This is a genomic window from Methylobacterium aquaticum (genome assembly GCF_016804325.1).
GTDB lineage: Bacteria > Pseudomonadota > Alphaproteobacteria > Rhizobiales > Beijerinckiaceae > Methylobacterium > Methylobacterium aquaticum_C.
In genome coordinates this window covers 5,844,337-5,898,690 of sequence record NZ_CP043627.1, presented here as the reverse complement: position 1 = coordinate 5,898,690, position 54,354 = coordinate 5,844,337, and the positions used below count along the sequence as shown (strand labels likewise).

Genomic DNA, 54,354 nt, shown 5'->3' with positions numbered 1-54,354 from the left:
CAAACGGGGGAGGCGTGTTCGTGCGCTTCGCGCTCACTTAGTGCCGAAGGTCCAGCGGCAAGCGTGGCCCAACGCGCCTCGATTTCCCGAACCGCATCGGCAAACCGGGCGCGGGCCTCATCTGGATCCTTCGTGCGGAGGCTCAGCTTCTCGATGGAGCGGCCGACAAGCGAACGCAGCGAGACCGGGACGGCCTTCCGGACGTAGTAGATGCCGCTATCGGGGTGCTTCCAGGGACGTGCCATCGGCAGGGGCATATGTACCACCCGAATGTACCAGTCGGGCCGTACGAAACCGTTGCGGAACAGCAACTTACCGGATTGATTGAGCTTTTAGCAAGCCTGGCGGAGAGGGAGGGATTCGAACCCCCGATGGACTTGCGCCCATGCCGCATTTCGAGTGCGGTGCATTCAACCGCTCTGCCACCTCTCCGCGGGCGCCGTCGCCAGCGCAGGCGGGGCTTTAGCATGGGTTTTCGCCGGACCACAAGCGGGGATCGGCGAGAACCCGAAATTTCGTGATCAGGCGACGGAGCGGCTGCCGGCGAGGCTGATGCGGCGCTGGCCGGGATGGCGGATCTCGGTGCTGCGCGGCGCGGTGCGGGACTGGGCGAACAGCACCGCCCCGGCATGGCCGGCCACCCGCACCAGGTCGGTCTCGGTGCAGGCGGAGGCGACGCGCAGGCCCAGCGCGTGGAGGTGGCTCTTGCCGTACAGGTAGGTCGCGAGGCGGGCGCGGGTCGCGGACGGGATGTCGGCGAGGACCGTCTCCACCACCTCCGCGTCGCCGCGATAGAGCGAGCCGAGCACGTCGAGGGAGACGGGGCAGTCGTCGGAGAAAGGCAGGCGGGCCTGCTGCGCGGGCATGGGAACCTCGGGATGATCAGGAATTGTCCCGAGGGTCGCGCAGCGTGCTTAACAGGAGGTTAAGCGAACGCTCGAAATCCACAGCCTGCAAGTCGTCGCGAGACCTGATGCGCCGGGGCCACTGTCCTGTCAGGCGCCCGGCCGCGCTGCCGTCCCGCCGATCCGCTGCCGGCGCAATGCAGAGGCGGCGGTTCCGGGGCGAAACCTGCGACATCGCCCCGCGGGACACGGATGGCGCCTCGAAACAGGCGGTATGGAACTGGGATTACTCTGCCGCGTTATCCCGCCCCTGCGGCGTCCGAGGCGGTCACGGGTGCTTGTGGATCGGGTCGACCCAGTAGACGGCCTCGGGCCGCTCGACGGGCTCGATGTCGGTGATGTTGACCACCACCGCCTCGTTGTCGGAGCGCACCAGGACGCATTCCAGCGCCTCGTCCGGCGAGGCGTTGATCTCCTGGTGCGGTACGAACGGAGGCACGTAGATGAAGTCGCCCGGGCCCGCCTCGGCGACGAATTCCAGCCGCTCGCCCCAGCGCATCCGGGCACGGCCGCGCACGACATAGATCACGCTCTCGAGCGCGCCGTGATGGTGCACGCCGGTCTTGGCGTCGGGCTCGATCGCCACCGTGCCGGCCCAGATCTTCTGCGCCCCGACCCGGGCGTGGTTGATCGCCGCCTGGCGGAACATCCCGGGGGTCTGCGCGGTATTGGGATCGAGCTTGTCGCCGGTGATCACCCGGACGCCGTCGTGCTTCCAGCGTGCCTCGTCGGGAGAGTGGGGGGCGTCGTGCGGGTGGTGATGGGAATGGCCGTGGGCGTGATCGTGGGGTTCGTCCGACATCGGCGGTCTCCGGTTCGTCCAGGCCTGCATCCTGCGCCACGCGGCGATGGCGCGCCAGGGTGCGCGACCATCCAGGCGTTTGTTTTATAGAACGGAACTCGATCGCGCACGAGACAATGACGTCGGTTTCGGCGGTGACGCAGCGATCATGCTCCGGTCTCGCTTCGGAGAGAAAGCTTCTTGTCTTTCAAGTTGTTCCATAAAAAGAACATTCTCGTTGACAGTGGCGTCCATCCGGCCGATCTTGCCCGGGCCTTCAGGGGTCGACGACACGGCCCCTTGCCGCGGTGATTTGAGGCGATTGCGCCGCGAGACCAAACGCTAAAGCACCCCGGCGCCCATGCGGCGCCTCAGGGCCAACCCGGAGATGTCAGCGATGTCGCTGTACCGCATGCCCTCGGCCTGCAGCCCGTTCCCGGCTTTCGGGACCCCGTGTCGCCGCGGCGGCCGCCGCGCCTGAACCTGCGCGCCGCCCGCCCGGGCCGCCCGAGACCGGCCCGACTCTTGCTAAGCTTATTCGAGGCATTCCCGCGGCGCCCCAGAGGGGCGGCCGCGACCGGAGACATACGCCCATGCAGCCCGCCCGCATCGTCGAGATCGGCGAGACCTCTGCCGGCATCGTCGTTCCCGAGACCGACGGCTTCCGCTTCTTCTCCGCCCATCCGGACTTCCACACCCTGGAAGGCCAGATCTTCCGCAGCCCGCGCCATGCCACCCGGGCGGCCCAGGACCTGCACGCCCGCAAGCGCAACCGCCGCCTCGCCGCCTGAGCGAGGCCTCGACATCGAGAAGGGGGAGGGGCCGCCCCGCCAGCGGGGCGGCCCCTCTTCGTTGCCTCAGCGGTTGCGGGCCAGCAGCAGGATCCAGCCGATCCCGATCGTCAGCACCAGGATGCCGATGGTGGCGAAGGCCGGGGTGCCGTGCTCCATCAGCCGCGGGGCGAGCTGGGTGGCGAAGGCCGCCACCACCAGGCCGACCGCGACCCGGGCGGCGGCGCGCTCGATCCCGCGGGTCAGCTTGTCCATGCCCTTGAGCTCGATCTCCACCGTGACGCGGCCCTGCTTGAGCCGCACCAGCATCAGGTGGATCAGGGTCGGCAGCTCGGAGGCGGCGCCGTAGAGCCCGGTCGCCAGGCCCTGGAACCGGCCCTTGAGGTCCTTGACCGAGAATTGCTGCCGCATGTGGCGGCTGACGGTCGGGCCGGCGGCCGCGAACAGGTCGAAGGCCGGGTCGAGCTGGCGCATCACGCCGTCGGCCGTGACCAGGCCCTTGAACAGGATCGCGAGGTCGGTCGGCATCGCGAGGTCGTTCTCGCGCGCCATGGTCATGAAGTCGGTGAGCACCAGGCCGAGATTGAGCGTCGCGCCGTTATGGCGGGTGACGAAGGATTGCGAGGCCGCCTCGAGCTTGGTGAGATCCGGGTTGCTGGCGCCGGTCCAGTCGAGCAGCACCGCCATCAGCCCGTCGGCATCCTCCTGCAGCATCGCGCCGATCAGCATCAGGAGCTGCGAGCGGCGGCGCTGCGACAGCCGGCCGACGATGCCGAAATCGATGAAGGCGATGCGGTTGCCGGGCATCGCCAGGAGGTTGCCCGGATGGGGATCGGCGTGGAACAGCCCCTCGATCATCGCCATCTGCAGGAAGGCGTCGACGCCGCGCTGGGCCAGCACCTTGCGGTCGAGCCCGGCCTCCTCCAGGCGTCTGGCGTCCGTCGGCGGGATGCCGTGGATGAATTCCTGCACCAGCACCCGCTCGGAGGTGTATTCCCAGTAGACCTTCGGGAACACGACGTCGTCGCGGTCGGGGAAGAGCGCCGCCAGCATCTCGCAGTTGCGGCCCTCGTTGGCGAGGTCGAGCTCCTCGCGCAGGCCGTTGGCGATGTGGCGCATCTGCTCGGTCGGCCGGTAGCGGGCCATCTCGGGCCACTCGGTCTCGACGATGCGCGAGGCATGCGACAGGAGCCGCAGGTCCGCCTCGATGATCTTTTGCAGGCCCGGGCGCCGGACCTTGACGATCACGTCCTCGCCGGTCTCGAGCTTGGCCCGGTAGACCTGGGCGATCGACGCCGAGGCGATCGGGTTGGTGTCGAATTCCGAAAAGATCTCGGCGGGCGGGGCGCCGAGATCGGCCTCGAGCTGGGGCCGGATCACCTCCCAGGGCAGCGGCGCGACCTTGTCGTGCAGCTTGCCGAGCTCTTCCGTCCATTGCGGCGCGAGCAGGTCGGCCCGGCTCGCCAGGACCTGGCCGAGCTTGATGAAGGTGGGCCCCAAGGCCTCGATCGCCCGGCGCAGGCGCTCGGGCTGCGACAGGCGGGTGAGGTCGACGGCGGGGGCGCTGCGCCAGGAGAGCCGCGGGATCGCCCGCAGACCGAGCCGGTCGACGACCTTGTTGACCCCGAAGCCGATCAGGATGCCGGCGATTTCCTGGAGGCGCTGGCGGTCCCGCGCCGCGACGATGGCGGTTTTCAGCATCTGCGCGTCGAATCTGCTCGGCTGGGAGGGGTGGGGGCGCCGGCAGGGGCGGGCCGGACGGGCGGGGCGACGCGGGCGGACGAGCCGTCCGGGCCGATGATGGGGATGGGCTCGCGCCTCGGCATCCTGGTCCTCCCGAACGCGTCCGCTTGCGCGACGCTCGCGGCCGCCGTCATGCGGCCTCAACCGGGCGGGACTGGGGCGGCCGGCGCGGGCCGTGTCGGCGGTAGCGCATGACCCGGGTGAGCACAATCACATCGGGGCCCGGGCGCTCCATTGCCGCAACGCGCCGCCTCACGCGCGTCGCGCCCCCGCCGACGCGCGAAGGCCGGCCCCGGGAGCCCCGGGGCCGGCCTCGTTCATCATCGGACGTGGGAAAGCCGGGTTACATCCGGCCGCCGGCGCCGCCGGGCTGGCCGGCCTTGGCGCCGCCCTCCATCGACCGGGCTCCGCCCTCCGGCTTGCCGTCCATCGCCTTGCCGTCCATCGACTTGCCGCCGCGCTGGGTGCTGCCGGTGGTCTCCGGCCCGGTGCCGCGGCCGCCCATCTGGCGGTCGCCCGCCTGACGCTCGTTCATGCCGCGCTCGGGCCCGGTGCGGCCGGGCTGGTTGCCGGCAGCCTGCTCGGGCTTGGTGCCGTTGCGCTCGCCCATCTCGCGCCGGTCCTTGGCCTCGTTCTTCATCTCGCCCCGCGACAGGTCGCGGTTGCGCTCGCGGTCGTTGATGCTGTCCCGGCGCTGCTCGCTGCGGCTCAGGCGGTCCTCGCGGCGCTCGCTGCGGACATCCTCACGCCCGCGGACGCTACCGGTGACGCTGGTCCGCTCGCTGACCGACAGGCGGCGATATTCCGGCGAGCCGACGAGGACGCGCCGGCCCGAGATCACGACGTACCGGTCGGCGCCGGTGCGCTCGGACACGATCAGGCGACGATACTCCGGCGAACCGTAGATCACCCGCTGGCCGCGCACCACGACGTACCGGCGCGGCCCGCTCTTCTCGCGGATGACGAGGCGGCGGTACTCGGGCGAGCCGACCCGCACCCGGCGGCCCTGGATCGTCACGAACTCGACCCGGCCGGGCCGCACCCGCTGCTCGCGCTGCTCGACGACGACGAGGCGGCGATATTCCGGCGAGCCGTAGATCACCCGCTGGCCGCCGATCGTCACGTAGCGGCGGCCGCCCACCGTGGTGATCCGGTCCTCGCGCGCCTCGCTGCGGAAACCGGTCCGGGTCTCGCGGCGCTCGAAGCGGTCGGCCCGGTCGTCGCGGCGTTCCGTCCGGCGATCGCCGTCGCGGCGCTCGTCCATCGCCAGGCGGGTGTCGCGGTCGGCCCCGCGCTCGCCGGAGCGTACGGTCTCGGCGCGGTCGCGGGCCCCGTCCTTGCGGTCCGCCGCGCCGTCCTTGTTCATGGCGGAGTCTTTGGCGGAGTCTTTGGCGCCGCCTTGCCGGCCCTGCTCGGCCCGGGCCTGGCCCATTTCGGCCTTGCCGGTCTCCGCCTTGCTGGCCTCGCCATTGCCCATGCCCTTGCCCATCTCGCCGCGGGCCTGCTGGCCGGCGCCCAGCTGGCCGCCCTTCGGACCGGACTGGCTCATCTCGCCGCCGCGACCCGGCGCGCCGCCGGCACCCGGGCTGCCCGCGTTCTGCGCATAGGCCGAAGTGCTGAGCAGCAGCGCGGCCAGTCCAACTGTCAATCTGTTCATGGTCGGTCGCCTCCCTGCGCGCCGGAATTGGGTGCGGCGGCGCGTCGAAGATGCTTCAAAACGCCGACTTAAAAATATCGTTCCGGACTATTCGCGGGTCGTCTGGCGTATCACGCCTCCGAACGGTCGAGCTTGCAGGGCAAGACTTCAGGACAAGACTTGCCGTCACGCTGTGCGGTGCCGGGCGCACTGCGCGACATCCCGGTGCGAAGACCCCGCACGCGCGTCATCATGCGGAACTGTTTCCCCAGGGCCAACGTTGCTCGCACCGTGGCCGTTTCCCCGCCCGCGCAGGCGGTGCGGGAGCCTCGGCATGGCAACGCAACGGGGATCGAGCAGGCAGGATGGTGGCGGAGCCGATGTCGACGCAGCCCCGGCGGGACTGGATGGACCTGTCCAGCCCGCGGCCGCCGCAGGAGAGGACGGAGACCTCCGCTGTCTCCCGCGAGGCCTCCCGCGCCTTCGCCGCCCGCAGCGGGCTCGTGACGGGGCTGGCCCGGATCCGCAGCGGCGCAGCCCGGGCCGGGAATGCCGCCGCCGGGCATCTCCAGCCGGTTCTCTCGGTCGCCGCCGCGCCCTTGCGCCGGGCCGCGCCGGCCTGGCAGGGCGCGGCCGGGCGTGTCGGGGCGCATCCGCTCGTGTCCCGCGCGGGCGAGGCCGCAAAGCGGGCCGGGGCGCTGCCCTGGGGACGCGCCCTGCTGCTCGCCGGCCTCGGCGTGCTCGGCCTTTCCGCCCTCTTCCTCGCCTGGTGCGCCGCGACGCTGCCGCCCGTGAGCGGAACACCGCCGACGCCCCGCACCCTCACGGTGCAGGCCCAGGATGGCACGCCGATCGCCCGCCGCGACGTCGCCCGGGGTCGGGCGATCCCCCTGGCCTCGGTGTCGCGGCCCATGATCCAGGCCTTTCTGGCGGCGCAGGATCCGTGGTTCGAGGACGGGTACCGGCTCGATGCCGCCGGCCTCGCCGCCGTGATCCGTCGTTCGTTCCGCGACACGATCAGCGACGGCCCCCGCGCCGGCGGCCCGCGCCTGACCCAGCGCCTCGTGCGCCGCGACATCATCGGGACGGCGCCCGGCGAGGCGCGCAGCATCGCCGACCGCGTGCGAGAGGCGATGCTGGTCCTGTGGCTCTCCGCCCGGGAGAGCGACGCCCAGATTCTCGCCCGCGCCCTCGCCCTCGCGCCGTTCGGCCCCGGCCTCGTCGGGGTCGATGCGGCGGCCCGGACCCTGTTCGGCAAGGAGGCGGGTGATCTCGGCACGGCCGAGGCAGCCTATCTCGCCGGCCTGACCCTCGCCCCCGACCTGCGGCCCGACCGGGACGTGACGGCGATCCGGGCCCTCGGCCGCTCCGTGCTCGACGGCATGGTGATGCGCGGCAAGTTGAGTGCAGCGGAATCCGCGGAGGCCGGGCGGGCGCTCGACGGTCTCAGCCCCACCGGCACCACGCCGGTGACACGCAGCGGCTTTCCCGATCTCGTCCTCGCCGAGGCCGCCGGGCGTCTCGGCCCGGACGCTCCGCGCGAGGCGATCCTCCGCACCACCCTCGATCGCGACCTCCAGGCGATGGCCGAAGTCGCGGTCGATCGCCGCCTCGACGCCGCCGGCCGCGGCGGCACCCGGGCCGGCCTCCTGGTCCTCGGCCCCGACGGCAGCGTGCAGGCGGTCGTCGCCGGCGGCACGCCCCTGGCGGACACGCCGGAAGCCCGCCGCGCGGCGAGCGCCAGCCTTCGCCATCTCGGTCGCGACGGTCGACCGGTCTATGACCGGCTCGTCGCCGGGCCGGTGCCGGCGGCGGCGCGGCGCACGGCGTTGCTCACGCTGCTCGCCGGCCTCGCCCGCCCGCCGGAGGGGGCCGAGGATCCGGCGAGCCGGGACGGGCTGTTCGTCGGCCCGGTCGGCGACCTGCTGGTCGGGACCTACCTCTCCGGTCCGACGGCCGAGAACGGGGCCGGCGACGGGCCCGAGGCCCTGTTCCAGGATCTCGCCGCCCAGGTGGCGAAAGCCCGCCCGGCACCGGTCGCCGAGGCGCGCGAGGCCGCCCGGGACACCGCCCGCGACACCGGCAGCACGGGACGCGGCGCCTCCCGCCCGGCCTGGCAGAATCCCGGCGAGCGGCAGCAGGCTGCGTCCCTGCGCGGGGTGCCGCGGGTGATCGATACCGGCCGCCTGCGCCTCGACGGGCAGTCCGTCCGCCTCGCCGGGGTGGAAGGGCAGGGCGGCACGCTCGCCCGCGAGTTCCGCCAGTACCTGCGCCGGCGCGAGGTGACGTGCCAGCCGGCCGGCGGGGCGGATCTCTACCGCTGCCGGGCCGGCGACCAGGATCTGTCCGAGGTGGTCCTGTTCAACGGCGCCGGGCGGGCCGCGCCGGGCGCTCCGCCGGACTTGCAGGCGGCGGAGGCGAATGCGAAGGCGCGCAAGGCGGGTGTGTGGCAGTAGCAGCGGGGGCCATCTCGCCGCTCGTCTCGATGGTTCCCGCACCCTCCCATCGTCATCCCAGGGCCGCGGAGCGGACCCCGGATGCAATCGCGGCAGAGATTTCTCGAAAGGGCGGGCCGCGGTCCGCCTCATCCTGCATCGTCAGCGGTGATGGATCCCGGATTCCGCTGTCGCGGCCCCGGGATGACGCGGAGGGTGGCAGGACCGTCGCGCGACCCGAAACTCGCTCGGACGCGCCGGTCCTCAAACCCCCAGATACGCCGCCGTCACCTCCGGGTTGCGGGCGATCTCCGCCGCCTGGCCCTGCAGCCGGATCCGGCCGGTCTCGAGCACGTAGGCGTAATCGGCGATGGCGAGTGCTGCGCTGGCATTCTGCTCGACCAGCAGGATGGTGCGCCCCTCCGCCCGCAACGACGCGATGATCGAGAAGATCTCGTCGACGATCAGCGGGGCGAGGCCCATCGAGGGCTCGTCGAGGAGGAGAAGGACCGGCTCGGCCATGAGGGCGCGTCCCATCGCCAGCATCTGCTGCTCGCCGCCCGAGAGGTAGCCCGCCTGCTGGCGCAGGCGCTCGGCGAGGCGGGGAAAGCGCGCCTCGACCGCCGCCTGCCGCCGCGCCGCTTCCGGGCCCGGGACATGGTAGGCGCCGAGCCGCAGGTTCTCGGCCACCGTCATGTTGGCGAAGACCTGACGGCCCTCCGGCACCTGGACGATGCCGCGCCGGGCGATGCGGTGGGCCGCCTCGCCGGCGATGTCGACGGGAGAGTCGTCGCCGAACATCACCCGTCCGGCCCGGGGTTTCATCAGGCCCGACAGGCTGCGCAGGATAGTGGTCTTGCCGGCGCCGTTCGAGCCGATCAGCGACACGATGCTGCCGCGTCGCACCGACAGGCCGATGCCGTGGACCACGTCGGCCCGGCCGTAGCCGAGGCGCAGGCCCTCGACCGCGAGAAGCTCGGTCACGATACGGCTCCCCGGCTGACGCTGACATCGTGGCTGCCGGTGCCGAGATAGGCCTCGATCACCGCCGGATGGGCACGCACCTCCGCGGGCGTGCCGTCGGCGATCCGGCGGCCGAAATTCAGGACCGTCAGGCGGTCGCACAGGCTCATCACCAGGGGCATGTCATGCTCGACGAGCAGCAGGGTCAGGCCGCGCTCGTCGCGGAGCCGCCGCAGGAGGCCGAGCAGCGCGTGGGTTTCGGCCGGGTTCATGCCGGCGGCGGGCTCGTCGAGGAGGACGAGGCGCGGCTCGCAGGCGAGCGCCCGGGCGATCTCGAGCCGGCGCTGATCGCCGTAGGGCAGGTCGCCGGCGCGGGTATCGGCGGCGTCGATCAGGCCGACGAAGGTCAGGAGGTCGCGGGCCTTGGCCTTGGCCTGGCGCTCCTCGGCGCGGAAGCCCGGCCCGCGCAGCAGGACGCCCCAGGTCGAGGAGAGCCGCGTGTGCAGGCCCGTCATCACGTTCTCCAGCACCGTCATCTCGGAGAAGATGCGGATGTTCTGGAACGTGCGGGCGAGGCCGAGCGCGGTGCGCCGGTAGGGCGGCAGCCCGTCGAGGGGCTGGTCGCCGAGGCGGACGCTGCCGGCGCTGGGGCTGAGCACCCCGGAGACGAGGTTGAACAGGGTGGTCTTGCCGGCGCCGTTCGGGCCGATCAGCCCGTGGACGGTGCCGGGCTGGACCGCGAAGTCGACCGAATCGACCGCGACGAGGCCCTGGAAGCGGCGGGTGAGACCCTGGACGGTGAGGAGAGCCGGATTCTGCTGAGTCATGGCGGTCAGCCGGTCCGGGCGATGCGCCAGGGCAGGATGCCCCGCGGCATGAAGAGGACGGCGAGCACGATGATCAGGCCGTTCACCATCAGGCGGAAATCGGCGAGCGGCCGCAGCACCTCCGGCAGCAGGGTCAGGATGGTCGAGCCGAGCACCGGCGCCAGCGGCGATCCGATGCCGCCCAGCAGCGCGTAGCTCAGGATCGTCACCGCGGCCTCGAACCCGTACTCGTTGGGGCCGATGAACGAGGAGACGTGGGCCGAGAGGCAGCCCGCCACCCCGGCCATGGCCGAGGAGACGACCAGCGCCACCAGCCGGTAGCGCGGCAGGTTCACCCCCATCACCCCGGCGGCGGCCTCGTCCTCGCGCATCGCCTCCATCGCGCGGCCGATGCGGGAGCGCGCCACCAGCGTCAGGCCGATCAGCAGGACCGCCAGCGTGCCGTAGATCGCCGGCACGCCGCCGCGCTCCGGGATGCTGGAGAGGCCGAGCGCCCCGCCGGCATAGTCCCAGTTCAGGAACACGATGCGGGTGATCTCCCCGAGCCCGATCGTCGCGATGGCGAGATAGACGCCGGTGAGCCGGAGCGTCGGCCCGCCGACCACCAGCGCCAGGAGGGCCGGCACCACCGCCGAGGCCGCCATCGACACGGCGAAGGGCGTGCCGAACTTCACCGAGAGGAGCGCGCCGGTATAGGCGCCGACGCCCATGAAGGCGGCCTGTCCCAGCGAGAGCTGGCCCACCGCCAGCACCACGTAGACCGACAGGGCCAGGATGCCGTTCACCCCGATCCCGTGGATCAGGCTCTGGTAGGTCCAGTAGAAGTCGTCGAGAGCTTCCCACATGGGTATCTAAGCCCGCTTGGCGGCGGCGCGGCCGAACAGGCCGAGCGGACGGAACCACAGGGTGGCGACGAGGAGCGCGAAGGCGATCATGTCCTTGAGGGTCGAGGAGAGGTAGGCGGCGGTGAGCACCTCGGCGAGGCCGAGCAGCAGGCCGGCCAGCAGCGCGCCGCGCAGGTCGCCGAGGCCGCCGACGATGATGACCGCGAAGCCCCGCAGCATCATGTGCTCGCCCATGAAGGGCTGGATGGCATTGAAATTGAGCCCGACGAGCACCCCCGCCGCGCCGCCGATGGCACCCGACAGGAACGACACCACCCGCAGCATCAGGGCACCGTTGATGCCCATGAGCGCCGCCGCGTCCGGGTTCTCGGCCACCGCCCGGATGGCGAGCCCGATCCGCGAGCCGCGCACCAGCGCCAGGAGTGCCAGCATCAACACGATCGCGGCGGCGAGGATCAGGATCTGCGTGGTCCCCACCCGCACGTCGCCGAGGCTGTAGGCGCCGCCCGAAAACACCTCCGCGGGAAAGCGCCGGATCTCGGTGCCGAGCGCCGCCGCCATGCCGGCATAGAGAAAGAGCGTGGCCCCCAGCGTCACCATCAGCGAGGCGAGCTCGGGCGCCTTCGCCTTGCGCAGGCGGGTGAGGAGCAGCGTGTCGAGGAGGACCGCGACGAGGCCGGCGATCAGCGCGCCAACCGGCAGGGCCGCCCAGATCGGCAGCCCGGCCCATTGCGTGCTCCAGAGCGCCGCGAAGGCACCGAGCGCGAAATACACCCCGTAGGTGAGGTTGATGACGCCCATCACCCCGAACATCAGCGTGAAGCCGATGGCGAAGAGGGCGTAGGTCGCGCCGAGCACGACGCCGTTGACGAGCTGCTGCTCAAGCATGGGGGCTGACGGATTTCGAAGGGCGCCCGGCGCCCGCTGCGGCCCGGCCCCGGGGCCGAACAGGATGGCGATGGCGCGACGTGGCCGATATCGCGCGGCGGGTCAATCGGGTGGGGGGCGGTAGGGCAGCACCAGAAAGGTAGAGCGCGGTTCCCCTCTCCCGTGTGGGAGAGGGGTTAGGGGTGAGGGTGCTACGGTTCTGAGTCAGGCTCCGACCGTTCCGCTGCCAGCACCACGCTCAGTGAGTCATGCGGAAGCGTGCGACCCTCGCGCGATCTTCGATCGCCCCTACCCCTCTCCCACACCTTGCAGCGATACCGGGCAAGCCCGGCATCGCCTGGAGAGGGGATCCCGCGCCATAGTCTCAGGCGAAGGTCGACAAAAACAGCAGGCTTACTGCAGCAGCTGGAACTTGCCGCCCTTCATCACCAGCACCACCACGCCGGACGTATCCGCCGGGTCGCGGCTGTCGGAGAAGGAGAACGGGCCCATCACGCCGGTATGCTTCACCTTGATCAGCGCGTCCTTGATCTTCTCAGAATCCGGCGCGCCGGCCGCGTCGATCGCCTTGGCGACGATGAACAGCGTGTCGTAGGCCTGGGCCGCGAACTGGTCGGGCAGGTCGCCGCCGTACTTGTCCTTGAAGGCGTTGACGAAGGCCTGGTTCGCCGCATCCGGCTTGCCGATGAACCACGGGCTGCCGACCAGCGTGCCGTCCGCCGCCTTGCCGGCGATGTCGCCGAGCTTGGGCGAGTTCAGGCCGTTGCCGCCGATGAAGAACACCTTGTCGGGGATGCCGAGCTGGCGCGCCTGCAATTCGATGCCCGAGGCCGCCTCGACCAGGGCCGACAGCACGATCGCGTCCGGGTTCAGCGCCTTGATCTTGGTGAGCTGGGCGGAAAAGTCCGAATCCTTGGCGCCGAAGGTCTCGGTGGTCAGGGTCTCGATGCCGAGCTTCTCGAGCGAGGCCTTCATCACGTCGTAGGCCGACTTGGTGAAGGCGTCGTCGTTGCCGTACATCACGGCGACGCGCTTGATGCCGAACTTGTCCTTGGCGGTCTTGAGTGTGACCGGGATGACGTCGGATTCCGGCAGCGAGGTGCGGAAGACGTAAGGGCCGATCGCCGTGATGCCGTTGGCGGTGGTCGAGGTGCCGACGATCGGTACCTTGCGCTCGTTGGCGACGGGGCCGGCGGCGAACATCTCGTTCGACAGGGTGGGGCCGAGGATCAGCGGGACCTTGTCGCGGCCGATCAGCTTGCGGGCGGCGTTGAGCGCCTGCTCCTTGGCGCCGGCCGAATCCTCGTAGGCGAGGGCGAGCGGCCGGCCGCCGAGCACGCCGCCGGCCTTGTTGATGTCGGTGAGCGCGAGGTCGAAGCCGCGCTGGATCGCGATGCCGTAGCGGCTGTTCGGCCCGGTCAGGATCTCGATCGCGCCGAGCTTCACCGGCGACTTGTCCTGCGCCTGCGCGCCGGCCAGACTGCCGCCCAGCAGCGCCGCCGCCAGCAGCATTCTCCTCGACATCGACCGCATCCCGGTTCCTCCTCGCAATCCGCTGTTCTGATTGGGCCGCGCCTCGGCGCGGGCGGGGCCCGGACCGTCGCGCTGGACGAGAGAGCGCCTTAAAGCACTGGAGCGCGGCGGTAAATCGTTTCTCCCGGCCGCGCACATGCGCGAACGGCCCCGCCGAGGGGCGGGGCCGTCCTGACATGCGGCGAAAGGATGATGGTCGTCAGAGCGCGCGGTCGAAGCGCAGCTCGCCGGCCTGGCTCTTGATCACCAGCTGCGAGCCGACGATGTCCCACTGGCCCGAGGTGCGCAACGCGGTGAGGAACTGCATCTCGGAGGTGCCGATCGCCTTGTCGCAGTTGCGCTTGGTCAGCGCCAGCGGGCCGACCGCCAGGTGCTGCTCCTTGAGCGGGAAGGCGGTCGCCGCGAAGGTGTTGCAGCCGCCGAAGCCGCGGGCGCGGTACTGCTTGTCGATGATGAAGCTCGGCCGCTCGGCACCGGCGAAGGGCTTGCCGTTGAGGCTCACCGCCGTCCAGGTCGAATCGAGCGGGAAGATCTTTTCCTGGGCCTTCATCGGCGGGATGTATTGCGGCGCGTTGGCCTTGTCCCGGTTCTTCTGGCCGTAACCGAGCATGTTCTGCGCCGAAGCCTGCGTCGCCGACGCCAACAGCGCGACGGCACCGGCGGCCAGCGCAACCTGCATCGCCTTCATCGCATTCCCCATTCGTCTTGTCGTGTTGCGGCGGACCGTAGAGAGGCCCCCCTGCGCCTGCAACCCTGGCCGCAGGCGGGGAGGCCCCGGATCGGCATCTTGCCGACGACTGTTGCATTTATGCGGCGAGCTTGGCCGTAATGTGGCACGACTCGCGAAAGCTTGTCGGTGTGGCAACGAAAGCGGGACCTCGCCGTTAGCCAGCACGACGCCGCGACGGCCGCGGCGGGGAAGGGCCACCTGAGAGAGCGGGGGACAGGATTCAGTGAACGGCGCAGACGACATCACGGCGGCGCAGCTGCGCCGGGCACGCGACCTGCTGGGCTGGTCGGAGGACGATCTGGCCCTGCGCGCCAACGTCGACGCGGAGGGGATCCGCCAGTTCGAGGCCGGCCGCTACCCTCCCTCCGCCGAGCAGCGGGCCGCGATCCGCGGCGCCGTCATGGCCGCCGGGGTCGAGCTGACCGACGGCGCCTATCCGGATGCCCGGCTGCGCCCGGACGATGCGCCGGACAAGGGCATCCACCCGAACGAACTCACCACCGAGAACGATCGCTGACCGGTGGGATGCGCCGCCGCCCGGCTCGCCTCGCGGGCGCGCAGGTCGGGATCCGCTGTCTGACGATCGCGGTCGGCATCGTGTCGTGAGGCCGGTCCGCGTCATGGAACACCCGTCATCGGTCGCGGAGTTCGGCGGCGGGTCCGTCTCCATCGCGACGACGCAGGGAGTCGTCCGCACCGTCTCGCGGGCGGCCACCGCCACCGGTGCGGTGACGGTCCATGCCGGCAGAGACCATCGCGGGCATCTCCGGGCGGAGGTGGCGCGACGGAGTATCGGCTCTCAGCCGAGCGCGAAGGCCTTCAGGTCGAAGCCGGGATCCGCCGCCTGCTCGGGCGTCGGGCTCCGCCCGGCCTGGAGCAGGCGGCGGGCGATCATGTGGTCGGCCGGACGGTTGAGCGATTCGACGCCGGCGAGGCGCCCGGCCCGGTAGCAGAACACCGAGGCCCCTCCTTGCCCGGGGTCGCCCCGGCGCACGGCGAGGTCGTGCGGCTGGCACAGGCCGGCGATCTGGAGCTTGAGCGGGCCCTGGTCGCTCCAGAACCACGGCACCGCCGTGAAGGCGGCGGACCGGCCGGTGAGGCGGGCGGCGACGCAGCGCGCGCCGTCGACGGCGTTCTGGACCGATTCGATCCGCACCCGGGCGCCGTCGGCATGCGGCGAGGGGAAGCTGGCGCAATCGCCGATCGCCGAGACCGCTGGATCCTCGCTCGCCAGCATCGCGTCGACGGCGACCCCGTTTTCGACCCGCAAGCCCGCCGCCCTCGCCAGATCGTCGTTGGGCAGCACGCCGATGCCGACGAGGACGAGATCGGCCGCGACCTCGCGCCCATCCGCCAGGGCCACGGCCCGGACGCGATCCGGCCCGACCAGCCCCGCGACCGCGCTGCCGAACAGGAAGCGCGTGCTCGCCGCAGCATGCGAGATCTCGATCAGCGCCGCCATGGCGGGCGAGACCGAACGGGCGAGGGGACGGTCCAGCCCCTCGATCACCGTGACGGGAATCCCCTTCTGGGCGCAGATCGCCGCGAATTCGAGCCCGATGAAGCCTGCCCCCACCACCGCCACCGCCCGCGCCCTGGCAAGCGCGGCCTTCAGGGCGTCGGCCTCGGCGAGGGTGCGCAGCTGGTGGACGCCCGGCAGATCGGCGCCGGGGACCGGCAGCGGCCGGTTGCGCGCGCCGGTCGCCAGGACGAGGTGGTCGTAAGGAAGCGCCTCGCCGGAGGCGAGGTGCAGGCGCCGTGCCGCGCGATCGATCGCCACCGTCCGCTCATCCGCGCGAAGGGTCAGGCGGTGCTCGGCGAAATAGGCCTCGGGCCTTAAGCACAGGCCCGCCGCATCGGTCTTGCCGAGCATGTAGGCCTTCGACAGGGGCGGCCGGCCATAGGGCAGGCCGGGCTCCTCGCCGACGAGGGTCACCGGGCCGGCATAGCCGTTCTCCCGCAAGGAGGCCCCGAGCTGAAAGCCGGCCTGGCCGGTGCCGACCACCACGATTCCGTTCATCGGCAGGACATAGCCCGGAAGCCGCAGCGCCGTCGAGCTTGCCCGCTACCAGGCGAGGCAGAGCTTGCCGAAATGGCCACCGTTCTCCTGGTGGCGAAACGCCTCGGGCAATTCGGCGAAGCCATAAGTCCGGTCGATGACCGGATGGATGCCAGTCCGGTCGAGGGCAGCGACGTAATCCTGCTGCTGGCGCCGGCTGCCGACGATCAGGCCCTGGAGCCGGGCCTGCTTGGCCATCAGCGCGGAGGTCGGCACCTCGCCGCCCCGCCCGGTGAGCACGCCGATGAGGGAGATGTGGCCGCCGACGCGCACCGCCTCGATCGACTGGGCGAGGGTGCCGGGCCCGCCGACCTCGACGATGTGATCGACGCCGACGCCCCCGGTCCAGTCGCGCACCGGCCGGCCCCAATCGGGATGGGTGCGGTAGTTCACCGTGTGGTCGGCGCCGAGGCTCCGCACCCGTTCGAGCTTGGCGTCGGAGGAGGAGGTGACGATGACGGCCGCCCCCATCGCCTTGGCGATCTGGAGCGCCGCGATCGAGACGCCGCCGGTGCCCAGCACCAGCACCGTGTCGCCGGCTTTCAGGCCGCCATCGGCGACGAGCGCCCGCCACGCCGTGAGGCCCGCGGTGGTGATGGTGGCGGATTCGGGCGCGCTCCAGCCGCGTGGCGCACGGGTGAAGGCGCCGACCGGCCGCACCGCGTGGGTGAGGGCGAAGCCGTCGACGCCGTCGCCGGGCACCTGCGCGAAGGTGCCGACCGGGGTCTGCGGCAGCCCGTCCGCCCAATGCGGGAAGAAGCACGAGACGACCGCATCGCCGGGGGCGAACTCGGTCACGCCGTCGCCCACCGCCTCGACCGTGCCGGCCCCGTCCGACATCAGGATCCGGCCGTCGGCGGCGGGGGAGCGCCCGCTCGCGACCAGCAGGTCGTGAAAGTTGAGCGAGGTCGCGTGGATCGCGACCCGGATCTCGCCGGGGCCGGGCTGCCCGGGATCGGGCCGTTCGGCGATCTCCAGCCGGTCGAGGCCGCCGGGTTTACGGACGACGAAGGCCTTCATGCGATCCTCCTGACCGGTCGCGCCGCCGGAGCGGGGGACGGGGTTTGCGCCAGGTGAGGCAGTTAGTTCATGGGGCCGGGGATTCGAGCGGGGGGGCGCGTATTTCGGGATGCCTCCCTCCCATCCTCCCCATCCGCTACCTCAGGATGAGGTTGAGGGTGGGAGAGAGCCCGAAATGAACCGCTGAAGATGGTTCTCAATGCTCCCGCGCCGCCAGTACCGCCTCCGCCCGGATCTCCTCGGTGAGCTGCGCCTTCAGCCGCGAGAATTCGGGGCTGGTCTTCACCGTGTAGTGGCGCGGATGGCCGAGATCGACCGGGACGTCGGCCTTGATCCGCCCGGGACGGGCCGTCATCACGATCACCCGTGAGGCCATGAAGATCGCCTCCTCGATGTCGTGGGTGACGAAGATCACGGTCTTGCGCTCGCGCTCCCAGATGCCGAGCAGGAGTTCCTGCATCAGCCCGCGGGTCTGGTTGTCGAGGGCGCCGAACGGCTCGTCGAGGAGCAGGATGGCGGGGTCGTTGGCGAGCGCCCGGGCGATGGCGGTGCGCTGCTGCATGCCGCCGGAGAGCTGCTTGGGATAATGCCCCTCGAAGCCGCGCAAGCCCACCTTGTCGATGTAGGACGCGACGATCTCGCGGCGCTCGGACAGCAGCACGCCGCGCTCGCGCAGGCCGAAGCCGATATTCTCGGCCACGGTGAGCCACGGGAACAGGGTGTAGGACTGGAACACCATGCCCCGGTCGGGGCCGGGCCCGCGCACCTCGCGGCCCTCGACCAGGACGCGGCCGGCGCTCGGCCGGTCGAGCCCGGCGATGATGCGCAGCAGCGTCGACTTCCCGCAGCCGGACGGGCCCAGGATGGTGATGAAGTCGTTCTTGGCGACCGTGAGGTCCGTGGGGCTCAGGGCCTGGACGGGCTTGGCGCCGCGGATGCCGGGGAAGACCCGCGCCACCCCCTCGACCGCGACTTCGAGATCGTCCCGCATCAGGCGAGCTTCCAGGGAAACAGGAACCGGTTGGCCGCCTTGAACAGGAAGTCCGAGACGAGGCCGATCAGCCCTATGACGATGATGCCGAAGATGATCTGCCCGGTGGCGAGCAGGGCCTGGCTCTCGATGATCATGTGGCCGATGCCGGACGACGAGCCGATCAGTTCGGCGACGATGACGTAGGTCCAGGCCCAGCCGAGCACGAGGCGCAGGATCTCGGCGATCTCGGGGGCGGTGGCCGGCAGCAGCACCCGGCGGATGATGCCGGCGTCGCTCGCCCCCAGCGTATAGGCCGCCTCGACGAGGTCGCGCCGGACCTGGCCGACCGCGACCGCGATCATCAGGATCAGCTGGAACACCGAGCCGATGAAGATGACGAGCAGCTTCTGCGTCTCGCCGATGCCGGCCCACAGGATCAGCAGCGGCACGAAGGCCGAGGCCGGCAGGTAGCGGGCGAAGGACACGAAGGGCTCGAAGAACGCCTCGACCGGCTTGTAGGCCCCCATCATCACGCCGAGCGGCACGGCGATCAGCGCGGCGAGCACGAAGCCGCCGAGGACCCGCCACACCGTGATGCCGATATCGGACAGGAAGTCGAACCGGGTCAGGAGCAGCCAGCCGTCCTGAACCATGGTGATCGGATCGGCCAGGAAGGTTTTTGGCACCAGCCCCCGAGGGTCGCGGCGGCCCACACCGCCACGAACAGCACGAAGAAGCTCAGGCCCAGCAGAACCTTTGCCGGGCCGCCGACCGGTTGCAGCGGGCGCAAGCCGGTCACTGCACGAAGCGCGGATCGGCGAGGCCGGCGATGTCCGGCTTCTGCCGGATCACGCCGATCTCGAGCAGCAGGTCGGCCGCCTGCTCGGAGAATTTCTGGTGCTCGCCGTTAAAGAACGCCTTGTTGGCGGCCCGGTCCTGCCAGCGCAGGAATTGCGCCGACTTGCCGAAGGCCTCACCGGTCTGCTTCACGTCGGCGCCCATGATGTCGTAGGACTTTTGCGGGTCCTTGGCGATCATGTCGAGCGCCTCGAAGTAGCTGTCGGCGAGCGCCTTGGCGGCCTTCGGGTTCTGGTCGAGGAATTCGGGCGTGCAGCCGAAGGTGTCCATCACCATCGGGTAGTCGAGGGTGGTGGCGATGATCTTGCCGGCCTGCGGCGCGGCGCGCACCGACGACAGGTAGGGCTCGTAGGTCATCGCGGCGTCGTTCTGGCCGGCGATGAAGGCCTGCGCCGCCGGGCCCGGCTCCAGGTTGACGACCTTCACGTCCTTGAGCGACAGGCCGTTGGCCTTGAGGATCCAGGCCAGCCCGAAATACGGCGCGGTGCCGGGCACGGAGGCCGCCACCGTCTTGCCCTTCAGGTCCTTGATCGACGAGACGTCGTTGCGCACGGCCAGCCCGTCGGCGCCGTAGGACTTGTCGAGCTGAAAAATCTGCTTCGTCGGCACGCCGTTGGCGTTCCACACTACCCAGGTCTCGACCGTGGTGGCGGCGCATTGCACGTCGCCGGAGCGGATCGCGAGGTGTCGGCTCGCCTGCGGGATCTTCTTCAGCGAAACGTCGAGGCCGTTCTTCTTGAAGATGCCGGCCTCCTTGGCCAGCGTGAGTGGCGCGAAGCCGGTCCAGCCGGACAGGCCGACGGTGACCTTGGTCTCCTGCGCGGCGGCCTGACCGGCCAGCGCGGCCGCGACCACCAAACCTGCGGCAACCGCCTTCATCACTCTCTCCCGCTCGCCTGCAAAAGCCCACCTGCCAAGCCTCGGGCCTTTCGTACCGTCGCCGGACCTTTGTGTATAGACATAAGAACGGGCAGCCTGCCCGCCGATCCGGCACCTTTCCCTGTCGGCGCGCACTGCACCCGAACGGCTCCGCGCGCGTTGTCGGGGCTGACGCAGGTGTCACGAGGAGCTTTCGGATGAGCGGAACAACGCGTCCCACCGTGGTGGTGACCGGCGGCAGCGCCGGGGTCGGGCGCGCGGTCGCGGTCGCCTTCGGGCGCCGGGGCTGGAATGTCGGCATCGTCGCACGGGGCCGGGCGGGGATCGCCGCGGCGGTCGACGAGGTGCGGGCGGTCGGGGGCCGGGCGCTGGGCTATCGGGCCGACGTCGCCGATCCGCGGGCGGTCGACCGGGCGGCGGATGCCTTTGCCGAGGAGTTCGGCGGCATCGACGTCTGGGTCAACAACGCCATGGTGACGGTCTATGCCGAGGTCGAGCAGATGAGCCCGGACGAGTTCCGGCGCGTCACCGAGGTCACCTATCTCGGGCAGGTCCACGGCACCCTGGCGGCCCTGCGCCACATGCGCGATTCGGATCGCGGCACCATCGTGCATGTCGGCTCGGCGCTCGCCTACCGGTCGATCCCGCTGCAATCGGCCTATTGCGCCGCCAAGTCGGCGGTGCGCGGCTTCGTCGACAGCCTGCGCACGGAATTGCTGCATCACCGCAGCGGTATCCGGCTCACCATGGTGCAGCTGCCGGCGGTGAACACGCCGCAATTCGACTGGGCCCGCTCGCGCCTGCCGCGCCGGCTCCAGCCGGTGCCGCCGATCTTCCAGCCCGAGGCGATCGCCGAGGAGATCGTCCGCGCCGCCCACGACGCGCCGCGCGAGCTCTGGATCGGCACGCCGTCCTGGCTCGCGATCCTCGGGGCGCAGGCCGCCCCGGCCTTCAGCGACCATTACCTCGCCCGCCACGGCTACCGGGGCGAGATGACGGGCCAGCCCGCCGACCGGGGACGGCCCGACAACCTGTACGACCCGGTCGATGCGCACCACGATCACGGCGCGCATGGCCGGTTCGACGGGCAGGCCAAGGGCAGCGTCGTCGCGGCGGACCCGATGTGGCTACATATCGGGATGATTGCGGCGGCGGGGCTGGTCGGCGGGGCGGCCCTGGCGGCGGCAAGGCGGAGCGGGCGGGGTGAGGTTCGCGGCGCCGGGGACTGAGGGGATCATGAGTCGGAGGAGATGACCCGCTATGCCCGCGGGCCCGTCCGAAGAAAATCGCTTGTAAAATCAAGCGCGGGATCCCCTCTCCCGTGTGGGAGAGGGGTAGGGGTGAGGGTGGAGACTGTGCCGTGTGATACTGAGAGCGTCGAGCTGCGCAGCTCGACGGTTCAGGACAATTGCGGAAACCGAGCCACCCTCACCCCCGGCCCCTCTCCCAAACGGGAGAGGGGAGACCCGCGCCTCTTCTCGTCTTGATTGCTTTTAATCTGTGTATGAGTAAAGGCCGGCTCCGGCATGGCGCACGCGGTATCACGCCCTCCACGCCGGAAAACCCGCCCTACACCACGCGCAACAACACGTGCTTCTTGCGCCCGAAGGACAGCTTCACCACGCCTTCCGGCGTCACGTCACCCGTGCCGATCACCGCGCGCTCGTCGGTGACGGGCGCGTCGTTGATCTTGAGGCCGCCGCTCTTTACCTGGCGCCGCGCCTCGCTGGTCGAGGGCACCAGGCCGGCATGATCCGGCCCGAAGGCCGAGAGCACGCCGAGGCCCGCTTCGATGACCGCGCGCGGCACCTCGACGGTCGGCAGGCTCTGGGCGAGCGCGCCCTCCTCGAAGGTGCGCCGCGCGGTCTCGGCGGCTCCTTCCGCCGCCTCGCGGCCGTGGAGGAGCGCGGTCGCCTCGGTGGCGAGCACCTTCTTGGCCTCGTTGATCTCCTGACCGCCAAGCGCCTCGAGCCGCGCCACCTCGTCGAGCGGCATCAGGGTGAACAGGCGCAGGAAGCGGCCGACATCCGCATCCTCGGTGTTGCGCCAGAACTGCCAGTACTCGTAGGGGCTCAGCATGTCCGGGTTGAGCCAGACCGCGCCGGAGGCCGTCTTGCCCATCTTGGCGCCGGACGCGGTCGTCATCAGCGGGCAGGTCAGGGCGTGGAGCTGCGGCGTGCCGAGGCGCCGGCCCAGATCGATGCCGGTGACGATGTTGCCCCACTGGTCCGAGCCGCCCATCTGCAGCGTCACGCCGTAGCGGCGGTTCAGCTCGGCGAAGTCGTAGGCCTGCAGGATCATGTAGTTGAATTCCAGGAACGACAGCTCCTGGTCGCGCTCCAGCCGCAGCCGCACGCTGTCCATCGACAGCATCCGGTTGACCGAGAAGTGCCGGCCGATGTCGCGCAGCATCTCGATGTAGTTGAGCGTGGTCAGCCACTCGGCGTTGTCGGCCATCAGCGCGGCGTTCGGGCCGGACCCGAAATCGAGGAAGCGCGAGAAGGTCTTGCCGATCTCGGTCTTGTTGGCCTCGATCTGGTCGAGCGTCAGGATCTTGCGGCTCTCGTCGCGGCCCGACGGGTCGCCGACGCGCGTCGTGCCGCCGCCCATCAGCGCCACCGGCTTGCCGCCGGTCGCCTGGAGCCAGTGCAGCATCATGATCGAGAGCAGGTGGCCGATATGCAGCGACGGCGCCGTGCAATCGTAGCCGACATAGGCCGTCAGCCGGCCCTCGCGGGCGGCCTCGTCCACGCCCGCGAAATCGGAGCATTGGTGGACGTAGCCGCGCTCGATGAGGACGCGGAGGAAGTCGGAACGCGGCGCGAAGTCGGTGGGCGCGGCCATGGTACTCTCGATCGGTCTCGTGAAGGGCGGCGGCCGCGACAGCGCGGTGCCGCCATGCTAGCTCCGTCGGAATCGGAACGGGTCGGTGCATAGCAAAGCCGGCCCCGAAAGGCACGGGGGCGATTCGGGATGACGATGCGGCGCGCGATCGGGCTGATGAGCGGCACCTCCCTCGACGGCGTCGACGTCGCGTTGATCGAGACCGACGGCGAGACGATCCGGGTCGAGCGCAGCGCCAACGGCTATCTCGAGCCCCTCGGCCCCACCGGCTACCGCGCCTATTCCGACGACGACCGGGCGCTCCTGCGCCAGGCGCTGATCGATTCCGAGGCCGTCACCGAGCGCAGCGAGCGGCCGGGATGCCTCGCCCAGGCCGAGGAGCTGGTGACCCGGCTCCATGCCGAGGCGGTCGAGAATTTTCTCTCCGAGAACGGCCTGACCGCCACCGACATCGACGTGATCGGCTTCCACGGCCAGACGGTGGTCCACCGGCCCGACCAGAAGATGAGCGTGCAGATCGGCGACGGCCGGGCGCTCAGCCGGCGGCTCGGCATCAAGGTGGTGTCGGACCTGCGCCACGCCGACATCGAGGCGGGCGGGCAGGGGGCACCGCTCGTGCCGGTGTTCCACCGGGCGCTCGCCCAGGCCTCGGGCTTCACCGACAGCCTCGGCATCCTCAACATCGGGGGCGTGGCCAACGCCACCCTGATCGCCCGCGACGGCCGGATCCTCGCCTTCGATACCGGGCCGGGCAACGCGCTGATCGACGACTGGATGCGCGAGCGCACCGGCCATGCCCTCGACGACAACGGCCGCACCGCCGCCCGCGGCCGGCCCGACGAGCCGTTGCTGGCCTGGCTGCTGATCCACCCGTTCTTCTCGCGCAAGCCGCCGAAGTCGCTCGACCGCAACTGGTTCTCGCACAAGCTCGCCGGCCAGCTCTCGACCGAGGACGGCGCCGCGACGCTCACCGCCTTCACGGCGCGCGCCGTCGCCCGCGCCCTCGACCACGCCGTCGAGGCGCCGACCCGCTGGATCGTCGCCGGCGGCGGAGCCCGCAACGGCGAGTTGCTGCGTCAACTCAACTACCACCTGCGCGCCGAGATCACGACGGCGGACGCGATCGGCTGGTCCTCCGCCTTCCTGGAAGCCCAGGCCTTCGCCTATCTGGCGGTGCGTTCGGTCGAGGGCCTGCCGATCACCTTCCCGTCGACCACCGGCGTCAGTCAGGCGATCAGCGGCGGCGTTTTGGCAAAGCCGGAAGAGTAAGAGCCGGTGCGGCACCGCAGGGCGTTGCGCACGACCCGCTCCCGCCGCTAATCGGGCGCGCATGAGCAGCACCTCGACCCTCAGCCTCGCCCCGGCCACGGCGCCCGTCGCCACGGCCCCCCGGTCCCGCCGCGCCGTGCGGACCTGGCTCTTCGTCATGGCCGCCCTGGTGATCGCGATGGTGGCGGTCGGCGGCGCGACGCGGCTGACCGGTTCCGGCCTGTCGATCACCGAGTGGAAGCCGGTCACGGGCGCCATCCCGCCGCTGTCGGGACAAGCCTGGGCCGAGGAATTCGCCAAGTACCAGGCGACGCCGCAATACAAGTTGCTCAACCAGGGCATGACCCTGTCGGATTTCCAGTTCATCTACGGCTGGGAATGGGGCCACCGGCTGCTCGGCCGGCTCATCGGTCTCGCCTTTTTCCTGCCGCTGCTGTTCTTCTGGTGGCGCGGCCAGCTCGACCGGCGCCTCGGCCTCAGCCTCCTCGGCCTCGGGGCGCTCGGCGGCCTGCAAGGGGCCGTGGGCTGGATCATGGTGGCGTCGGGCCTCCAGCCGGGCATGACCGCCGTGGCGCCGATCAAGCTCGCCCTGCACCTGACGCTGGCGAGCGCGATCTATGCCGGCCTCGTCTGGCTCGCCGCCGGGATCGACCGCAGGCGCGACGACATCGGGCCGGCGCGGCTCTCGCGGACGGCCCTCGTCCTGATGGGGCTGGTGCTGGTGCAGATCGCGCTCGGCGGCCTCGTCGCCGGCTCGAAGGCGGGGCTGACCTACAACACCTGGCCGCTGATGGACGGCAGCCTCGTCCCCACCGGCCTGTTCTCCGGCACGCCGTGGATCGAGAACTTCGTCGACAACATCACCCTGGTGCAGTTCAACCACCGGCTGACCGCCTACGCGCTCCTGGGTCTCGCCGTCTTCCACGCCGTCGACGCCCGGCGCAGGGCGCCCGGCACCGGCGCGGCGCGGCGCGCGACCGCGCTCGCCGGCCTCGTCGCCGCGCAGGCGATGCTCGGCATCGTCACCCTGCTCCTGGTGGTGCCGCTCTGGGCCGGCCTCGCCCACCAGATCGCCGCCATGCTGGTCCTCGGCATGGCGAGCGCCCATGCCCGGCTCTGCCGGGCGCCTCGGGCGCCTGCGGCGGCGCTGCGGGCGGCCTGAGCGTCGCGGGAGCGTTCGTCCCACGTTCATGCTCGCGCATTAACCTCGATCGACCGGGAGGCCGTCTCCCGTCGTCGAGGAGCGGAGGTCCGATGTCCGTGCAGGAGCAAGCCCTGACCCCATCCCCAGCCTCGAATGCCCGCTTCGCGCCCGACGGCCGGCCCCTGGGCCTCGTCTGGTCCTACACACCGCGCGAATTGCTGGCGGACGGCGTCGTCCACGTGGTCGGGGTCAGCCTCGGCGTGATCGGCGCCCTGGCCCTGACGATCAGCGCCGCGCTCTCGAAGCTCAGCCCCTCCGAGACGGCCTCGGTCGCCGTCTACGCCGCCGGCCTCGTGGCGATGCTCGGCACCTCGGCCGCCTACAACATGTGCCCGGTCGGCCGGCTGAAATGGCGCCTGCGCCGGGCCGACCACGCCACCATCTTCCTGATGATCGCCGGCACCTACACGCCGCTCGTGACCCTGGTCGGCACCGACAGCGTCGCCTTCGGCCTGCTCGCCGGGGTCTGGCTCGTGGCGGTGGTGGGCGCGCTCGTGAAGCTGACCCTTCCGGGCCGCTTCGACCGGCTGGCGATCGCGCTCTACCTGGCCCTCAGCTGGAGCGGCATCATGGCCTACGAGTCGGTCATGGCCGCCCTGTCGCCGCCGGCCCTGTGGCTGCTCGCCGCCGGCGGCGTGCTCTATTCCCTTGGGGTGATCTTCCACCTCTGGCGGCAATTGCCGTTCCAGAACGCGATCTGGCATTGCTTCGTGCTGGCGGCGGCCGCCTGCCATTACGGCGCGGTGTTCCGCAGCGTGCTCGATGCGGGGATGTGAGAAAGCAGGTCCATCGCGACAAAAGCCGAAGGGCCATGTCGAACCGCAGGTACGGATGCAACCCTCCGCGTCATCGCGGGGCTCGCCGCAGGCGAGAGCCCGGGATCCAGACACTCAGTTGCTCATAGAAAGAGTCTGGACGGGCCCAATTCTCGTCTGAACCATTCGCGATACTGGATTCCGGGCTCCGCTGCGCGGCCCCGGAATGACGCGGATGATTTCGAGACTGTCGAGCACATCGGAAAATTTGCTCAGAACGGCGTGTAGTCCCCACCATCCGTGATGGTGTCCAGCGCCCGCTCGATCGACGTCACGGCGTCCAGCACCATCTGCACCGTGCGCTCGGCCTCGGTGCGCGGCCGGCCGAGAGCGGCGGCGCGGGCGCCGATATCGTGCAGCTGCTCGGCGATCGTCACCAGGTCGGAAACGACCGACGCGGTGGCGCGGGCGGCGGCATCACGCGCCGGACGCGGGCGCAGCAGGGGAACGACGTTGCTCATCGGGCCGGACTCTCGCGCAAAGCCCGGGACTCCGCCAGCCGGAGAATCGCAGCCCTCCACACATTCCGCGCGGCGCGGCGCGGGGGGCACAGGGGCGGGGTTTACCGCCGCCGCAGGGCCCGGCGCCTTGACGGGGGGGCGGGAGCCGGGCACCCCGGCTGGACTGCCAGATCCAAAGCGCCCTCGATTCGACATCCGCGAGTCGGGAGGCCCGAACGCCAGGACCCTCCATGCGTCTCCTTCATGCCGCCGCGGCGCTCAGCCTCGCCTGCCTCGCCGGTGCCTGCACCAGCAGCGGTGACTCGCGCGGCACCGGGCTCGCCGAGAGCTTCGATTCCAAGAACTACGTGCGCTCGAACGACACCAACGGGACCCAGCGCCGGCCCGACGTGAACCGCGTCTTCACCCAGCCGTCGATCCCGAGCATCTCGAATCGCGGCTTCTGAAGACGGTGATCGGCGGCTGGAGCATCGCCCGATCGGGTTCCGACACAGACATGACAATGGCCTCGATTCGGCCGGCCATGTCTCTCCCAGCCTCGACCTCATCCTGAGGTGTTAGTCGATCAAAGATCGACTGACCTCGAAGGAGGGCTCCAGAAGCCTCTGTGATCCTTGGAGCCTTCCTTCGAGGCTCCCTTCGGTCGCACCTCAGGATGAGGTCGCGGGTGGGAAGGGTGGGGCCTCACGAGTGAACGAACCAGCCTCCGCGTCACCGGGCAAGCCTCCAGCGCCGCGAGCCCCTCGTCAGCGCTTGCGGAACAGCGGGTGCTCGACCCTGTCGCCCGGATGCAGTCCGAGGCGCGCGGCGGTGCCGGCATTGAGCTCGAGCACGCCGAGCACCGGCTCGCCGGAGGTGATGGTGCGGGTCGAGAGCGGCTCGGTATCGGCGGCGATGCGCGCCACCGTGCCGTCAGCGCGGATGAACAGCATGTCGAGCGGCAGGTAGGTGTTCTTCATCCACATCGCGACCGGCTCGGTGCGTTCGAAATCGAACAGCATGCCGCGGTCGGGCGCCATGGAACGGCGGAACATGAGCCCCTGGGCGCGCCCGGCATCGTCGCGCATCACCTCGACCTGGAAGGTGTGGCGGCCGGTGCGGGAGGCGATGGTCAGCGGCTCGAACGGGCCGTCGGCGAGGACGGCCGACGGCAGCAGCAGAAGGACGAGCGCGGCGAGGAGCCGGCGGGGGAAGGCGAGCGGGGAGGCGGCCCGGGGCCGTGCGAAGCGGAGCGACATGAGGCTGAGCTAGCGCATTCCGCGGCGAAAGGGATGGGGGCTCCGCCGGTGGAAACACAGGCGAATCGAAAATGCCGCGCCACGCCGGAGGCCCGGCGGCGCCTGGGCTCTCAATGCGACGAGGGCGGTCCCGCTCCGACGCTCGCCTCGGTCAGGAGGCGCACCTCCGCGGCCATCAGGCCCTTCGAACCGTCGCCGTAGCGCACCATGACGTATTCGCCGGGCTTCAGCTCGGCGATGCCGTAGCGCCGCAGGGTCTCCATGTGGACGAAGATGTCCGGCGTGCCGTCGCCGCGGCTGAGGAAGCCGAAGCCGCGCAGGCGGTTGAACCACTTCACGACCGCGGTTTCGAGCCCGCTGGTCGGCACCACGGTGACGTGGGTGCGCGGCATCGGCAGCTCGGCCGGATGGGTCGCCGTCGACTGGTCGAGGGAGATCACCCGGAAGGCCTGCCAGCCGCGGGGGCGCTGCACCGCCTCGACGACGATCCGCGCGCCCTCGCTGGCGCTCTGGTGCCCGTCGCGGCGCAGGCAGGTCACGTGGAGCAGCACGTCGGCCGCGCCGCTATCCGGCACGATGAAGCCGAAGCCCTTCGCCACGTCGAACCACTTGATGCGGCCGCTGACCTCGACGAGTTCGGTCGGGCGTTCCACCGTCGTGTCGAGCCCGGGCCGGGTGTCGCGCGCGCCGTCGCCGAACGCACCTGCTGGCCGTTCCCAGGCGTGGCCTGAACCGAACTCGTCCGACATCGTAAGCAACCCACTCGAATCGCGTCGCGCGCTTCACCGGCAGATTAACAAAGTCATGACTCCGGGGAAGCCCAAATCGGCCGAGTTGAGACGCCGAAGGGGTGATGTCCTCGCCGGATTCGCCCGGCCGGCGGGCATCCTGCAATCCGGGGAGGCAATCCCCGGGGGAGGTGCGCAGGGATTGCGGCATCGACGCAAGGTGCGGGTCCGATATCGCGCCCTTTTGTCGCAGTATCGGTCCGAAATGCCGACCGTGCCGCGGCTCGGCTATGAGGACGCCGGCAACGGCCGATTCGGAGACGCCGCGATTCAGACCTCGATTCCCTCCGCCCCGCCCCCTCCCGCCGTACCGGTCCGGCGCCTCGCCGTGATCGACCTCGCCCGCGGCGTCGCGCTCCTGTCGATGGCGCTCTACCATCTCACCTGGGATCTCGGCTTCCTGCGGCTGACGCCCGAGAACGCCGCCCTGTCGCCGATCGGGCGGGCGGCGGCGCACGGCATCGCCGGCAGCTTCCTGGTACTGGTCGGGGTGAGCCTCGTCCTGGCGCGGGGACGGACTTCGCAGGTGCGCTCCGGTACCGGGTTCAGGTCTGCCCTCGCGACCATCCCAAGATCCGGATGGCAATTCTCGCGTCTCGCGTTCGGTCTCGTCCGGCCCGAGGGTCGACACGCCGGGTGGTGGTCCGCCTACATTGCTCGCCTCGGGCGCATCGCCCTAGCGGCCGCCGTCATCTCGCTCGCGACCTTCTTCCTGTTCCCCGATTCGTGGATCTTCTTCGGCATCCTGCACTGCATCGCCCTGTCGAGCGTGCTGGCGCTGCCGGCGCTCGTGGCGCCGCTGCCGCTGGTCGGGCTCGCCGCCGCGCTGGTCTTCGCCGGGCCGACGCTCGTCGGCCTCGCGGGCGCCCCGGCCGTCCTCGACGCGCCGGGGCTGTTCTTCCTCGGGCTCGGCGCAACCGTGCCGACGACGAACGATTACGTGCCGCTCTTTCCGTGGTTCGGCTTCGTGCTGGCGGGGGTGGCGCTCGGTCGCCTCGGCCTGCCGCGACTGGCGGCCTCGGCCCTCGGACGATGGGCGCCGCGCGATCCGGTCGGGCGGCTCGCCACAGGAGCCGGGCGGCACAGCCTCGCGGTCTATCTCGTGCACCAGCCCCTGCTGCTCGGGCTGCTCTACGGCGTCGCGGCGGTGACCGGGCCGCATCCGCGGGCGGGACAGGCGCAGTTCCTGCGCGAGTACCGGGACAATTGCGCCGAGGCCGGCGGCACCGAGGCGGCCTGCCGGGTGGCGGCGCGCTGCGTGCTGGTGCGCCTGCGCGACGAGGGCCTGTGGCGGGCCGGCGGTGATTTCACGGATCAGGAGCAGGCCCGGGCGATCGCGGTGTCCCGGACCTGCTTCAGGGAGGCGGGCGGGGGTTGAGCCCCGCCCGAACTCATCAATCCTTGGCGCGCTCGACGTAGGAGCCGTCCGCCGTCATGACGACGATGCGGGTGCCGGTGCCGATATGCGGCGGCACCAGGGTGCGCACGCCATTCGAAAGCGTGGCGGGCTTGTAGGACGAGGAGGCGGTCTGGCCCTTGGTGACCGGCTCGGTGTCGGTCACCTCGAGGGTGACGCGCTGGGGCAGTTCGAGCGCCAGCGGCACGCCGTTATGGGTCGAGAGCATCACCGCCATGCCCTCCTGCAGGTAGGGGGCCATGTCGCCGATCACGTCCTCCGGCACGGCGAGCTGCTCGTAGGATTCCGGGTTCATGAAGTGGAACCCCTCGCCGTCGCTGTACAGGAAGGTGTGCTCCCGGTCCTCGACATAGGCGCGCTCGACCTGCTCGGTGGTGCGGTAGCGCTCCGAGACCTTCACGCCGTCGGTGATCCGGCGCATGTCGAGCTGGGTGACCGGGGTGCCCTTGCCGGGATGGATGTTCTCGGCGGAGAGGATCACATAGAGCCGGCCGTCCTTGTCGACGACGTTGCCCTTGCGGAGTGAGCTGGCGATGACCTTCGGCACGGGGCGAATCCTGGACTGGAAGCGTTGACAGAAAGCGGCGGCGTCCGCCAAGCCGCGGGCGTCGCGCGCCGCGCCGGCAGAGGATGCCTTCGGCCCGCCCTATCGCATCTCACGCGCGACCGCCAGTCGCCCGCCACCCGATCGATGTTCTCACCATGATTGCTGCCTCGCCCTGGTGGGCCCCCATGTCCATGCCGACCGCCGGCCGCGGCTGATGGCCCGCAACCGCATCGCCGCCGCCCTGCGGGCGTGGTTCTCGGCCTCCGACTTCGTCGAGGTCGAGGCCGCGGTTCTCCAGGTCTCGCCCGGCAACGAGGCGCATCTCTCGGCCTTTTCCACCACGGCGATCGGGCCGGACGGGGCGGAACACCCGCTCCATCTCCACACCTCGCCGGAATTCGCCTGCAAGAAACTCCTGGCGGCAGGCGAGCCGCGGCTGTTCAGTCTCGGGCCGGTCTATCGCAACCGCGAGCGCGGGGCGCTGCACCACCCGGAATTCACCATGCTCGAATGGTACCGCGCGGGAGAGACCTACGACAGCCTGATGCGGGACTGCGCCGCTTTCTTACGTCTCGCCGCCGAGACGGCGGGCGCCAAGGTCTTCACCTGGCGCGGGATCGAGGCCGATCCGTTCGCCGAGCCGGAGCGAGTGACCGTCGCGGAGGCGTTCCGGCGCCATGCCGGCATCGACCTCCTGGCGACGGTGGCGCCGGATGCGAGCACCGACCGGGCGGGTCTCGCAGCAGCATTGCACCAGGCCGGCATCCGCACCGCGCCCGACGACACCTGGGCCGACCTGTTCAGCCGGGTAATGGTCGAGCGCGTCGAGCCGGCCCTCGGCCGCGGCCGGGCGACGATCCTGTGCGAGTACCCGATCCCGGAAGCGGCCCTCGCCCGGCCGAGCCCGGCCGATCCGCGGGTGGCGGAGCGGTTCGAACTCTATGCGTGCGGCGTCGAGCTCGCCAATGCGTTTGGCGAACTGACCGATCCGGCCGAGCAGCGCCGGCGTTTCGCCGCCGAGATGGACGAGAAGGAGCGCGTCTACGGCGAGCGCTACCCCCTCGACGAGGACTTCCTGAGCGCGCTTGGGCAGATGCCGGAGGCGAGCGGCATCGCGCTCGGCTTCGACCGGCTCGTGATGCTGGCGACCGGCGCCCGCCGGATCGAGGACGTGATCTGGACGCCCGTTGCCGAGTATTCTCGGTGAGCGGGGCGATCCGCAACGCGGGCGATCTCGCGGCGCGCGGGCTGGTGCCGGCCGACCGGCTGCCGGCCCTCGAACGGGTGGCGGCGCGCTACGCGGTCTCGATCACCCCGGAGGTGGCCGGGCTGATCGGCGACCCCGACGACGGCATCGGCCGGCAATTCGTGCCCCGCGCCGAGGAACTGGTGACCGCGCCCGAGGAGCGGGCCGATCCGATCGGCGACGAGGCCCATGCCCCCGTCCCCGGCATCGTCCACCGCTATCCCGACCGGGTGCTCCTCAAGCCCCTCCATGTCTGCCCGGTCTACTGCCGCTTCTGCTTCCGCCGCGAGGTGGTCGGGCCGGACGGGCAGGGCAGCCTCACCGAGGCCGAACTCGACGCGGCTCTCGCCTACATCGCCGCCCGGCCGCAGATCTGGGAGGTGGTGGTGACCGGGGGCGATCCCCTGGTGCTCTCGCCCCGGCGCCTCGGCCGCATCGCCGCTTCGCTCAAGGATATCCCCCATGTCCGGGTGCTGCGGCTCCATACCCGGGTGCCGGTGGTCGATCCGGCCCGGGTCGATGCCGCGCTGATCGCGGCGCTCAAATCGTTCGAGGGCGCGGTGTTCGTGGCGCTCCACGCCAACCACCCGCGGGAATTCTCCGACGACGCCCGCGGGGCGATCGCCCGGCTCATTGATGCCGGCATTCCGATGGTGAGCCAGTCGGTGCTGCTCGCCGGCATCAACGACGATCCCGACACGCTCTGCGCCCTGATGCGGGCCTTCGTCGAGAACCGGATCAAGCCCTATTACCTGCATCACGGCGACCTCGCCCCCGGCACCGGGCACCTGCGCACCACCCTCGATCACGGCCGGGACCTGATGCGTGCCATGCGCGGCCGGCTGTCCGGGCTGGCGCAGCCGACCTACGTCCTCGACATCCCGGGCGGATACGGCAAGGTGCCGGTGGGCCCAAACTACCTGGCGGGGGGCGAAGCGGGCTGGACCGTCACCGACCCGACGGGCGCGACCCACGCCTACCCGCCCAAGACGGAGGAGGAGACGCCATGCGCAGGCTCTGGGGACGGCTGAGTTCCGTCAACGTGCAGAAGGCGGTGTGGGGCCTCGAGGAACTGGGCCTCCCTTGCGAGCGGGTCGAGGCCGGCGGTGCCTTCGGTCGGGTGCGGGATCCGGATTACGTCGCCCTCAACCCCAACAGCCTCGTGCCGGTCCTGGAGGAGGACGGCTTCGTCCTCTGGGAATCGAACGCGATCCTGCGCTACCTCGCCCGCGGCCACGGTCTCGGCGGGCTGTGGCCGGAGCATCCCCAGGCCGCGGCGCTCGTCGACCAGTGGCTCGACTGGCAGGCCTCCCGCTTCACGCCCGCGACCCGGGACGCGTTCTGGCAGACCGTACGCACCCCGGCCGACCAGCGCGACCAGGCGACCATCGATCGCTCGGTGGCGGCCTCGGAGGAATGCGCGGCGATCCTCGACGGGCACCTGATGGGCCGCGCCTACGCGGTCGGCGACCATTTCACCGCCGCCGACATCGCGCTCGGCGCCGCCGCCCATCGCTGGCTCCACCTCGACGTGCCGCGCATCGAGCGGCCGGCCCTGCGGGCGTGGTACGAGCGCATCCGGGCCAGGCCCGCGGCGGACGTGGCGCTGCCGCCCCTGAGCTGAGCCATGCGCCCACGACGTGGCCGGCGCCTCCCGGATCGGCTACGTCTCGACCCGTCCCTGTCCCCACGCCCCGAAGGCCCGATGCCGCTCGACAAGACGCTCCTCGACGCCCTGCAGGCCGTCACCACCGCCACCCTCACCACGGTGCTCCTGAAGAAGGGCATCCGCCGCTGCTGGATGCGCGGGCCGATGCCGCGCTTCGCCGCCGGCCAGCGGATCGTCGGCCCGGCCTTCACCCTGCGCTTCGTGCCGGCCCGCGAGGACCTGGCGACGCCCGAATCCTGGTCGAGCCCGACCTCGACCCGCGCGGCGATCGAGGCGATGCCCGAGGGCTGCATCGCGGTGGTCGACGCGATGGGGGTGCAGGATGCCGGCATCTTCGGCGACATCCTGTGCGCCCGGATGAAGAAGCGCGGCGTCGCGGCGCTGATCACCGACGGCGTCGTGCGCGACGGCGAGGGGGTGGACGGCACCGGCCTGCCGGTCTGGTGCTCGGGCGTCGCGGCGCCGGCCTCGGTGTCGGGCCTCACCTTCGTCGGCTGGGGCGAGCCGATCGGCTGCGGCGGCGTCGCGGTCTATCCCGACGACATCGTGGTGGCGGATGGCGACGGCGCGGTGCTGATCCCGGCGGCGCTCGCCGAGGAGGTGGCGCTCGCCGCCGTCGAGCAGGAGCGCCTGGAGCTCTGGATCATGCGCGAGGTCGACAAGGGCCTCCCCCTGCCGGGCCTCTACCCGCCGAACGCCGAGACCCGCGCCCGCTACGAGGCGGAGACGAACAAGGGCTGATCACCGCCCGGCCGGGACGATCCCGGTGTTCTTCGTACTCTCGAAGGTGCTGTGGTTCCTCACGGCACCGTCGAACCTGCTCCTGCTCCTGGTTCTCGCCGGGGCGGGACTCAGCCTGCGCTGGCGGCGCCTCGGCCTCGGGCTCGCCGTCGTCGCCGGCCTCACCCTGCTCGTCGGCGGCGTCTCGCCGCTGGCCTCCCTGGTCTTCGGCCCGCTCGAGAACCGTTTTTCGGCGTTTCGCGACGACGGCATGCCGGTGACCGGCATCGTGGTGCTCGGCGGCGCGGTCGAGACCGGGCTGTCGACGGCCCGCGGCCAGCTCGTCGTCAACGATGCCGGCGAGCGCATGATCGCGCTCGGCGACCTCGCCCGCCGCTATCCTGAGGCCACGCTGGTCTTCGCCGGCGGCTCCGGCCGGCTCACCGGCGACGGCGCGGTGTCGGAATCGGCGGTTCTTCGCCGTCACGCCGCCTCCCTCGGCGTCGCGCCCGAGCGGATCACCTACGACGAGCGCTCCCGCAACACCCACGAGAACGCGACCTTCAGCGCCGAACTGGTCAAGCCGAAAGCGGGCGAGCGCTGGCTCCTCGTCACCTCGGCCTGGCACATGCCGCGGGCGATGGGCTGCTTCCGGCGCGCCGGCTTCACGGTCACGGCCTACCCGGTCGATTACCGCACCGGTCCGGGTGCCGGCGGGCTTCACGCGACGGCCGGGGACGGCCTGTTCGAGCTTGACGTCGCGGTGCGCGAATGGGTCGGCCTCGTGGCCTACCGGGCCTCGGGTTATACGGAGTCGGTGTTTCCGGGGCCTTGATCCGCGTCACGCGGCAACGACAACCGGTAGACCCCGCGAAAATCGTCCGGGTCGGCCACCACCTTGCCCTTGCGCAGGATCGCGATGCGGCCCTGCTTCATCAGCCGCACCGCCTGGCGCCGGACCGGCTGCATCAGCGGGCCCCAGCCGTCCGGGTGGGGGCCGCCGAGCGCCCGGGCGACCTCGGAGGGGCAGACGGTCTTGTCGGCCCCGCGATCGGTGACGAGGCGCACCAGGGTGAGTTCGATCTCGTAATCGTCAGGGATCATCGTAATCCTGCAGGGCCCGGCGGGCATCGGAGGCGAATTGGCGCTGCCACATCACGGTGAGCACCATCGCGGTGGTGGCGAACAGCACGTAAGCGCTGACGAACCACCCGAGATAGGCCAGCGCGAAGAAGAACGCACGCTGGCCGCGGTTGAAATGGCCGCCCGCCACCACGTTCATCGCCGCCGCCCGCCGCGCCGCCCGCTCGATCCGGACCGGGTCGCCCTCGCGGGGCGGCACCGCGCCGATCAGGATGGCGCCGTAATTGAACAGACGGTAGGCCCAGGCGAACTTGAAGAAGGCGTAGACGAAGATCAGGGCGAGGCCCGCCACCTTGATCTCCCACACCGCCCGGGTCATCGGCGCGCCGAAGGGCAGGGTGGAGAACAGCGTCAGGGCGTCGTCGGCGGAGCGCGACAGGGTGAGCGCGCTTCCCAAGGCGATCAGCGCCGTCGAGGCGAAGAAGGCGGTGCCGTTCTGGAGCGAGGCGTTGATGGTGGTGTCGACCACCCGGTTCTCGCGCACGATCTGTTGGTCGGCCCAGGCGTGCCGATAGCGGTTCATCATGCCGTTGAGGCTGCGCTTGCCGCCCGACAGGTGCTCGACCGCGTAGGAATAGCCCCACCACGCCGAGAGGAAGCAGACGAGGGCCGTCAGGTCGAGGAGCGAGAAGCTGCTCCCGAGATCCGGATGCATGCCGGGCTCCGTCAGGCGGTCGGCAGGATCTGCACGCCGCGCGTGACGGACGGGCTCGCCGCCTCCCGCTCGCCGACCGTCAGCTCCTCCACCCGCGCCCCGGGCGGGCCCTGGCGGCAGGCCTCGATCACCGCGGCGACGGCGTCCGCCGGCCCGGCGAGGTGGGCCTCCACGCTGCCGTCGTGCCGGTTGCGCACGGTGCCCGACAGGCCGCGCGCCTCCGCCACGCCCTTGGTCCAGGCCCGGTAGCCGACGCCCTGGACCCGGCCCCGAACGATGATCTCCACGCTGCGGTGCCCGCTCACGACAACCCACTCCCGCCACATGCCGTCGGGGCGGGGTCTAGAGCATTTCCCGGCGCCAGGGGAGAGTCGTTCGTCAGGCGCTCGCCGCCACCAAGGGACGGGGCGCGAACCGCGAGCGCCGTGCAGGCGCCCGGACGCGCACGAGATCGGCGAGCGGCACGAAGGCGTCCGGCGCCGCGCCGCCGACCCGGGTGCCGAAGCCCAGCGCGAAGGAAAGGGTGAGCTTGCGGTCCGGCGCGATGCCGAACATGTCGAGGGCGGCGGTGAACGCCTCGCGGAAGCTGCGCACGCCGCACCAGCTCTTCTCCGAGAGGTGGAGCGGCCATTCCCAGTACCCGTCCGGCCGCCGGGCGTTCAGGGTGCCGCGGTCGATGAAGTAGCCGGTCTGCCGATGCTCGAGGCCGTCCGCGTGGAGGCGCCAGTCCCGGTTCTCGAACAGCGGGGCGGACACGGCCGCGTCGTCCAGAAGGGTGGTGTCCATGCGGGTCTCCCAGGGTTCCGCTGCGACGCCGCGCCGCCTCCCGGATCGGCCCGCCGCATGGAACATTTAAGGAACACTGGGCTGATTTGCACAGGTCGTCAACAGGGATCGACGAAGATTTCTCGACCGCCCGTGCGTTGCCAAAGCCCGGTCCGGATGCCACCTGAATCCGGTGATAACGGGGAGACAGATGGAGCGCAGCCGCAAAGGGCAGGACGCGGGTCCGCGGGACTCGAGCCCCGATCTCGAGGCCCTGCGCCGTCTCGAGGCGTTGCAGCCGGCCTATGAGCGACTGCGCGCCGACCGGATCCGGGCCGAGAGCGACGTCGAGCGCCTGACCGCGGAACTCGCCGCCGCCCGGGCCCAGGCCCGGGAGGAGCTGGGCACCGACGACGAGGCCGAGATCCGCCGGATGATCGAGGAGGCGCGGGCCGAGAATGCCCGCCGGGTTGAGGCCTTCGCGCAATCCCTGCGCGCGGTCCAGGACCGCCTCGACACCCTCGATGCGGGCCGCTGAGACGCCCGTGAATCCCGCCGAGATCCAGGACGCGCTGACCCGCGCCGACCGCTTGCTCGCCCGCCTCGAGGCGACCCGCGACGGCGACCGCAAGACGCTCGAGGCGAGGACCAGGGCGGTGGCCGCCGCCAAGGGCCGGCTCGCGCAGCGCGACGCGGTCGATACCTACCTGCGCGAGTTGCAGCAGGACGCCAACCGGCGCAGCGTCGCGACCTTCGAGACCCTGCTCACCGCCCTCGTCCAGGAGGTGCTGCCCGGCGAGAAGCCGGTGCGGCTCGACCTCACCACCGAGCGCGGCCTGCCGGCGCTGGATATCGGGGTCGAGCGCCCGGATGGCGGGCGCGAGGACGTGCTGGAGGACAATGGCGGCGCGATGACCAACGTGGTCGGCATGGCTTTGCGCCTGATCGCGGTGGTCAAGGCCGGCGTCGGCCGCTTCCTCGCCCTCGACGAGGCCGATTGCTGGATCGCGCCGGACCGCGTCCCGGCCTTCTACCGGGTGCTCGACGACGGCGCCGCCCGGCTCGGGGTGCAGTGCCTGGCGATCTCCCACCACGACGTGGCCGGGTTCGATGCCGGCCTCACCGTCAGCCGGATCGCCGGCCGGCCCGAGACCGGGGTCGCGATCGAGGGACCTGTGGCGGCCTGCGCCGCCGAGTGGTCCCCCGACAGGCCGGGCTTCCGCTTCATCCGCCTCATCGACGTCCAGGGCTTCGCCGACGCGACCCTGCCGCTCGCGCCCGGGGTCAACGCGCTGGTCGGGCCGAACAATCACGGCAAGTCGACGGTCATCCGCGCCCTGCGCGCGGTATTCTACGGCGAGGTGCGCGACAGCCTGGTGCGGGCCGGCGCCGCCGCGGCGCGGGTCGAGATCGGCGTCGCCGGGGGGCGGGTACTCCGCTACGTCCGTCAGCCGAAGCGCACGCCGGTCAACCTGTGGTCGCTGCACGAGGCCGACGGGACGCTGGTGCAGGAGAACGGCACCACCTTCGAGACCGGCGGGCGCGACGTGCCGGCGTGGGTCGAGCGGCTGTTCGGCATCACCCGGGTCGAGGAACTGGACGTCCACGTCGCGCACCAGAAATTTCCGGTCTTTCTCCTCGGCGAGAAGCCGGCCCGACGCTCGGCGGTGCTGTCGATCGGCCGCGAGGCCGGGCTGATCCGCGACATGCAGGCGCTCCAGCGCGAGCGCGTCACCGAGGACCAGCGCACGATCCGCGAGGGCGAGCGCGAGATCGCCCGCCTGCGCGAGAGCCTGTCCGCACTCGACGGGCTCGATGCCCTGGCGGCGACGCTGCGCGGCCTGCACGAAGAGGCCGGCCGGCTCGCCGGGGACGCCGCGACCCTGCGCGACCGCGTCGCCCTGGCCGAGCGGCTCGCCCGCGCCTCCCGCCTCGCGACCGGCGCCGCCGCCCGCGCCCGCGCCTTGGCGGACCTGCCGGGGCCGGAGATCGGGGCCGATCTCGGCCGTCGTCTCGCCGAGGCGCGCAACCGTGAGGCCCTGGGCCGTCGGGTGCTGGTCGCCGCCGCCGGTCTCGCCTCGGCGCGGGGGAGGGTTGCCGCCTTGTCCGGCCTGCCGCCGGACGCACCGGTCCCGCGGGACACGGCGCAGGCCGCCACCCATGCCACGCGCCTGCGCCGCCTGACGACCGGTCTCGCGGCGGCACGGGCGCGGGACGACGCCCTGCGCGACCTGCCGGCGCTCCCTGCGCCGGTGCTTCGGCCCGAGGCCGCGGTGACGGGACGGCGCCTCGCCGAGATCCGGCGGCGCCTCGCCGAGGCGGAGGCGCGGGAACGGGCGGCCCATGACGGCCTCGCGGCGGCGGAGGCCGAGATGGCGGAGGTGCTGGCCTCGACCGGCGGGCGCTGCCCTGCCTGCGGCACGCCGGCCGCGCCCGCCTCCCTCCTCACCGGCCACCGCCACGCGACCCCGGGAGAGGTGGCATGATCCTCGGCCGCGAGCGGCTCGACGCCGCGCCGGTGCGTTGCGCCGGACTCCTGATCATCGGCGATCCGCATGTCTCGTCGCGCCGCCCCGGCCGGCGCAAGGACCCGGACTGGCCGGCGCCGATCCTCGCCAAGCTCGAGCATTGCGTCGCGCTCGCCAACGACCGCGACCTCGCGCCCGTGCTCCTCGGCGACCTGTTCGAGCGGCCGGTGGAGCCGGACGAGAGCCTGAAGTCGCGCCTGATCCGCATCCTCAAGGGGTTTCGGCACCGGCCGCTCGCCAATGTCGGCAACCACGACATCCGCCATACCCGCCTGTCGGACGGCGACAGCTTGGCGATGCTGGCGGTGAGCGACGTCCTCGATGCGGTGCCCGAATCGGGCCCGGCGGCGCATTACCGGCTGGACGGGCGCCTGATCGGGCTCGGCGCCACGCCGTTCGGGCAGGCGATTCCAACGGCGGCGCACGGGCTGTTTCCGGAGGCCGACCATGTCGTCTGGCTCACCCACCACGACCTCGCCTTCGGGGCGGGCTATCCCGGGGCGGTGCCGCCGGAGGCGATCCAGGGCTGTGCGCTGGCGCTGAACGGCCACGTCCACAAGCGCCACGCACCCGTGCGGATCGGCGACACGCTGTGGGTCAATCCCGGCAACATCACCCGCGGCTCGGTCGACCTGATCGCCCACGTCCCGGCCGTCTTCGTGCTGTCGGGCGACCTCTCGCTCGCCGAGGAGCGCCTGCCCCACACCGTCGACGTGTTCGACCTCACCGGCCGCCAGGTCGCCGCCGATGCCTCGCCCGAGGCGATCGGCCGGATCGAGAGCGCCTTCGTGTCCCTGCTCCAGGCCGAGACCACCACCGACCTCGCGCGCAGCGACGACGGCGCCCTGATCCGCGAGGAGATCGAGGCGAAGTTTTCTCGCGACGAGACCCCGGAGCCGGTGCGGGCGGCGATCCGCTCGCTGGTCGAGGCGGCGGTGGCGAAACGGGGTGGTTGAGGACTCGCTGTCGTCTCTGGGAATTTATCTTGAAAATCCTGCTCGTTCCGCATCGTCGGCGGTGATCGATCCCGGGTTCTCGTCTTCGACGAGCCCCGGGATGGTGTCGAGAGACGACGAAAAGAGATGCACGATCTGGGACTGCGCTTTGTTGTCCTCTACGAGCGCACTTCCCGCTTCGCAACGAAATTGATCTCGTCCACCAGCACGTCCTTGACGACATCGCCGCCCAGGCGCTCGTTCACCTTGGCCCGCACCTCGGCGAGCCGCTTGGTGATGTCGTATTTCGCCAGTTTGCGGAAATCGAGGGCCGGGTCGGAGTAGATCTGGCGGAAGGCCTCGTCGACCACGAAGGAATTGGGCGGCACCGGCAGGGTGTGCATCAGCTTCGCGTCGGCGGTGAAGACCAGCACGGCGATGACGTAGCCCTGGACCTTGCCATCGGCGATCATCGGGATGTTGATCGGCGCGAGCTTCTGGTATTGCAGGCCCTCGAGATAGGGCTCGCCCTTCTTGTCGGAGAAGATGCCGCCGCCGAAGGTCACCGCGCCGTAGCAGGAGGCGATGGTGACGGCGCAGATCCACAGGCCGGTGATCAGGATCTTCATGACCGGAGGCTCGTCCGCGCGCTGTAGGTGCCGTCCGACTCGGCGGCGAGCGCCGCCTGGGCCAGGGTGTCGTCGATCTCCTCCAGCGCGCGCAGGTGCAGGGCGACGACCTGCTGGTTGCGGGCGAGCTTGTCGCGCAGGCGCGCGAGGTGGATCGCCGTGGTGGCGTCGAGGCCGGTGGGATCGAGGCCGCGGGTGAGACGGGTGAGTTCGAGGAGCCCCTGGCTCTTGCGGCGGTTGAGGCCGTCGATGTCGGCCGGCAGGCGGGCCTCCAACGCCTCGGTCTCCTCCTCGACGACCGCCTCGAGCCGCTTGATGCAGGCGAGCAGCATGGCCGTCACACCTTGGCCGCGGGATTGGCGGCATCCACCGCCGGCGCGGCGGGGGCGGCCGGATGGGACGCGTTGAGCATCTTGGCGATGCCGATGCCGCCGGCCTTGGCAATCTGGGTGCCGATCTGCTCGGCCAGCATCGATTTCCAGATGCCGCCGGCATTGCCCTTGCCGTACACCGTCTCGGACTTCTCCGGCATCATCGCCTCGACGAATTGCTGCATCACCAGCCCCTCGAACTTCTTGTAGGGGTCGCTGCCGGCGCCGGTCAGCGCGGTCTGGTTCTGCAGGCTGAGGAGGGAGCCGCGGGCATCGAGCGGCATGTGGGTCGAGAGGCCGGCATCGCGCGCCGCATCTGCGAAGGCGGTGGCACCGGCGCTGCCGGGCTGCGACAGCTTGGCGGCGGCCTCCTGGAACCGCGCCGGATCGGCGGCCCGGGCCACGTCGAGCACGATGTCGGAGGGCGGTGAGATGCTCATCGGCGGCTCGAATCAGGATCGGTTACGTCAACAGGATCTTAACGGCCCTGGCTTACGGGAGGCTTGCGTCGGGACGGCCGGCTTGCGCCGAGTGCCGCGCCACCTGGGCATCGAGCCGTTCGAGGTCGTCGCGCTTGTCCGCCTCGCGGCGGTGATCGTCGGCCCGGCGCTCGACCAGGGATTCGGCGCGCTTCTGGGCAAGGCCGCGCTCGCGCACCGCGTCGGCTTGCGCCGCGGCCTCCGCCTCGAGCGCGGTGGCCTGTGCCGCCAGACCGCGCAGCCGCTTGGCCGTGGCCTCCAGCAGCATCGGGCCGTGCTCGGAGGAGGCGAGCGCCGCCAGCAGCCGCACCCGGTCGGCTTCGATCTCGGAGACGCGCTCGCGGGTCGCCGCCAGCTCGATCTCGGCTGCGCGGCGCATCTGCTCCTGCACGGTGACGAGGCGCTTGGCCCGCTTGAGCCGGTCGCCGGTGCCGGACGCCATCAGCCGCGCACCAGCCAGGCCGCGTAGCCGGTGAGGAACTGCGTCATGAACTCGCCCGCGAGATAGTAGAGCATGAGAAGGCCACCGAACATCACGAACGGCGTGGCGACGAAGTAGACCGGGATCGTCGGCGTGAGCTTGTTGACGAAGCCTGCCGCCAGGTTGACCATGATGGCGTAGAGGATGAACGGCGCGACGATGCGCAGGCCGAGCATGAAGGCGGCGGTGACCTGGTCGACGATCCGGGTCAGCATCAGCTGGCTGCCGAGCCCCTCGCCGGGCGGGATGCGGGAATAGGATTCGACGAGGCCGCGAAACAATTCCCAGTGCAGGTCGGCGGCGAAGATGATCGCGACCGCGGTGAGCAGGATCAGCCCCTCCACCGCCGGCACCGGGTCGATGCCCTCGATCGGCGAGCCGGGCATGCCGCCGAAGCCGACCATGGTCGAGGCCGCGTTCATCACCGTCTCCAGCACCAGAATGAACACCCGGCCGAGAAAGCCGATCATCAGACCCGTCAGGGTCTCGCTGACGATCCAGGCGAGCGTCTGCATCGGCACCTGGCCGGCCAGCCGCGTCTCGAATTGCGGCACGATCAGCGGGGCGATGGCGAGCGAGACGGCGCCGGCGATGAGGAGCCGGACCTGCTGCGGTACCCGCGGGCTCGAAAAACCCGGCACCACCAGGAGACAGCCGCCGACCCGGCAGAAGATCAGGAAGACGGCGAGGAAGCTGTCCGGCCCGATCCTGGTCACGAGACCGTGCCCAGCGACTTGATCTCGACGCCCCGGGCGATCTCGAGATGCGACAGCACCGGCAGGGTCGGGAAGATCCGCTCGATGATCATCCGCACGTAGGGCCGGGCGTCGGGCGCGGTGACGAGGGCGAAGCCGTGGACCTCCTTCATCCGCGAGCGGATCGCCTCAGAGGCCTCGGTGCCGAACTGCTCGACGAGGCGCGGGTCGATGTCGAACTCCACCACCTCGCCCTTGGCGTCGCGCTTCAGGCTCTGGTGGAACGACAGGTCCCAGCTGGCCCCCAGCCGCAGCACGTTGAGCACGCCGTTCTCGGCGAGGTCGCCGCAGATCTGCTGCGCCATCCGCATCCGGACGTGCTCGGCGATCTGCTCGGCCCGGCGCGCATGCGGGGTGATCTCGGCCACCGCCTCCAGGATCAGGTGCAGGTTGCGGATCGAGACCCGCTCAGCGAGCAGCAGCTTCAGCACCGCCTGGAGGCCCGAATAGGAGATCTGCGACGGGCAGATCTCGTCGAGCAGGCGCTTGTATTCGGGGTCGAGCCGGTCGAGGAGGGCGCGCATGTCCTTGTAGGACAGGAATTGCGGCAGATTGTTGCGGATCACCTCGGAGAGGTGGGTGAGCAGCACCGAGGCGCCGTCGATCGGCTCGAAGCCGCCGCGGCGCACCTCCGCGGCGTAGGAATCCATCACCCACAACGCCTTCAGGCCGAAGGCGGGCTCGCGCACCTCGTCGCTCGGCACGTCGGGCTTCGGCCCGTCGCCGACCACCACCAGCATCTCGCCGGGGCGCAGCTCCTGGCTCGCCGCCACGGTGCCGTGGATCAGGATCTGGTAGCTCTTCGGCGGCAAAGCGAGGTTGTCCGAGACCTTGATGTCCGGCACCACGAAGCCGTACTGGCGGGCGAACTTGCGCCGCATCTTGGCGACCCGGTGACCGAGCTCTGCCTGCGAGGCCTGGATCTGCGAGCCGACCTGGCGGCCGAGGCTGAGCTCGATCTCCGGGGTCTTGAGCGATTCCTTGACCGAGTCCTTCTCCTTGGCATCCGCCTGCTTCACCGCCTCCTCGACCCGCGCCTTCGCCTCGGCGGCGGCGGCCTGGGCCTGGAGGCGGCGGGGAATCGTCCGGGCGATGAAGAACAGGAGCCCGCTCAGCGCCATGAAGGGCAGGAAGGGCAGGCCCGGCACCAGGGCGAACACGCCCATCATCGCCGCCGCCACCAGCAGCGCGCGGGGATAGGCGCCGAGCTGTCCGATCACCGCCTGCTCGGCAGTGCCCCGCGTGCCGCCCTTGGAGACGAGGAGGCCGGCGGCGAGCGAGACGATCAGCGCCGGGATCTGCGAGACCAGGCCGTCGCCGACCGAGAGCTTGGTGAAGATGTCGGCGGCGGTGCCGAGCGGCAGGCCGTGCCGCGTGGTCCCGATGATGATGCCGCCGAAGACGTTGACCGCGATGATGATGAGCGAGGCCACCGCCTCGCCGCGGACGAATTTCGAGGCGCCGTCCATCGAGCCGAAGAACGCGCTCTCCTCCTCCAGCTCCCGGCGCCGGCGCTGCGCCTCCTTGTCGTCGATGAGCCCGGCATTGAGATCGGCGTCGATCGCCATCTGCTTGCCGGGGATCGCGTCGAGGGTGAAGCGGGCGCCCACTTCCGCGATCCGGGTCGCGCCCTTGGTGATGACCAGGAAGTTGACGGTGATCAGGATCAGGAAGACCACGATCCCGATCACGAAGTCGCCGCTCATCACGAACTGCGAGAAGCCCTGGATGACGTGGCCGGCGGCGTCCACGCCCTTCTGGCCGTTGGCCAGGATCAGCCGGGTCGTCGCGATGCCGAGCGCCAGGCGCAGCAGCGTGGCGATCAGCAGGACGGTCGGGAAGGCCGAGAATTCGAGCGGCTTCTGGATCCAGAGCGCCACCATCAGGATCAGCACCGACAGGGCGATCGAGAAGGCGAGCCCGACATCGATGAGCAATGCCGGGACCGGCAGGAACAGCACCGCCAGGATCGCCACGATGCCGGCCGCGAAGCCGAAATCCCGCCGCGACTTGCGCTCGATTGCCGGAGCCGCGCCCACCGCCATGATCCCACCATCCTCCGCGAAGGCTCTTCGCCGGCGGGTGTGCCACGGCTAGCTTGCGTGGGGGTTGGGGAGGGGAGGTTGGTTACCGGGGTCGGCCGGGGGGCTCCGGTCCGTCCGTTCCATCTGCTTGGAAGGTTGCAGATCTTCCATCGTCATTCCGCGCTCCGCTCGCGCGGCCCCGGAATGACTCGGAGGGTGTCGACTTGTGTGGAGCGAACCGAAAGAATTATTGAAAGCCCGTCGCGATCCGCCCGTAGGCGGCCTCCGCGAAGGCGTTGATCTGGCCGCCGATGAAGGTGCCGGTGACCAGCAGGACGAGCAGGATCACCACGATCTTCGGCACGAAGGTCAGGGTGACCTCCTGGATCTGGGTGAGCGCCTGCAACAGGGCCACCGCGATGCCGACCAGCATCGCGGCGCCGACCGCGGGGCCCGCGGCGACGATCACGGTCCAGATCGCGGCGCGGACGAGTTCGAGGGCGTCGACCTCGTTCATGACAAATCTCCGAAGCGTCGGGCGTCCTGGCCCGGCACCTTACTGGATCGTGACGCCGGAGGTCAGCAGCACGTCCTGGCCGCTGGTCAGGCGCGCCAGCGCCCCGTCGCTCGTCACCCGCACCGACTGGACGATGCCGGTCTGGGTGCCGTCGGCCGAGGTGAGGGTGCGGCCGATCACCGTGTCGGCCTGGTCGAGGAAGCTCGAGGCGAGCAGCGAGTCGAGCTTCGAATTGGTCTTCGTCGCCTGCTCGACCTGCGAGAAGGTGGCGAGCTGACCGACATAGGCGGTCGAGTCCATCGGCTTCGTCGGATCCTGGTTCTTCAGCTGCGCCATCAGCAGCGTCAGGAAGGTGTCCGAATTCATCTGGGCGGCGAACGAGCTGCCGGCCTTGGCGGCGGCGGCGGTCGCGGAACTGCCCGTGGCGGCGGTGGCGCTGGTGGTGCTGGGGACGGTCGTCATTCAGGCCTCCGGGTCGCGGGCGGGCAGGGCGGCGTGGGCGGAGCGGCGGCTGGTCGCGGGCGGGCGCACGATCGGACGTTCGCGGGGCCGGTCGGGGGTACGGGTGCGGCGGGCGAGCGCGGTCAGGGCCGGCACCGGCGCCGGCCCGGCGGGCGTATCCCCGGCTTTCATCAGGGCGGCTTCGAGGGGATAGAGCCCGCGGATCAGCTTGAGGGCCTCGAACAGCCGCCCGCCCTCGACGAAGGCGTGGGCGGCCTCCAACCCGTCGCGCAGGACCGCCTCGCCGGTCGTCGCCAGCAGGCCGTCGCGCAGGCCGTCGTACAGCACCCGCGCCGAGGCCGCCTGGCTGGGATCGATCAGCATGGTCTGGGCGGCGAAATAGAGCTGACGCAGGGGCGTCGTCGCGGCCTCCGCCTGGAGCACGTGGCTCTCCAGCAGGAAGGTCGCGTCGTTCATGAGTTCGATCGCCACCTTGCGGTCGACCCGCAGCACGGCGCCGTTGATGTAGATCCGTTCACCGGCTCGCAGCGACAGGCGCATGGTTCCGCTCACCTCAGGCCGTCGCGGATCGAGGTGTTCACCTCGATCAGGGCGGAAAGGCTGCGCTCGGGCGAGCGCAGGACCTCGCCCGCCTCCTGCATGGTCCAGGCGCCGATCGACACGAGGTCGTCGCGAAGCGCCGGGGGCAGGGCGTTCTCGGGCGCCAGGAGGTCGGCGATCAGGATGTTCCACAGGTCCTGCACGAAGCCGACCGCGGCGGTCCGCTCCGGCCCGGCAAGGCCGCGGGCCTCGACGTCGCGCAGCTGGGCGAGCGCCCGGTCGAAGGCGGCGCGCTCGCGCTCGCGGCCGACCTCCGGGGCGTCCTCCAGGATCTCGGAATAGGAAAAGCGGTACATCGAGCCGATGCCTCGTCGGTCTGGTGTCTACGCGTCTGGATGGAGTCGCAAGGAATGCGTCGCGCGGGGCGGCGGAATCGCCGGATTACGAGAGGAATTTCAGGAGCGACAGCTGCTGGATCTGCGCGGTGAGCGAGTAGGACATCTGGAGCTGGGTCTGGGCGGCGTCGAGCCGCGCCTTGGCCTCGACCGGATCGACGGCTTCGAGGCGGTTGATCTCCTTCTGGAACAGGGTTCCTTGCGCATCGAGCCGGGTATTGGCGTCGGTGATCCGCGACTGGCTGCGGCCGAGATCGGCCTGGAGCGAGACGAGCCCCGCGCTGGCCTGGCTGAGGAGGCCCATAGCCCGGTCGGAGACGACGGCCTGGGCGTCGGCCGAGAGGCCGGTGAGGCCCATCCCCGACACGATGGCGGCTTGCGCGAGCTGGCGGAACGCCGTCCCGTTGGCCGAGACCGAGGTGGTCACGGTCTCGCTCAGCGAGATCCGGCTGGTCACGGCCGTGCTCGAGGCCTGCGACCAGGTATTGCCCCAGTTCGGGTCGGCGAACTGAGCCGCGATCGTGCCGTCGAGGAAGGTCTTCACCTGCGTCGCCGTCAGGGTCGAGGCCCGGGGGTCGCTCGGCGGGAAGCCGAAGGCGGTCTGGAACGCCGCCGCCGCGGCGGCCTGGGCATTCGCCACCGCCCCGTCCTTGATCGGGCTGACGCCGGTATTGATGCCGGAGAACAGCGTCTGCCCGCTCGCCGCGGAGTTGAGGAGGCTCGTCAGCGACGCGAGGGTGTCGCCGGCCGAGGCCGCCATCGCGGCGACGCGCTTGTCGGAGGTCAGCCCGGTCAGGGCGGCGAACTGGGTGTCGGCGGATTTCTGCAGTTGCTGCAGGATGTTCTGGGTCGCGCCAAGGCGCAGGGCCGTGACCCCGTTGCCGTCCTTGAGGGCGGCGATCTCCGCCGCGCTCTGGCGCAGGGAGAGGCTGCGGCTCACCTGGCCGCCCAGCGCCAGGCCGACATCGGCGTAGCGCAGGGTGGCGATCTCCTTGGCCGCGTCGGCGACGTCGGACTGGAGCCGGCCGATGGCGGTGCGGGGGGCGTTCCACAGGCCGAGGCTGGAGATGTAGCTGGTGGTCATCATGGCGGGCAGGCTCTGTCTTGCGGGGGATCGCCGGGACGCCTCACCGGATCGCGGTCAGGAGGGTCTGCAGCAGGTCGTCCACCATGGTGAGGATCTTGGCCGAGGCCGTGTAGGAGCGCTGCAGCTGCAGCATCTGGGCGGTCTCGTCGTCGCCGTTGACGCCGACGGCGTTCGACAGGGCGTCGCTGGCCCGGCCGAGCAGGGTCTTCTGGTAATCGGCCTCCCCCGAGGCGGCCTTGCGGGTCGCTTCGAGCCAGCCGGCGGAATCGGCCGCGAAGCCCGCGAGCGTCGCGGTCTCGTTCAGCGGCGGGCCCGGGGCGAAGCTGCGCGCCGTGGCGAGCCCGTCGACCAGGCCGCGCAGGCGCGTCGCGTAGGCCGCGTCCGTGCCCGGATTGGCCTTGTAGGCGGCGCCGTTCATGCCGCCGTCGCGCAGGGTCGTGACGTCGCCGCCGAGGGTCGGGTCGACGGCGACGTTGAGCGCGATGCTCCCTGCGAGCCCGGCATTCGAGCCCGGCAGGGCACCGCCCGCGCCGGCGGTGAACAGGCCCGCCTTCGGTCCGGCGGCGCCGGTTTCCTTGAAGGTGTCGATCAGGGCGCCGGCGATGGCGTCGAGCTGGTTCCCGTAGGTGACCGTGCTCTCGTCGCGCAACGTGGCGAGGCCGGCGAGCCGCCCGCTCGACAGCCGCATCGGCGAGGCGGCTCCCGTGACCGGCACGCCGTCGATCGTCACGGCCGATCCGACCGTGCCGGCCGAGAAGGCGGCCGTCGGGGTGAGGCTCACCGTCCGGGCGCCCCGGTCGAACAGCGTCACGCCGCTGTCGGTGTAGATCGCCATGTCGCCGCCGGGACGGTCGGAGACGGAGATGCCGATCTCGGCCGAGAGCTGCGACACGATGCGGTCGCGGGTGTCGAGGCTGTCGCTGACGTCCTGGCCGCTCGCGGTGCCGCGCATCACCGCCCGGTTGGCGATGTCGAACTGCCCGAGCAGGTCGTTGATCCGCGCGACCGAGTCCGTCATGCCCCGGTCGGCCTCGGCGCGGGCATTCTGCACCGCCGCCGCCGCGCTGTTGAGGCTGGTCGCGAGATCGCGGGCGCTCTCGACCGCCGTCCGGGCGAGCCCGGCATCGTCGGGGCGGTTGGCGGCGGCCTGGAGCGCCGCGTTGAGGGCCCCGAGCCGCGCCGCCGGCGAGCCCGCGTCGCTGGTGTCGCCGACCGTCTGCGACAACCTGGTGAGGCCGTCGAGCAGGGCCTGGCTCTCGGAGGCCGCCGAGGCCGCCGAGAGCTTGCGGGTGAACAGGGCCGAATCGCTCGCGCGGGTGACCACGACCGTGGTCCCGCCCGTCCCGGTCACCAGGCTGACGATCTTGCGCGAATAGCCGGGGTCGTTCGCCCCCGCGGTGTTGCGGGCGGTGGTGGCGATCTGGCTCGACGTGGCGAGGAGCGCCGAGCGTGCCGAATCGAGCGCGAGCGAGAGGCCCATCTGTCAGTTCCGGTTGGCTAGAGCATGGTTCGACGGCGGCGCCCGATCGCGACGCGATCGGGCGCCGCTCTCGTCCGCCGTTACCGCTTCAGGCTCATCAGGGTGTCGAGCATCTCGTTGCCGGTCGTGAACACCTTCGAGTTGGCGGTGAAGGTCGACTGCGACTCGATCATCGCGGTGAGCTCGGTGCTGACGTCGACGTTCGACTGCTCGAGGGAGCCCGACAGGATCTTGCCGCGGCCGCCCTCGTTGGCGAAGCCGACTTGGATCGCGCCGGAATCGACCGTCGGCCGGTAGACGTTGCCGGAGCGCGGCTCGAGGTTGTCGGCGCTCGGCACGGTGGCGACCGGGATCTTGAAGGCCGCAAGGCGCGTGCCGTCGTCGAAATTGGCGTAGACGGTGCCGTCCGCGTCGAACGAGGTGCCGGTCACCGCGGCCGGCGCCTGGCCGTTGGCCTTGCCCGTGATGGCGTAGTCGCCGGCGAGCTGGGTCAGGCCGGAGAGGTCGAAGGTCGTGCTCTGCCCGCCCGGGGTGGTGAGGGTGAGGGATTTCGGACCCGTATAGGTCCCCGAGCCCTTCGCTCCGGTGCCGGTGATCTGGCCCTGCGCATTGAAGCCCAGGGTGGTGCTCGCCAGCGGCGCGATCGTGGCTCCACTCGCGTCGAAGGGCAGCCTCGGGGCGGTGCCGGACGGGGTCGGGGTGGCAGCGCCGTCGTAGAGTGAGACCGTCCAGGTGTTGTCGTTATTCTTCGCCAGGTAGACGTCGACGGTCCGGGCCTTGCCGACGTTGTCGTAGGCCACGACCGAGTACTTCTTCGAGTACTGGTCCGCCCCGGCCGCGGTGGCGTCGACCGGGAGCTTGCCCGACAGGGAGCCGGCGGTGGTCGGCGTCGCCCGGCTGTTGACCGCGGCGAGGCTGATCGGAACCATGTCGGCGACGCCGTTGAGGGTCGTCGAGGGCGTGCCGTTCAGCAGGCTGTAGCCCATCAGGGTCATGCCGGCGGCGTTGGTGTAGGTGTTGGTGGTGGCGTCGATCTTGAAGTTGCCGGCCCGGGTCAGGAGCGGCGCGCCCGTCGGGTCCTTGACGACGAAGAAGCCGTTGCCGTCGATCGCGAGGTCGGACTTCGAGGTCGTGGCGTTGATGGTGCCGCCCTCCGAGACCGCGCGGCGCACCGTCGTCTCGACCGCGCCGGAATTGTAGTTGCCGGTCCCGCTATCGGCGATCAGCAGCGAGGAGAACTCCGTCGAGGCGCGCTTGTAGCCCGTCGTGCTGGAATTCTGGATGTTCTCCGCGACCGTCGAGATGCGGTTGGACTGGGCATTCATGCCCGAGACACCGGAGCGGAGCACGCCGATGAGACTCATTGCGGGACCTCGTTCGTCAAAATGCTTCGAATGGGATGCAGGCGGCACAGGGCTCGCAGGGCCTGGACCCGCAGAGCCGGAACTCGGGACGGACTAGACCCGCGCAGGCTTGCGCGGGGCTTGAAGAGCGGGAGAGGACCGGCCATCGCGCGTCAGCCCCGCAGGCTCTGGGCGAGCTCCAGGAACGCGTCCCGGCTCGGCGGCTGGGTCGGGTCCTGGTGCAGGGCGTCGTAGATCCGCGGCACCAGGCCGATGGCCTGGTCGAGCTCGGCATCGGTCCCGGCCCGGTAGCCGCCCATCAGGCGCAGGTCCCGGGTCTCCTCGAACCGGGCCATCATCGCCCGCAGCTTGCGGATCAGGTCGCGCTGCTCGGGCGTCCAGACCTCGGTGGCGAGCCGCGAGATCGAGCCGAGGAGGTCGACCGCCGGGTAGCGCCCCTGCTCGGCGATGGCCCGGTCGAGGACGACGTGGCCGTCCAGCGTGCCGCGGATGCTGTCGGCGACGGGGTCGTTGTGGTCGTCGCCGTCGACCAGCACCGAGAACACCCCCGTGATGGTGCCGCGCCCCTCCAGGCCCGGGCCCGCCCGCTCGAGCAGGCGCGGCAGGTCGGAGAAGACGCTCGGCGGGTAGCCGCGGGCCACCGCCGGCTCGCCCGCCGCCAGCGCCACGTCGCGGGCGGCATGGGCGTAGCGGGTCACCGAATCGACGATGAGCAGCACCGATTCGCCGCGGTCGCGGAACGCCTCGGCCACCGCGAGCGCCACCTTGGGCGCCTGGCGGCGCATCATCGGGCTCTCGTCGCCGGTCGAGACCACCACCACGGCGCGGTGGCGGCTCGGCGCGAGCGCGCCTTCCAGGAATTCCCGCACCTCGCGGCCGCGTTCGCCCACCAGGGCGACCACGACGCTGTCGAAGCCGTCCGCCCCCGCCAGCATGGCGAGCAGGGTCGACTTGCCGACGCCGGAGCCGGCGAAGATGCCGATGCGCTGGCCGGCGCAGAGGGGCGTGAAGAGGTCGAGCGCCCGGACTCCGGTGCGCAAGGGGGCACGCACCCGGGCGCGGCCGAGGGCCGCCGGCGGGTCGGCGTCGAGGGGGACCGGGCGCTCGCCCGCCTGCAGGGGGCCGGCCCCGTCGATCGGTCGCCCGAGGGCGTCGATGACCCGGCCCTTCCAGCTCGGGTCGGGCCGCAGCTCCGCCGGCCCGAGGCGGCGGGCGATCGTGCCGATCCCGGCCTCGATCCGGCTCTCATAGGCCTTGAGGGTCGCCCCCTCGGCATCGACCCGGACGATCTCGCCGACCTGCGACCGCCCGCCGGTCGAGAAAGCCATCCGGTCGCCGAGGCGCACGAAGGGCGCGACGCCGCCGATCCGGCAGGCGCTCGCGGTCACCTCGCGGATCGGCCCGCCGATCCGCACCAGGGCCCCGTCCTGCCGGGCCGACGCCATCGCCTCGGCGAGGCGCGCGAGGGGGTCGGCGCCCATGCTCAGCTTCCCTGCGGCGAGAGCGCCTTGACGGCGCTCTGGAGCGAGGATTCGGCCTGGCTCGTCGCCGTGGCGGCGCTCTCGAAGGCGCGCTGGATGGTGATGAGCTTGGTCATCTCCATGATCGGGTTGACGTTCGAGCCCTCGACGTAGCCCTGGACGACGCCGATCCGGGTGAAGTCCTGCACCGGCCGCGCGGGCAGGCTGGAGGTCACGGCGTTGCCGGGCGCGCGGGTGAGCGTGCCCTTGTTGTCGAGGGTGAACACGCCGAGGGCCCCGACCTGGTTGGTGCCCTGGTAGATGGTGCCGTCGCGCCCGATCGTCGGCGGGCCCTGCTGCGGGTCGAGGAGGAGCGCCGAGCCGCCCGGATCGAGCACCGGCTGGCCGGTCAGGCTGCGCAGCTGGCCCGTCGCGTCCATCGTCAGGCGGCCGTCGCGGGTATAGACCGGACCGGACGGGCCGCCGACGCTCAGCCACGCATCGCCCTGGATCGCGACGTCGAGGGGCGAATCGGTCTTGGTGATCGGGCCGGAGGCCCGCGAGAGGTAGGTGTCGCCCGAGCCCACGAAGGCGACCGCGCCCTTGGTCGCCTGGGCGAGGAGCGCCGAGAACTTGGTCTCCTCGGCGCGAAAGCCCGCCGTCGCCATGTTGGCGACGTTGTTGGCGGTGGTGGTCAGGCGCTTGTCGAGGGCGACCTGGGCCGACAGGTTGACGTAGAGGCTGTTCTGCATCGTCGCCTCACGACCGGCCGTTGCTGAACAAAGCCAGGATCGGGTCCGTGGCGGTGTTGTTCTGCGCGTCCCAGATCGCCGCGAAGCGGCGGGCGAAGGCCTCGACCTTGGCCGGGTCCAGGAAGCTCGTGAAATCGACCTTGGAGGCGATCAGGGTCGCGCGCTTCGCAAGGGCCTCGCTGGTGGTGGCGCTGCTCGTCGCCGGCAGGCCGATCACCGTGTTGACGACCTGCGTCAGGGCCGGATCGCTCAGGACGTCGTAGCCGCTGTTGAGGAACGGCGCCTTGCGGGCGAAGTAGAGGGCGAGGCGTACCCCCGTATCCTCGGCGCCGGCATCCCCCTCGAGGCTCTGCTGGAGGTAGGCGTCGACCACGCCCTTGACGTTGGCGCCGGGCGAGAGGTCCATGCCGTTGCCGATGTCGACCGCGGTCTGGCCGGGCGCCGACAGGGGCGCGTTGTCCACCGTCAGGGTGCGGTTGGTGCCGCCGGCGAGATAAACCGTGTCGGCATTGACGCCGGTGCCGCCCGGCGCGCCGTCGAAGCCGAGGTTGGTGTAGCCGGTGGTCTCGAAGAACAGGCTGCCGCTCGCCGAGATGCCGACCTGGACCTTGCCCATCAGCCCGTCGGGACCGGAGGCGCCGATCTGGGCGTTGATCGCCGCGCCGATCTCGGTCGGGGTGACCTTGGCGAGGTCCGCGACCTTGCCGGCGAAGGCCGCCTTGTTGAGGACGATGGTGGCGCTCTTCGTCGCCGTCGCGTCGACCTTGGAGGCGAGTGTGAAGCTCGCCTCGTTGGTGCCGGTGAAGTCGTAGGACGTGGCGAGCGCGTAGGGCAGGGAGAGCTTGGCGCTGCCCGCCGGGCTGAGCTGCGTCGGCGACACCACGACCGGGTCGGTGCCCTTGGCGCTGGCGCCGGGCGAGAAGTCGTAGGCCTTGGCGAAGGCGACGTAGCGGTCGTCCGCGAGGCGGTTGGCGAAGGCGGTGGCGCTGCTCGTGCCCTCGGTCAGGACCTTGCGCATGAACGCCTTGGCGTAGCCCATGTCCTCGAGGCCGAAGGCCTTCATGGCATAGTTGTAGAGCCGCTTGTCGGCCATGAAGTCGTCGACCGACTTCACCTTGCCGATATTGGCCTGGTAATAGGCGGTCTCGCGCGCGACGATGGGATCCTGGCCCTTGCGCTGAAGCGAGGTCGCGAGGTTCCGCGACAGGAGCATGTAGCTCGTCAGGGTGTTCGTCACGGCTGCCTCTCCGGCCCGTCGGCGCGGTGGGTCGGAACCGCCCGCCGCTGCGGCGCGGTCTCCCGATGAAGGTCTCGCTCTAGGCGGCCACGCTTGCTCCAGGCTTGCCGGAGCCTCCACGCTTGCCGCAGCGCACTCACAGCGGGGTCGGCCCGATGATGGTCTCGGTGGTAATGACGATCCAGCCGGCGCTGGTGCTGCGGATCGACAG

The 54,354-nt window shown here is 71.0% G+C and carries 57 protein-coding genes, 1 tRNA gene and 3 pseudogenes (2 of these 61 cut by a window edge); 17 read left to right on the top strand and 44 right to left on the bottom strand.

Annotated features, from left to right (window positions below):
• The 4 genes from F1D61_RS27125 to F1D61_RS27110 form a co-directional block, all read right to left on the bottom strand.
• On the bottom strand, positions 1-311 hold the 5' portion of the coding sequence (locus tag F1D61_RS27125; RefSeq protein WP_246775561.1) for a site-specific integrase. Its footprint begins 1,276 nt before the window's first position; only the first 311 of its 1,587 coding nucleotides appear in the window; the start codon lies at positions 309-311; its stop codon lies off the left edge, out of view.
• A 31-nt stretch (positions 312-342) separates the two neighbouring features.
• A tRNA-Ser gene (locus F1D61_RS27120) sits at positions 343-432 on the bottom strand.
• Between the two features lie 89 nt (positions 433-521).
• Positions 522-866, bottom strand: a complete 345-nt coding sequence (locus F1D61_RS27115) for a hypothetical protein (protein ID WP_203155199.1) — start codon at positions 864-866, stop codon at positions 522-524.
• Between the two features lie 307 nt (positions 867-1,173).
• Positions 1,174-1,707, bottom strand: coding sequence for a cupin domain-containing protein (locus F1D61_RS27110; protein WP_203155198.1), 534 nt, complete (start codon positions 1,705-1,707; stop codon positions 1,174-1,176).
• A 572-nt stretch (positions 1,708-2,279) separates the two neighbouring features.
• On the opposite strand from F1D61_RS27110, the gene F1D61_RS27105 reads away from it, so the two are divergent.
• Complete coding sequence (locus tag F1D61_RS27105; RefSeq protein ID WP_203155197.1) at positions 2,280-2,477, top strand: hypothetical protein; 198 nt, start codon at positions 2,280-2,282, stop codon at positions 2,475-2,477.
• Positions 2,478-2,543: 66 nt separating this feature from the next.
• Here the strand turns inward: F1D61_RS27105 and F1D61_RS27100 are convergent, their stop codons facing one another.
• On the bottom strand, positions 2,544-4,178 hold the full coding sequence (locus F1D61_RS27100) for an ABC1 kinase family protein (RefSeq protein ID WP_203155196.1): 1,635 nt from the start codon (positions 4,176-4,178) through the stop codon (positions 2,544-2,546).
• Positions 4,179-4,563: 385 nt separating this feature from the next.
• Entirely contained in the window at positions 4,564-5,877 is a 1,314-nt protein-coding gene (locus F1D61_RS27095; RefSeq protein ID WP_203155195.1) for a hypothetical protein, read from the bottom strand.
• Positions 5,878-6,236: 359 nt separating this feature from the next.
• On the opposite strand from F1D61_RS27095, the gene F1D61_RS27090 reads away from it, so the two are divergent.
• Positions 6,237-8,312 carry a transglycosylase domain-containing protein gene (locus F1D61_RS27090; protein ID WP_246775560.1) on the top strand — a complete coding sequence of 692 codons (2,076 nt, stop codon included), beginning with the start codon at positions 6,237-6,239 and terminating at the stop codon, positions 8,310-8,312.
• Positions 8,313-8,555: 243 nt separating this feature from the next.
• On the opposite strand, the gene F1D61_RS27085 is transcribed toward F1D61_RS27090, so the two are convergent.
• From F1D61_RS27085 to F1D61_RS27060, 6 genes are all read right to left on the bottom strand, one after another.
• The gene (locus tag F1D61_RS27085; RefSeq protein ID WP_203155193.1) at positions 8,556-9,275 is read right to left on the bottom strand and encodes an ABC transporter ATP-binding protein; all 720 of its coding nucleotides are present in this window, start codon (positions 9,273-9,275) and stop codon (positions 8,556-8,558) included.
• Entirely contained in the window at positions 9,272-10,081 is an 810-nt protein-coding gene (locus F1D61_RS27080; protein WP_203155192.1) for an ABC transporter ATP-binding protein, read from the bottom strand. Before F1D61_RS27080 ends, F1D61_RS27085 begins: the two co-directional genes overlap by 4 nt.
• A 5-nt stretch (positions 10,082-10,086) precedes the next feature.
• Positions 10,087-10,926, bottom strand: a complete 840-nt coding sequence (locus F1D61_RS27075) for a branched-chain amino acid ABC transporter permease (protein ID WP_203155191.1) — start codon at positions 10,924-10,926, stop codon at positions 10,087-10,089.
• Positions 10,927-10,932: 6 nt separating this feature from the next.
• Positions 10,933-11,814 carry a branched-chain amino acid ABC transporter permease gene (locus F1D61_RS27070; RefSeq protein WP_203155190.1) on the bottom strand — a complete coding sequence of 294 codons (882 nt, stop codon included), beginning with the start codon at positions 11,812-11,814 and terminating at the stop codon, positions 10,933-10,935.
• A gap of 393 nt (positions 11,815-12,207) precedes the next feature.
• On the bottom strand, positions 12,208-13,338 hold the full coding sequence (locus F1D61_RS27065; protein WP_246775559.1) for an ABC transporter substrate-binding protein: 1,131 nt from the start codon (positions 13,336-13,338) through the stop codon (positions 12,208-12,210).
• A gap of 208 nt (positions 13,339-13,546) precedes the next feature.
• Positions 13,547-14,035, bottom strand: coding sequence for an META domain-containing protein (locus F1D61_RS27060; RefSeq protein WP_203159304.1), 489 nt, complete (start codon positions 14,033-14,035; stop codon positions 13,547-13,549).
• Positions 14,036-14,300: 265 nt separating this feature from the next.
• Between F1D61_RS27060 and F1D61_RS27055 the strand changes: the two genes are divergently transcribed.
• Positions 14,301-14,594, top strand: a complete 294-nt coding sequence (locus F1D61_RS27055) for a helix-turn-helix domain-containing protein (RefSeq protein ID WP_246775558.1) — start codon at positions 14,301-14,303, stop codon at positions 14,592-14,594.
• Positions 14,595-14,876: 282 nt separating this feature from the next.
• Here F1D61_RS27055 and F1D61_RS27050 read toward each other — a convergent pair whose 3' ends face one another.
• The 5 genes and pseudogenes from F1D61_RS27050 to F1D61_RS27030 form a co-directional block, all read right to left on the bottom strand.
• Positions 14,877-16,097 carry an NAD(P)/FAD-dependent oxidoreductase gene (locus F1D61_RS27050; protein ID WP_203155188.1) on the bottom strand — a complete coding sequence of 407 codons (1,221 nt, stop codon included), beginning with the start codon at positions 16,095-16,097 and terminating at the stop codon, positions 14,877-14,879.
• A 45-nt stretch (positions 16,098-16,142) separates the two neighbouring features.
• Positions 16,143-17,156 carry a zinc-dependent alcohol dehydrogenase family protein gene (locus F1D61_RS27045; RefSeq protein WP_203155187.1) on the bottom strand — a complete coding sequence of 338 codons (1,014 nt, stop codon included), beginning with the start codon at positions 17,154-17,156 and terminating at the stop codon, positions 16,143-16,145.
• 196 nt (positions 17,157-17,352) lie between these two features.
• Entirely contained in the window at positions 17,353-18,147 is a 795-nt protein-coding gene (locus tag F1D61_RS27040) for an ABC transporter ATP-binding protein (RefSeq protein ID WP_203155186.1), read from the bottom strand.
• Positions 18,147-18,919 (bottom strand): annotated as a pseudogene (locus F1D61_RS27035) (ABC transporter permease). The gene F1D61_RS27040 and the pseudogene F1D61_RS27035 overlap by 1 nt, the downstream one beginning before the upstream one ends.
• Before the next feature lie 5 nt (positions 18,920-18,924).
• The gene (locus tag F1D61_RS27030; protein WP_203155185.1) at positions 18,925-19,866 is read right to left on the bottom strand and encodes an ABC transporter substrate-binding protein; all 942 of its coding nucleotides are present in this window, start codon (positions 19,864-19,866) and stop codon (positions 18,925-18,927) included.
• Between the two features lie 197 nt (positions 19,867-20,063).
• Here F1D61_RS27030 and F1D61_RS27025 point away from each other — a divergent pair, with 197 nt between their 5' ends.
• On the top strand, positions 20,064-21,095 hold the full coding sequence (locus tag F1D61_RS27025; RefSeq protein ID WP_203155184.1) for an SDR family oxidoreductase: 1,032 nt from the start codon (positions 20,064-20,066) through the stop codon (positions 21,093-21,095).
• 340 nt (positions 21,096-21,435) lie between these two features.
• Here the strand turns inward: F1D61_RS27025 and tyrS are convergent, their stop codons facing one another.
• Positions 21,436-22,710 carry a tyrosine--tRNA ligase gene (gene tyrS / locus F1D61_RS27020; protein WP_203155183.1) on the bottom strand — a complete coding sequence of 425 codons (1,275 nt, stop codon included), beginning with the start codon at positions 22,708-22,710 and terminating at the stop codon, positions 21,436-21,438.
• A 129-nt stretch (positions 22,711-22,839) separates the two neighbouring features.
• On the opposite strand from tyrS, the gene F1D61_RS27015 reads away from it, so the two are divergent.
• The 3 genes from F1D61_RS27015 (at position 22,840) to trhA (ending at position 25,959) form a co-directional block, all read left to right on the top strand.
• The gene (locus F1D61_RS27015) at positions 22,840-23,979 is read left to right on the top strand and encodes an anhydro-N-acetylmuramic acid kinase (RefSeq protein ID WP_203155182.1); all 1,140 of its coding nucleotides are present in this window, start codon (positions 22,840-22,842) and stop codon (positions 23,977-23,979) included.
• A 61-nt stretch (positions 23,980-24,040) separates the two neighbouring features.
• Positions 24,041-25,141 carry a COX15/CtaA family protein gene (locus tag F1D61_RS27010; RefSeq protein WP_203155181.1) on the top strand — a complete coding sequence of 367 codons (1,101 nt, stop codon included), beginning with the start codon at positions 24,041-24,043 and terminating at the stop codon, positions 25,139-25,141.
• 92 nt (positions 25,142-25,233) lie between these two features.
• Entirely contained in the window at positions 25,234-25,959 is a 726-nt protein-coding gene (gene trhA / locus F1D61_RS27005; protein ID WP_203155180.1) for a PAQR family membrane homeostasis protein TrhA, read from the top strand.
• A 251-nt stretch (positions 25,960-26,210) separates the two neighbouring features.
• Here trhA and F1D61_RS27000 read toward each other — a convergent pair whose 3' ends face one another.
• Positions 26,211-26,459 (bottom strand): hypothetical protein, encoded by a 249-nt coding sequence (locus F1D61_RS27000; protein ID WP_203155179.1) that lies wholly within the window; start codon positions 26,457-26,459, stop codon positions 26,211-26,213.
• Between the two features lie 230 nt (positions 26,460-26,689).
• Between F1D61_RS27000 and F1D61_RS26995 the strand changes: the two genes are divergently transcribed.
• Positions 26,690-26,905 (top strand): hypothetical protein, encoded by a 216-nt coding sequence (locus F1D61_RS26995; RefSeq protein ID WP_203155178.1) that lies wholly within the window; start codon positions 26,690-26,692, stop codon positions 26,903-26,905.
• 300 nt (positions 26,906-27,205) lie between these two features.
• Here F1D61_RS26995 and F1D61_RS26990 read toward each other — a convergent pair whose 3' ends face one another.
• Together F1D61_RS26990 and F1D61_RS26985 are read right to left on the bottom strand one after the other, a co-directional pair.
• The gene (locus F1D61_RS26990; RefSeq protein WP_203155177.1) at positions 27,206-27,697 is read right to left on the bottom strand and encodes a DUF192 domain-containing protein; all 492 of its coding nucleotides are present in this window, start codon (positions 27,695-27,697) and stop codon (positions 27,206-27,208) included.
• Positions 27,698-27,807: 110 nt separating this feature from the next.
• Complete coding sequence (locus tag F1D61_RS26985; protein ID WP_246775557.1) at positions 27,808-28,446, bottom strand: cold-shock protein; 639 nt, start codon at positions 28,444-28,446, stop codon at positions 27,808-27,810.
• 319 nt (positions 28,447-28,765) lie between these two features.
• Between F1D61_RS26985 and F1D61_RS26980 the strand changes: the two genes are divergently transcribed.
• A complete protein-coding gene (locus F1D61_RS26980; protein ID WP_203159301.1) occupies positions 28,766-29,863 on the top strand; it encodes a DUF1624 domain-containing protein in 1,098 nt (365 codons plus the stop codon).
• A 16-nt stretch (positions 29,864-29,879) separates the two neighbouring features.
• On the opposite strand, the gene efp is transcribed toward F1D61_RS26980, so the two are convergent.
• Complete coding sequence (efp, locus tag F1D61_RS26975; RefSeq protein WP_048427843.1) at positions 29,880-30,449, bottom strand: elongation factor P; 570 nt, start codon at positions 30,447-30,449, stop codon at positions 29,880-29,882.
• 155 nt (positions 30,450-30,604) lie between these two features.
• On the opposite strand from efp, the pseudogene epmA reads away from it, so the two are divergent.
• From epmA to F1D61_RS26950, 5 genes and pseudogenes are all read left to right on the top strand, one after another.
• Positions 30,605-31,656 (top strand): annotated as a pseudogene (gene epmA / locus F1D61_RS26970) (EF-P lysine aminoacylase EpmA).
• A complete protein-coding gene (locus F1D61_RS26965) occupies positions 31,653-32,726 on the top strand; it encodes a lysine-2,3-aminomutase-like protein (protein WP_203155176.1) in 1,074 nt (357 codons plus the stop codon). The pseudogene epmA and the gene F1D61_RS26965 overlap by 4 nt, the downstream one beginning before the upstream one ends.
• Complete coding sequence (locus F1D61_RS26960; protein ID WP_203155175.1) at positions 32,702-33,319, top strand: glutathione S-transferase family protein; 618 nt, start codon at positions 32,702-32,704, stop codon at positions 33,317-33,319. The genes F1D61_RS26965 and F1D61_RS26960 overlap by 25 nt, the downstream gene beginning before the upstream one ends.
• Positions 33,320-33,400: 81 nt before the next feature.
• Positions 33,401-34,105: a ribonuclease activity regulator RraA gene (locus tag F1D61_RS26955; protein WP_203155174.1), complete on the top strand. Its 705-nt coding sequence runs from the start codon at positions 33,401-33,403 to the stop codon at positions 34,103-34,105.
• Positions 34,106-34,130: 25 nt separating this feature from the next.
• Positions 34,131-34,919, top strand: coding sequence for a YdcF family protein (locus tag F1D61_RS26950; protein WP_203155173.1), 789 nt, complete (start codon positions 34,131-34,133; stop codon positions 34,917-34,919).
• Here F1D61_RS26950 and F1D61_RS26945 read toward each other — a convergent pair.
• From F1D61_RS26945 to F1D61_RS26930, 4 genes are all read right to left on the bottom strand, one after another.
• Positions 34,889-35,188, bottom strand: coding sequence for a DUF3253 domain-containing protein (locus F1D61_RS26945; RefSeq protein ID WP_203155172.1), 300 nt, complete (start codon positions 35,186-35,188; stop codon positions 34,889-34,891). The two genes, F1D61_RS26950 and F1D61_RS26945, sit on opposite strands and share 31 nt — an antisense overlap.
• A complete protein-coding gene (locus F1D61_RS26940) occupies positions 35,178-35,882 on the bottom strand; it encodes a DUF599 domain-containing protein (protein WP_203155171.1) in 705 nt (234 codons plus the stop codon). Before F1D61_RS26940 ends, F1D61_RS26945 begins: the two co-directional genes overlap by 11 nt.
• Positions 35,883-35,893: 11 nt before the next feature.
• Complete coding sequence (locus tag F1D61_RS26935) at positions 35,894-36,187, bottom strand: acylphosphatase (protein ID WP_432443180.1); 294 nt, start codon at positions 36,185-36,187, stop codon at positions 35,894-35,896.
• A gap of 73 nt (positions 36,188-36,260) precedes the next feature.
• Positions 36,261-36,668, bottom strand: coding sequence for a hypothetical protein (locus F1D61_RS26930; protein ID WP_203155169.1), 408 nt, complete (start codon positions 36,666-36,668; stop codon positions 36,261-36,263).
• 190 nt (positions 36,669-36,858) lie between these two features.
• Between F1D61_RS26930 and F1D61_RS26925 the strand changes: the two genes are divergently transcribed.
• From F1D61_RS26925 to F1D61_RS26915, 3 genes are read left to right on the top strand one after another with little or no spacing between them, the layout of a single operon-like run.
• Complete coding sequence (locus F1D61_RS26925; RefSeq protein ID WP_203155168.1) at positions 36,859-37,185, top strand: hypothetical protein; 327 nt, start codon at positions 36,859-36,861, stop codon at positions 37,183-37,185.
• On the top strand, positions 37,172-39,133 hold the full coding sequence (locus F1D61_RS26920) for an AAA family ATPase (RefSeq protein WP_246775556.1): 1,962 nt from the start codon (positions 37,172-37,174) through the stop codon (positions 39,131-39,133). Before F1D61_RS26925 ends, F1D61_RS26920 begins: the two co-directional genes overlap by 14 nt.
• Positions 39,130-40,131 (top strand): hypothetical protein, encoded by a 1,002-nt coding sequence (locus F1D61_RS26915; RefSeq protein ID WP_203155167.1) that lies wholly within the window; start codon positions 39,130-39,132, stop codon positions 40,129-40,131. The genes F1D61_RS26920 and F1D61_RS26915 overlap by 4 nt, the downstream gene beginning before the upstream one ends.
• Positions 40,132-40,289: 158 nt before the next feature.
• Here the strand turns inward: F1D61_RS26915 and F1D61_RS26910 are convergent, their stop codons facing one another.
• The 18 genes and pseudogenes from F1D61_RS26910 to F1D61_RS26830 form a co-directional block, all read right to left on the bottom strand.
• Positions 40,290-40,739 carry a hypothetical protein gene (locus F1D61_RS26910; protein ID WP_203155166.1) on the bottom strand — a complete coding sequence of 150 codons (450 nt, stop codon included), beginning with the start codon at positions 40,737-40,739 and terminating at the stop codon, positions 40,290-40,292.
• Complete coding sequence (locus tag F1D61_RS26905) at positions 40,736-41,071, bottom strand: flagellar protein FlgN (protein ID WP_203155165.1); 336 nt, start codon at positions 41,069-41,071, stop codon at positions 40,736-40,738. Before F1D61_RS26905 ends, F1D61_RS26910 begins: the two co-directional genes overlap by 4 nt.
• Positions 41,072-41,076: 5 nt before the next feature.
• Positions 41,077-41,550: a rod-binding protein gene (locus F1D61_RS26900; RefSeq protein WP_203155164.1), complete on the bottom strand. Its 474-nt coding sequence runs from the start codon at positions 41,548-41,550 to the stop codon at positions 41,077-41,079.
• Between the two features lie 52 nt (positions 41,551-41,602).
• On the bottom strand, positions 41,603-42,031 hold the full coding sequence (locus tag F1D61_RS26895; RefSeq protein ID WP_203155163.1) for a hypothetical protein: 429 nt from the start codon (positions 42,029-42,031) through the stop codon (positions 41,603-41,605).
• Entirely contained in the window at positions 42,031-42,786 is a 756-nt protein-coding gene (gene fliR / locus F1D61_RS26890; RefSeq protein WP_246775555.1) for a flagellar biosynthesis protein FliR, read from the bottom strand. Before fliR ends, F1D61_RS26895 begins: the two co-directional genes overlap by 1 nt.
• Entirely contained in the window at positions 42,783-44,870 is a 2,088-nt protein-coding gene (gene flhA / locus F1D61_RS26885; protein WP_203155162.1) for a flagellar biosynthesis protein FlhA, read from the bottom strand. Before flhA ends, fliR begins: the two co-directional genes overlap by 4 nt.
• 226 nt (positions 44,871-45,096) lie before the next feature.
• The gene (locus F1D61_RS26880) at positions 45,097-45,366 is read right to left on the bottom strand and encodes a flagellar biosynthetic protein FliQ (protein ID WP_203155161.1); all 270 of its coding nucleotides are present in this window, start codon (positions 45,364-45,366) and stop codon (positions 45,097-45,099) included.
• Positions 45,367-45,405: 39 nt separating this feature from the next.
• Positions 45,406-45,828 carry a flagellar hook assembly protein FlgD gene (gene flgD, locus F1D61_RS26875; protein WP_203155160.1) on the bottom strand — a complete coding sequence of 141 codons (423 nt, stop codon included), beginning with the start codon at positions 45,826-45,828 and terminating at the stop codon, positions 45,406-45,408.
• Positions 45,829-46,368, bottom strand: coding sequence for a flagellar biosynthesis repressor FlbT (gene flbT / locus F1D61_RS26870; protein ID WP_203159298.1), 540 nt, complete (start codon positions 46,366-46,368; stop codon positions 45,829-45,831). It lies immediately after the preceding gene.
• Between the two features lie 8 nt (positions 46,369-46,376).
• Positions 46,377-46,724 (bottom strand): flagellar biosynthesis regulator FlaF, encoded by a 348-nt coding sequence (gene flaF, locus F1D61_RS26865; RefSeq protein ID WP_203155159.1) that lies wholly within the window; start codon positions 46,722-46,724, stop codon positions 46,377-46,379.
• Between the two features lie 85 nt (positions 46,725-46,809).
• Positions 46,810-47,850: a flagellar hook-associated family protein gene (locus F1D61_RS26860; RefSeq protein ID WP_246775553.1), complete on the bottom strand. Its 1,041-nt coding sequence runs from the start codon at positions 47,848-47,850 to the stop codon at positions 46,810-46,812.
• Between the two features lie 40 nt (positions 47,851-47,890).
• Positions 47,891-49,330: a flagellar hook-associated protein FlgK gene (gene flgK, locus F1D61_RS26855; RefSeq protein ID WP_203155158.1), complete on the bottom strand. Its 1,440-nt coding sequence runs from the start codon at positions 49,328-49,330 to the stop codon at positions 47,891-47,893.
• Positions 49,331-49,410: 80 nt separating this feature from the next.
• The gene (locus F1D61_RS26850; RefSeq protein ID WP_203155157.1) at positions 49,411-50,694 is read right to left on the bottom strand and encodes a flagellar hook protein FlgE; all 1,284 of its coding nucleotides are present in this window, start codon (positions 50,692-50,694) and stop codon (positions 49,411-49,413) included.
• A 152-nt stretch (positions 50,695-50,846) separates the two neighbouring features.
• The gene (gene fliI / locus F1D61_RS26845) at positions 50,847-52,175 is read right to left on the bottom strand and encodes a flagellar protein export ATPase FliI (RefSeq protein ID WP_203155156.1); all 1,329 of its coding nucleotides are present in this window, start codon (positions 52,173-52,175) and stop codon (positions 50,847-50,849) included.
• A 2-nt stretch (positions 52,176-52,177) separates the two neighbouring features.
• Positions 52,178-52,906, bottom strand: coding sequence for a flagellar basal-body rod protein FlgF (flgF, locus tag F1D61_RS26840; protein ID WP_203155155.1), 729 nt, complete (start codon positions 52,904-52,906; stop codon positions 52,178-52,180).
• Positions 52,907-52,913: 7 nt separating this feature from the next.
• Positions 52,914-53,786, bottom strand: a complete 873-nt coding sequence (locus F1D61_RS26835) for a DUF1217 domain-containing protein (RefSeq protein WP_348649471.1) — start codon at positions 53,784-53,786, stop codon at positions 52,914-52,916.
• Positions 53,787-53,795: 9 nt separating this feature from the next.
• Positions 53,796-54,143: pseudogene (locus tag F1D61_RS35130) on the bottom strand (DUF1217 domain-containing protein); the annotation flags it as partial.
• 136 nt (positions 54,144-54,279) lie between these two features.
• Positions 54,280-54,354: the end of a hypothetical protein gene (locus F1D61_RS26830; RefSeq protein ID WP_246775552.1), read on the bottom strand. 507 nt of this gene lie beyond the right edge of the window; only the last 75 of its 582 coding nucleotides appear in the window; the start codon falls outside the window, past its right edge — the gene reads right to left on this strand; it ends in the stop codon at positions 54,280-54,282.

Coding starts and splice junctions, on each gene's coding strand:
- F1D61_RS27115 (WP_203155199.1), bottom strand. CDS start 866: ATGCCCGCGCAGCAGGCCCGCCTGCCTTTCTCCGACGACTGCCCCGTC.
- F1D61_RS27110 (WP_203155198.1), bottom strand. CDS start 1,707: ATGTCGGACGAACCCCACGATCACGCCCACGGCCATTCCCATCACCAC.
- F1D61_RS27105 (WP_203155197.1), top strand. CDS start 2,280: ATGCAGCCCGCCCGCATCGTCGAGATCGGCGAGACCTCTGCCGGCATC.
- F1D61_RS27100 (WP_203155196.1), bottom strand. CDS start 4,178: ATGCTGAAAACCGCCATCGTCGCGGCGCGGGACCGCCAGCGCCTCCAG.
- F1D61_RS27095 (WP_203155195.1), bottom strand. CDS start 5,877: ATGAACAGATTGACAGTTGGACTGGCCGCGCTGCTGCTCAGCACTTCG.
- F1D61_RS27090 (WP_246775560.1), top strand. CDS start 6,237: ATGTCGACGCAGCCCCGGCGGGACTGGATGGACCTGTCCAGCCCGCGG.
- F1D61_RS27080 (WP_203155192.1), bottom strand. CDS start 10,081: ATGACTCAGCAGAATCCGGCTCTCCTCACCGTCCAGGGTCTCACCCGC.
- F1D61_RS27075 (WP_203155191.1), bottom strand. CDS start 10,926: ATGTGGGAAGCTCTCGACGACTTCTACTGGACCTACCAGAGCCTGATC.
- F1D61_RS27070 (WP_203155190.1), bottom strand. CDS start 11,814: ATGCTTGAGCAGCAGCTCGTCAACGGCGTCGTGCTCGGCGCGACCTAC.
- F1D61_RS27065 (WP_246775559.1), bottom strand. CDS start 13,338: ATGTCGAGGAGAATGCTGCTGGCGGCGGCGCTGCTGGGCGGCAGTCTG.
- F1D61_RS27060 (WP_203159304.1), bottom strand. CDS start 14,035: ATGAAGGCGATGCAGGTTGCGCTGGCCGCCGGTGCCGTCGCGCTGTTG.
- F1D61_RS27050 (WP_203155188.1), bottom strand. CDS start 16,097: ATGAACGGAATCGTGGTGGTCGGCACCGGCCAGGCCGGCTTTCAGCTC.
- F1D61_RS27045 (WP_203155187.1), bottom strand. CDS start 17,156: ATGAAGGCCTTCGTCGTCCGTAAACCCGGCGGCCTCGACCGGCTGGAG.
- F1D61_RS27040 (WP_203155186.1), bottom strand. CDS start 18,147: ATGCGGGACGATCTCGAAGTCGCGGTCGAGGGGGTGGCGCGGGTCTTC.
- F1D61_RS27030 (WP_203155185.1), bottom strand. CDS start 19,866: ATGAAGGCGGTTGCCGCAGGTTTGGTGGTCGCGGCCGCGCTGGCCGGT.
- F1D61_RS27025 (WP_203155184.1), top strand. CDS start 20,064: ATGAGCGGAACAACGCGTCCCACCGTGGTGGTGACCGGCGGCAGCGCC.
- tyrS (WP_203155183.1), bottom strand. CDS start 22,710: ATGGCCGCGCCCACCGACTTCGCGCCGCGTTCCGACTTCCTCCGCGTC.
- F1D61_RS27015 (WP_203155182.1), top strand. CDS start 22,840: ATGACGATGCGGCGCGCGATCGGGCTGATGAGCGGCACCTCCCTCGAC.
- F1D61_RS27010 (WP_203155181.1), top strand. CDS start 24,041: ATGAGCAGCACCTCGACCCTCAGCCTCGCCCCGGCCACGGCGCCCGTC.
- trhA (WP_203155180.1), top strand. CDS start 25,234: ATGTCCGTGCAGGAGCAAGCCCTGACCCCATCCCCAGCCTCGAATGCC.
- F1D61_RS27000 (WP_203155179.1), bottom strand. CDS start 26,459: ATGAGCAACGTCGTTCCCCTGCTGCGCCCGCGTCCGGCGCGTGATGCC.
- F1D61_RS26995 (WP_203155178.1), top strand. CDS start 26,690: ATGCGTCTCCTTCATGCCGCCGCGGCGCTCAGCCTCGCCTGCCTCGCC.
- F1D61_RS26990 (WP_203155177.1), bottom strand. CDS start 27,697: ATGTCGCTCCGCTTCGCACGGCCCCGGGCCGCCTCCCCGCTCGCCTTC.
- F1D61_RS26985 (WP_246775557.1), bottom strand. CDS start 28,446: ATGTCGGACGAGTTCGGTTCAGGCCACGCCTGGGAACGGCCAGCAGGT.
- F1D61_RS26960 (WP_203155175.1), top strand. CDS start 32,702: ATGCGCAGGCTCTGGGGACGGCTGAGTTCCGTCAACGTGCAGAAGGCG.
- F1D61_RS26955 (WP_203155174.1), top strand. CDS start 33,401: ATGCCGCTCGACAAGACGCTCCTCGACGCCCTGCAGGCCGTCACCACC.
- F1D61_RS26945 (WP_203155172.1), bottom strand. CDS start 35,188: ATGATCCCTGACGATTACGAGATCGAACTCACCCTGGTGCGCCTCGTC.
- F1D61_RS26940 (WP_203155171.1), bottom strand. CDS start 35,882: ATGCATCCGGATCTCGGGAGCAGCTTCTCGCTCCTCGACCTGACGGCC.
- F1D61_RS26930 (WP_203155169.1), bottom strand. CDS start 36,668: ATGGACACCACCCTTCTGGACGACGCGGCCGTGTCCGCCCCGCTGTTC.
- F1D61_RS26925 (WP_203155168.1), top strand. CDS start 36,859: ATGGAGCGCAGCCGCAAAGGGCAGGACGCGGGTCCGCGGGACTCGAGC.
- F1D61_RS26920 (WP_246775556.1), top strand. CDS start 37,172: ATGCGGGCCGCTGAGACGCCCGTGAATCCCGCCGAGATCCAGGACGCG.
- F1D61_RS26915 (WP_203155167.1), top strand. CDS start 39,130: ATGATCCTCGGCCGCGAGCGGCTCGACGCCGCGCCGGTGCGTTGCGCC.
- F1D61_RS26910 (WP_203155166.1), bottom strand. CDS start 40,739: ATGAAGATCCTGATCACCGGCCTGTGGATCTGCGCCGTCACCATCGCC.
- F1D61_RS26905 (WP_203155165.1), bottom strand. CDS start 41,071: ATGCTGCTCGCCTGCATCAAGCGGCTCGAGGCGGTCGTCGAGGAGGAG.
- F1D61_RS26900 (WP_203155164.1), bottom strand. CDS start 41,550: ATGAGCATCTCACCGCCCTCCGACATCGTGCTCGACGTGGCCCGGGCC.
- F1D61_RS26895 (WP_203155163.1), bottom strand. CDS start 42,031: ATGGCGTCCGGCACCGGCGACCGGCTCAAGCGGGCCAAGCGCCTCGTC.
- flhA (WP_203155162.1), bottom strand. CDS start 44,870: ATGGCGGTGGGCGCGGCTCCGGCAATCGAGCGCAAGTCGCGGCGGGAT.
- F1D61_RS26880 (WP_203155161.1), bottom strand. CDS start 45,366: ATGAACGAGGTCGACGCCCTCGAACTCGTCCGCGCCGCGATCTGGACC.
- flgD (WP_203155160.1), bottom strand. CDS start 45,828: ATGACGACCGTCCCCAGCACCACCAGCGCCACCGCCGCCACGGGCAGT.
- flbT (WP_203159298.1), bottom strand. CDS start 46,368: ATGCGCCTGTCGCTGCGAGCCGGTGAACGGATCTACATCAACGGCGCC.
- flaF (WP_203155159.1), bottom strand. CDS start 46,724: ATGTACCGCTTTTCCTATTCCGAGATCCTGGAGGACGCCCCGGAGGTC.
- F1D61_RS26860 (WP_246775553.1), bottom strand. CDS start 47,850: ATGATGACCACCAGCTACATCTCCAGCCTCGGCCTGTGGAACGCCCCC.
- flgK (WP_203155158.1), bottom strand. CDS start 49,330: ATGGGCCTCTCGCTCGCGCTCGATTCGGCACGCTCGGCGCTCCTCGCC.
- F1D61_RS26850 (WP_203155157.1), bottom strand. CDS start 50,694: ATGAGTCTCATCGGCGTGCTCCGCTCCGGTGTCTCGGGCATGAATGCC.
- fliI (WP_203155156.1), bottom strand. CDS start 52,175: ATGGGCGCCGACCCCCTCGCGCGCCTCGCCGAGGCGATGGCGTCGGCC.
- flgF (WP_203155155.1), bottom strand. CDS start 52,906: ATGCAGAACAGCCTCTACGTCAACCTGTCGGCCCAGGTCGCCCTCGAC.